The organism is Clostridium sp. AF17-21AC (assembly GCF_003461365.1).
Classification (GTDB): Bacteria; Bacillota; Clostridia; order Lachnospirales; family Lachnospiraceae; genus Coprococcus; species Coprococcus ammoniilyticus.
Genome location: NZ_QTWY01000002.1, coordinates 230,686 through 288,356, shown reverse-complemented (window position 1 = coordinate 288,356; position 57,671 = coordinate 230,686). Strand labels below are relative to the sequence as shown.

At 39.8% G+C, this 57,671-nt stretch carries 52 protein-coding genes and 1 tRNA gene (2 of these 53 only partly in view); 45 read left to right on the top strand and 8 right to left on the bottom strand.

Annotation, left to right across the window (positions count from 1 at the left end):
- Positions 1-937, bottom strand: the 5' portion of a protein-coding gene (locus tag DWW85_RS04250; RefSeq protein WP_117807621.1) for a nucleotidyltransferase family protein. 311 nt of this gene lie to the left of the window's left edge; 937 of the gene's 1,248 nt are visible here — the first part of the coding sequence; the start codon lies at positions 935-937; the stop codon falls past the left edge of the window.
- Positions 938-1,259: 322 nt separating this feature from the next.
- On the opposite strand from DWW85_RS04250, the gene recA reads away from it, so the two are divergent.
- The 12 genes from recA (at position 1,260) to DWW85_RS04190 (ending at position 13,230) form a co-directional block, all read left to right on the top strand.
- A complete protein-coding gene (gene recA, locus DWW85_RS04245) occupies positions 1,260-2,291 on the top strand; it encodes a recombinase RecA (RefSeq protein WP_117807620.1) in 1,032 nt (343 codons plus the stop codon).
- 19 nt (positions 2,292-2,310) lie between these two features.
- Positions 2,311-2,916, top strand: coding sequence for a RecX family transcriptional regulator (locus tag DWW85_RS04240; RefSeq protein WP_117807619.1), 606 nt, complete (start codon positions 2,311-2,313; stop codon positions 2,914-2,916).
- A 143-nt stretch (positions 2,917-3,059) separates the two neighbouring features.
- Entirely contained in the window at positions 3,060-4,616 is a 1,557-nt protein-coding gene (rny, locus tag DWW85_RS04235) for a ribonuclease Y (protein WP_021943791.1), read from the top strand.
- A gap of 88 nt (positions 4,617-4,704) precedes the next feature.
- Positions 4,705-5,244 (top strand): NUDIX hydrolase, encoded by a 540-nt coding sequence (locus tag DWW85_RS04230; RefSeq protein WP_117807618.1) that lies wholly within the window; start codon positions 4,705-4,707, stop codon positions 5,242-5,244.
- A gap of 133 nt (positions 5,245-5,377) precedes the next feature.
- Positions 5,378-5,872, top strand: a complete 495-nt coding sequence (locus DWW85_RS04225) for a hypothetical protein (protein WP_147340246.1) — start codon at positions 5,378-5,380, stop codon at positions 5,870-5,872.
- A 166-nt stretch (positions 5,873-6,038) separates the two neighbouring features.
- Positions 6,039-6,917 carry a site-specific tyrosine recombinase XerD gene (gene xerD, locus DWW85_RS04220; RefSeq protein WP_117807616.1) on the top strand — a complete coding sequence of 293 codons (879 nt, stop codon included), beginning with the start codon at positions 6,039-6,041 and terminating at the stop codon, positions 6,915-6,917.
- A gap of 253 nt (positions 6,918-7,170) precedes the next feature.
- Positions 7,171-8,019: a formate/nitrite transporter family protein gene (locus tag DWW85_RS04215; protein WP_117807615.1), complete on the top strand. Its 849-nt coding sequence runs from the start codon at positions 7,171-7,173 to the stop codon at positions 8,017-8,019.
- 189 nt (positions 8,020-8,208) lie between these two features.
- Positions 8,209-8,604, top strand: coding sequence for a hypothetical protein (locus DWW85_RS04210; protein ID WP_117807614.1), 396 nt, complete (start codon positions 8,209-8,211; stop codon positions 8,602-8,604).
- Between the two features lie 56 nt (positions 8,605-8,660).
- Complete coding sequence (locus DWW85_RS04205; protein WP_117807613.1) at positions 8,661-9,863, top strand: ABC transporter permease; 1,203 nt, start codon at positions 8,661-8,663, stop codon at positions 9,861-9,863.
- The gene (locus DWW85_RS04200; RefSeq protein WP_117807612.1) at positions 9,864-11,177 is read left to right on the top strand and encodes an ABC transporter permease; all 1,314 of its coding nucleotides are present in this window, start codon (positions 9,864-9,866) and stop codon (positions 11,175-11,177) included.
- The gene (locus tag DWW85_RS04195; RefSeq protein WP_117807611.1) at positions 11,178-11,855 is read left to right on the top strand and encodes an ABC transporter ATP-binding protein; all 678 of its coding nucleotides are present in this window, start codon (positions 11,178-11,180) and stop codon (positions 11,853-11,855) included.
- Entirely contained in the window at positions 11,821-13,230 is a 1,410-nt protein-coding gene (locus DWW85_RS04190) for a hypothetical protein (protein WP_117807610.1), read from the top strand. The genes DWW85_RS04195 and DWW85_RS04190 overlap by 35 nt, the downstream gene beginning before the upstream one ends.
- A gap of 231 nt (positions 13,231-13,461) precedes the next feature.
- On the opposite strand, the gene aroC is transcribed toward DWW85_RS04190, so the two are convergent.
- Positions 13,462-14,559: a chorismate synthase gene (aroC, locus tag DWW85_RS04185; protein ID WP_117807609.1), complete on the bottom strand. Its 1,098-nt coding sequence runs from the start codon at positions 14,557-14,559 to the stop codon at positions 13,462-13,464.
- 345 nt (positions 14,560-14,904) lie between these two features.
- Here aroC and rpsO point away from each other — a divergent pair, with 345 nt between their 5' ends.
- The 20 genes from rpsO (at position 14,905) to DWW85_RS04085 (ending at position 40,808) form a co-directional block, all read left to right on the top strand.
- Positions 14,905-15,171 carry a 30S ribosomal protein S15 gene (rpsO, locus tag DWW85_RS04180; RefSeq protein ID WP_008400751.1) on the top strand — a complete coding sequence of 89 codons (267 nt, stop codon included), beginning with the start codon at positions 14,905-14,907 and terminating at the stop codon, positions 15,169-15,171.
- 216 nt (positions 15,172-15,387) lie between these two features.
- Positions 15,388-17,490, top strand: coding sequence for a polyribonucleotide nucleotidyltransferase (locus DWW85_RS04175; RefSeq protein WP_117807608.1), 2,103 nt, complete (start codon positions 15,388-15,390; stop codon positions 17,488-17,490).
- Between the two features lie 31 nt (positions 17,491-17,521).
- Positions 17,522-19,918: a N,N'-diacetylchitobiose phosphorylase gene (locus tag DWW85_RS04170; protein WP_117807607.1), complete on the top strand. Its 2,397-nt coding sequence runs from the start codon at positions 17,522-17,524 to the stop codon at positions 19,916-19,918.
- Between the two features lie 167 nt (positions 19,919-20,085).
- Entirely contained in the window at positions 20,086-20,745 is a 660-nt protein-coding gene (locus DWW85_RS04165; protein ID WP_117807606.1) for an ATP-dependent Clp protease proteolytic subunit, read from the top strand.
- A gap of 125 nt (positions 20,746-20,870) precedes the next feature.
- Positions 20,871-21,746 (top strand): undecaprenyl-diphosphate phosphatase, encoded by an 876-nt coding sequence (locus tag DWW85_RS04160; protein WP_117807605.1) that lies wholly within the window; start codon positions 20,871-20,873, stop codon positions 21,744-21,746.
- 27 nt (positions 21,747-21,773) lie between these two features.
- Positions 21,774-24,539, top strand: coding sequence for a DNA translocase FtsK (locus DWW85_RS04155; protein ID WP_181983902.1), 2,766 nt, complete (start codon positions 21,774-21,776; stop codon positions 24,537-24,539).
- 111 nt (positions 24,540-24,650) lie between these two features.
- Positions 24,651-26,321, top strand: a complete 1,671-nt coding sequence (locus tag DWW85_RS04150) for a formate--tetrahydrofolate ligase (RefSeq protein WP_117807604.1) — start codon at positions 24,651-24,653, stop codon at positions 26,319-26,321.
- A gap of 17 nt (positions 26,322-26,338) precedes the next feature.
- Positions 26,339-27,181 carry a bifunctional methylenetetrahydrofolate dehydrogenase/methenyltetrahydrofolate cyclohydrolase FolD gene (gene folD, locus DWW85_RS04145; protein ID WP_117807603.1) on the top strand — a complete coding sequence of 281 codons (843 nt, stop codon included), beginning with the start codon at positions 26,339-26,341 and terminating at the stop codon, positions 27,179-27,181.
- An 18-nt stretch (positions 27,182-27,199) separates the two neighbouring features.
- Positions 27,200-28,516 carry a 30S ribosomal protein S12 methylthiotransferase RimO gene (gene rimO / locus DWW85_RS04140; protein ID WP_117807602.1) on the top strand — a complete coding sequence of 439 codons (1,317 nt, stop codon included), beginning with the start codon at positions 27,200-27,202 and terminating at the stop codon, positions 28,514-28,516.
- On the top strand, positions 28,513-29,043 hold the full coding sequence (gene pgsA, locus DWW85_RS04135) for a CDP-diacylglycerol--glycerol-3-phosphate 3-phosphatidyltransferase (protein WP_117807601.1): 531 nt from the start codon (positions 28,513-28,515) through the stop codon (positions 29,041-29,043). Before rimO ends, pgsA begins: the two co-directional genes overlap by 4 nt.
- Positions 29,044-29,318: 275 nt before the next feature.
- Complete coding sequence (locus DWW85_RS04130) at positions 29,319-30,731, top strand: carboxyl transferase domain-containing protein (protein WP_117807600.1); 1,413 nt, start codon at positions 29,319-29,321, stop codon at positions 30,729-30,731.
- A 16-nt stretch (positions 30,732-30,747) separates the two neighbouring features.
- Positions 30,748-31,680, top strand: a complete 933-nt coding sequence (locus tag DWW85_RS04125; RefSeq protein WP_117807599.1) for an OadG family protein — start codon at positions 30,748-30,750, stop codon at positions 31,678-31,680.
- Between the two features lie 18 nt (positions 31,681-31,698).
- Positions 31,699-32,082, top strand: coding sequence for a biotin/lipoyl-containing protein (locus tag DWW85_RS04120; RefSeq protein WP_008400765.1), 384 nt, complete (start codon positions 31,699-31,701; stop codon positions 32,080-32,082).
- Between the two features lie 38 nt (positions 32,083-32,120).
- Entirely contained in the window at positions 32,121-33,251 is a 1,131-nt protein-coding gene (locus DWW85_RS04115; RefSeq protein WP_008400766.1) for a sodium ion-translocating decarboxylase subunit beta, read from the top strand.
- A gap of 39 nt (positions 33,252-33,290) precedes the next feature.
- Positions 33,291-34,697 (top strand): oxaloacetate decarboxylase subunit alpha, encoded by a 1,407-nt coding sequence (locus DWW85_RS04110; protein ID WP_008400767.1) that lies wholly within the window; start codon positions 33,291-33,293, stop codon positions 34,695-34,697.
- A gap of 170 nt (positions 34,698-34,867) precedes the next feature.
- Positions 34,868-36,250, top strand: a complete 1,383-nt coding sequence (locus DWW85_RS04105; RefSeq protein WP_021943811.1) for a potassium transporter TrkG — start codon at positions 34,868-34,870, stop codon at positions 36,248-36,250.
- Between the two features lie 10 nt (positions 36,251-36,260).
- Positions 36,261-36,908, top strand: a complete 648-nt coding sequence (locus tag DWW85_RS04100) for a TrkA family potassium uptake protein (RefSeq protein ID WP_226801005.1) — start codon at positions 36,261-36,263, stop codon at positions 36,906-36,908.
- Positions 36,905-38,152, top strand: a complete 1,248-nt coding sequence (locus DWW85_RS04095) for an NAD(P)/FAD-dependent oxidoreductase (RefSeq protein ID WP_117807597.1) — start codon at positions 36,905-36,907, stop codon at positions 38,150-38,152. The genes DWW85_RS04100 and DWW85_RS04095 overlap by 4 nt, the downstream gene beginning before the upstream one ends.
- Positions 38,153-38,181: 29 nt before the next feature.
- Positions 38,182-38,835 carry a (d)CMP kinase gene (gene cmk, locus DWW85_RS04090; RefSeq protein WP_117807596.1) on the top strand — a complete coding sequence of 218 codons (654 nt, stop codon included), beginning with the start codon at positions 38,182-38,184 and terminating at the stop codon, positions 38,833-38,835.
- A 20-nt stretch (positions 38,836-38,855) separates the two neighbouring features.
- The gene (locus DWW85_RS04085; protein WP_117807595.1) at positions 38,856-40,808 is read left to right on the top strand and encodes a bifunctional 4-hydroxy-3-methylbut-2-enyl diphosphate reductase/30S ribosomal protein S1; all 1,953 of its coding nucleotides are present in this window, start codon (positions 38,856-38,858) and stop codon (positions 40,806-40,808) included.
- Positions 40,809-40,893: 85 nt separating this feature from the next.
- On the opposite strand, the gene DWW85_RS04080 is transcribed toward DWW85_RS04085, so the two are convergent.
- Entirely contained in the window at positions 40,894-41,958 is a 1,065-nt protein-coding gene (locus DWW85_RS04080) for a ribonuclease H-like domain-containing protein (RefSeq protein WP_117807594.1), read from the bottom strand.
- 133 nt (positions 41,959-42,091) lie between these two features.
- On the opposite strand from DWW85_RS04080, the gene ruvA reads away from it, so the two are divergent.
- From ruvA to DWW85_RS04040, 8 genes are all read left to right on the top strand, one after another.
- Positions 42,092-42,694 carry a Holliday junction branch migration protein RuvA gene (ruvA, locus tag DWW85_RS04075; protein WP_117807593.1) on the top strand — a complete coding sequence of 201 codons (603 nt, stop codon included), beginning with the start codon at positions 42,092-42,094 and terminating at the stop codon, positions 42,692-42,694.
- A gap of 12 nt (positions 42,695-42,706) precedes the next feature.
- Complete coding sequence (ruvB, locus tag DWW85_RS04070; protein WP_347465363.1) at positions 42,707-43,714, top strand: Holliday junction branch migration DNA helicase RuvB; 1,008 nt, start codon at positions 42,707-42,709, stop codon at positions 43,712-43,714.
- A gap of 107 nt (positions 43,715-43,821) precedes the next feature.
- Entirely contained in the window at positions 43,822-44,223 is a 402-nt protein-coding gene (locus DWW85_RS04065; RefSeq protein WP_008400777.1) for a cell division protein ZapA, read from the top strand.
- Positions 44,213-46,588, top strand: a complete 2,376-nt coding sequence (locus DWW85_RS04060; protein WP_117807592.1) for a U32 family peptidase — start codon at positions 44,213-44,215, stop codon at positions 46,586-46,588. Before DWW85_RS04065 ends, DWW85_RS04060 begins: the two co-directional genes overlap by 11 nt.
- Complete coding sequence (locus tag DWW85_RS04055) at positions 46,588-47,973, top strand: FtsW/RodA/SpoVE family cell cycle protein (protein WP_117807591.1); 1,386 nt, start codon at positions 46,588-46,590, stop codon at positions 47,971-47,973. The genes DWW85_RS04060 and DWW85_RS04055 overlap by 1 nt, the downstream gene beginning before the upstream one ends.
- Complete coding sequence (locus DWW85_RS04050) at positions 47,915-49,396, top strand: penicillin-binding transpeptidase domain-containing protein (RefSeq protein WP_242996024.1); 1,482 nt, start codon at positions 47,915-47,917, stop codon at positions 49,394-49,396. Before DWW85_RS04055 ends, DWW85_RS04050 begins: the two co-directional genes overlap by 59 nt.
- 143 nt (positions 49,397-49,539) lie before the next feature.
- The gene (locus tag DWW85_RS04045) at positions 49,540-49,992 is read left to right on the top strand and encodes an NUDIX domain-containing protein (protein WP_008400781.1); all 453 of its coding nucleotides are present in this window, start codon (positions 49,540-49,542) and stop codon (positions 49,990-49,992) included.
- Positions 49,993-50,112: 120 nt separating this feature from the next.
- The gene (locus tag DWW85_RS04040; protein ID WP_181986496.1) at positions 50,113-51,006 is read left to right on the top strand and encodes a class B sortase; all 894 of its coding nucleotides are present in this window, start codon (positions 50,113-50,115) and stop codon (positions 51,004-51,006) included.
- A gap of 134 nt (positions 51,007-51,140) precedes the next feature.
- Here the strand turns inward: DWW85_RS04040 and DWW85_RS04035 are convergent.
- Positions 51,141-51,224, bottom strand: a tRNA-Leu gene (locus tag DWW85_RS04035).
- 76 nt (positions 51,225-51,300) lie between these two features.
- Here DWW85_RS04035 and DWW85_RS04030 point away from each other — a divergent pair.
- Positions 51,301-51,522 carry a hypothetical protein gene (locus DWW85_RS04030; RefSeq protein WP_021943823.1) on the top strand — a complete coding sequence of 74 codons (222 nt, stop codon included), beginning with the start codon at positions 51,301-51,303 and terminating at the stop codon, positions 51,520-51,522.
- A 7-nt stretch (positions 51,523-51,529) separates the two neighbouring features.
- Here DWW85_RS04030 and sigE read toward each other — a convergent pair whose 3' ends face one another.
- Both sigE and DWW85_RS04020 read right to left on the bottom strand, forming a co-directional pair.
- Entirely contained in the window at positions 51,530-52,228 is a 699-nt protein-coding gene (sigE, locus tag DWW85_RS04025; protein ID WP_226801017.1) for an RNA polymerase sporulation sigma factor SigE, read from the bottom strand.
- Between the two features lie 7 nt (positions 52,229-52,235).
- The gene (locus DWW85_RS04020) at positions 52,236-52,781 is read right to left on the bottom strand and encodes a sigma-E processing peptidase SpoIIGA (protein ID WP_347470670.1); all 546 of its coding nucleotides are present in this window, start codon (positions 52,779-52,781) and stop codon (positions 52,236-52,238) included.
- 249 nt (positions 52,782-53,030) lie between these two features.
- On the opposite strand from DWW85_RS04020, the gene DWW85_RS04015 reads away from it, so the two are divergent.
- Entirely contained in the window at positions 53,031-54,728 is a 1,698-nt protein-coding gene (locus DWW85_RS04015) for a S8 family peptidase (protein WP_117807589.1), read from the top strand.
- 25 nt (positions 54,729-54,753) lie between these two features.
- On the opposite strand, the gene DWW85_RS04010 is transcribed toward DWW85_RS04015, so the two are convergent.
- Both DWW85_RS04010 and DWW85_RS04005 read right to left on the bottom strand, forming a co-directional pair.
- Complete coding sequence (locus DWW85_RS04010) at positions 54,754-55,131, bottom strand: metal-dependent transcriptional regulator (RefSeq protein WP_117807588.1); 378 nt, start codon at positions 55,129-55,131, stop codon at positions 54,754-54,756.
- 79 nt (positions 55,132-55,210) lie between these two features.
- Positions 55,211-55,357, bottom strand: a complete 147-nt coding sequence (locus tag DWW85_RS04005) for a FeoB-associated Cys-rich membrane protein (RefSeq protein WP_117807587.1) — start codon at positions 55,355-55,357, stop codon at positions 55,211-55,213.
- A 261-nt stretch (positions 55,358-55,618) separates the two neighbouring features.
- Here DWW85_RS04005 and DWW85_RS04000 point away from each other — a divergent pair, with 261 nt between their 5' ends.
- From DWW85_RS04000 to DWW85_RS03990, 3 genes are all read left to right on the top strand, one after another.
- The gene (locus DWW85_RS04000) at positions 55,619-55,831 is read left to right on the top strand and encodes a FeoA family protein (RefSeq protein WP_117807586.1); all 213 of its coding nucleotides are present in this window, start codon (positions 55,619-55,621) and stop codon (positions 55,829-55,831) included.
- Positions 55,832-55,993: 162 nt separating this feature from the next.
- Positions 55,994-56,215: a ferrous iron transport protein A gene (locus tag DWW85_RS03995; RefSeq protein ID WP_008400791.1), complete on the top strand. Its 222-nt coding sequence runs from the start codon at positions 55,994-55,996 to the stop codon at positions 56,213-56,215.
- Positions 56,216-56,312: 97 nt separating this feature from the next.
- Positions 56,313-57,671 carry the 5' portion of a ferrous iron transporter B gene (locus DWW85_RS03990; RefSeq protein WP_117807585.1) on the top strand. The gene runs 1,131 nt beyond the window's last position, so 1,359 of the gene's 2,490 nt are visible here — the first part of the coding sequence; it begins with the start codon at positions 56,313-56,315; the stop codon falls past the right edge of the window.

The following is a 57,671-nucleotide window of genomic DNA, read 5'->3' as shown; positions in this document are numbered from 1 at the left end:
CACGGTTGATCCTTGTCTGAGTAAGATCTTTGGATTTTAAGGATTCAGCAATTGCAGCATATGACTGCAGAAGATTTGTTTTTTTCAGTTTATTATACAGCTCGTCTGTCATATCAACCGTGTCAGGAGCATCGTTCTGCATGATCAGACAGTACTGCAGAATAGATGTTAAGTGATCTTCAAAAATCGGATAGGTATGCAGATAGTCTGTCTTTAACAGGTCGGCAGAGGCGGTTGGAAGAACCTGGTAAAAGGTTTTAAATAATGCATCCGATTCTGTGATATGGGTTGGACAGGTTTCCTGTAATAAATGGCGGATCGCAGAAGCAGAGCAGATTGATCCGGTGATATCATTACTGTTATATCCTGTAGAGATTCTTTTTATAACATATGGTTTTATAGAGGAATGTGTTTTCTTCAGAGCTGACAGGTATTCGACTGCAAGGATGTTGTTTGGTTCCTTCAGAAGATCAGCACCGGCAGGACAACAGCTTTTTATGGCATCTGCCCGTGCTGACGGATAGGACATTCCTTCCGACAGATTTTTTTTCAGACATGCAGAAAATGAGGCTGGTTCATCGATCAGAATTTCAGCTACAGATTCCAGAAGAGCCAGATCATCGCATTCCGCACCAAAAATCAGATAATCTACAGTGTTCAGTTTGTTCAGAAGGTCGACACCCGCATAAGCAAAATCCCTTGCGCTTGCTGTTGCATAGACAACCGGAAGCTCAAATACCGCATCGACTCCGGAGGCAACAGCCATTTCGGCACGCATAAACTTGTTGCAGACAGCAGGAAGTCCTCTTTGAAGAAAATTACCGCTCATAACAGAAATAATATGGGAACAGTCAAGTTCGGAATGGGTCTGTTCGATCTGGTAGCGATGTCCATTGTGAAATGGATTATATTCTGTAATGATACCTGCAGTCAGCATAAAAATTCCTCCTGAAATAAAATATATTTTCTAAATTATATTTTATATTTTTTCTTCTGTAAAGTATGATATAATTGGGATGTGCATGAAGATAGGGCTTTGTCCCTACGGTTTTGATGCACTTTTTTATTGCGTTTTTGAAAATGATGTACGATATTTTACGCATAACAGGTAGTATGGTATAGAAAGGTAGAAAAAGACTGTTAGAAATACAGAAATGAAAAATATCCGTAAGATCATAGATTAAGGATTGACATTTCGATAAAAGTTGAGTAGTATAATAACAGGAATCGAACATTTGTTTATGGAGGTAGTTTGAAAGATGATTAAAGATGATGATAAGAAGAAAGCGCTGGATGCAGCGTTAGCACAGATTGAGAAGCAGTATGGTAAAGGATCTGTTATGAAGTTAGGAGATTCTTCAGCCAATATGAATATAGAAGTAATACCAACAGGATCATTAAGCCTTGATATTGCACTTGGACTTGGTGGAGTTCCGAGAGGAAGAATTATAGAAGTATTCGGACCTGAGTCCAGTGGTAAGACAACAGTTGCATTACATATTGTTGCAGAGATACAGAAACGTGGCGGTATTGCTGGCTTTATTGATGCAGAACATGCATTGGATCCTGTATATGCGAAGAATATCGGTGTCAATATTGATGACCTCTATATCTCACAACCGGATTGCGGTGAACAGGCACTTGAGATCACAGAGACAATGGTGCGCTCCGGTGCAGTAGATGTGATCATTGTCGATTCGGTTGCAGCCCTTGTTCCAAAGGCAGAGATCGATGGTGAGATGGGAGATTCTCATATGGGACTTCATGCAAGACTGATGTCACAGGCACTTCGTAAGCTGACGGCAGTCGTAAGCAAAACAAATTGTGTTGTAATATTCATCAATCAGCTTCGTGAGAAAGTTGGTGTTGTATTTGGTAATCCGGAAGTAACAACCGGTGGACGTGCATTGAAGTTCTATGCATCTGTTCGTATGGATGTCAGAAGAATTGATACTCTGAAGATGGGTGGAGAGATCGTTGGTAACCGTACCAGAGTAAAGGTTGTGAAGAACAAGGTTGCACCTCCGTTCAAAGAGGCTGAATTTGATATTATGTTTGGTAAAGGTATTTCCCGTGAAGGAGATATCCTGGATCTGGCAGTAGCAAATGATATTGTAGATAAGTCCGGTGCATGGTATGCATATATGGGAGATAAGATCGGACAGGGACGTGAGAATGCAAAGGCATTTCTTGCAGAGAATCCGGCTATCTGTGCTGAGATCGATGAGAAGATCCGTGAGAAGCTTGGCTTAGTTGAAACTGAGGATGCAGAGGGAACAGAAACAGAATAAGTAGAGGGTGCCTGTATATATGCTTGTAACAGATATTAAGAAGATTGATGATAAGAGAAGCTGTCTGTATCTGGATTATGAGGCGTTTGGTCCGTTATATGCATCTGATATACGAAGATTGAAGCTGACGGTCGGATCAGAAACTGATGCAGAGAAAATGCAGCAGTTCCGGTCAGAATATTTCTTTAAACGTGCGATGAACAAGGCGGTTACAGCTATTAAGTATTCTGAAAAATGTGAATATGACATCCGGCAGAAGTTAAAGGAACTTTGCTATGATGAAGAAGTGATCGATACGACGCTTGATAAACTAAAAAAATATAAGTATATTGACGATGCCAGATATGCATCAGTTTATGTCCGGAGTCATATCCAAAGGAAAAGCAGACGAGAGATCACATTTGCATTGTCATCCAAGAAAATATTGAATGAATGGATTGAACAGGCATTTGAAGAAAACCAGCTTCCGGATGAAAGAGAGATCGTAGAGAAACTGATCCGGAAAAAATGTCCGGTTTCGGAACTTTCAGATAAAAGAGAAAAAGTAACAGCATTTCTTGTCCGAAAGGGATATCCGTATCGTCTGGTTGCTTCCTGTATCTCGGAAATATTAGAAATGGGGTAGTCAGTAATATAAGAAAAGTTGCACAGAAAACAGGGCGAAAAATTGTTGTTTTTGTTTGTTTTCACTTGACATAATTAGTAAAAAATATTAAACTTAAATAGTTGTATAAGTGTACAATGAAAACTTAATAAGGAGGTGCTCCTGTGAGTGGTGATATTGCGTGGATAATCATTTATATTTGCATCCTTGTTGTATGTATCGTTGCCACATGGTTTATTGCTATTGCATATAGAAAAAATATTGCAGAAGCGAAGATTGGTAAGGCAGAAGTAGCAGCAAGGGAGATTATAGATGAAGCTCAGAAGGATGCTGAGGCGAAAAAGCGTGAGATTTTGCTTGAGGCAAAAGAAGATGCTTTGAAGACGCGGAATGACCTTGAAAAAGAAGTCAAGGACAGACGTGGAGAGATTTCACGAATGGAGAAACGAGTTCTCGCCCGTGAAGAAAGTATCGACCGTAAGACGGAAGCTATCGAGAAAAAAGAAGCAAGTCTTGCATCCAAGGAAGGTCAGCTTGAAAAGCAGAAGGCAAAAGTAGAAGAGCTTCAGGCAAGACGTTTACAGGAACTGGAAAGAATTTCAGGTTTAACCTCTGAACAAGCGAAGGAATACTTATTAAAAACTGTTGAAGATGAAGTAAAACATGAAACAGCAGTTATGGTCAAGGAATTAGAAACCAGAGCTAAAGAAGAAGCGAACAAGAAGGCAAAGGAATATGTTGTATCTGCAATCCAGAAATGTGCAGTGGATCATGTAGCAGAAACAACAATTTCACTGGTACAGTTACCTAACGATGAGATGAAGGGTAGAATAATTGGTCGAGAGGGTAGAAATATCCGTACTCTTGAAACCATGACAGGTGTAGATCTGATTATTGATGATACACCGGAAGCAGTTATTCTCTCAAGCTTTGATCCTGTTAGAAGGGAAGTTGCAAGAATTGCACTTGAGAAGCTGATTGTCGATGGAAGAATCCATCCGGCAAGAATCGAAGAGATGGTAGAAAAAGCGCAGAAGGAAGTAGAAACCATGATGCGTGAAGAAGGTGAAGCAGCAACCCTTGAGGTTGGCATTCACGGAATTCATCCTGAATTAGTGAGACTTCTTGGTAAGATGAAGTTTAGAACAAGCTATGGACAGAATGCATTAAAGCATTCTATCGAAGTAGCACATTTATGTGGTTTATTGGCCGGAGAAATAGGTGTCGATGTCAAAGTTGCGAAACGTGCCGGATTACTTCATGATATCGGTAAATCTGTAGATCATGATATGGAAGGCTCTCATGTACAGATTGGTGCTGACTTATGTAGAAAGTATAAGGAATCACCGATTATTGTAAATGCAGTAGAAGCTCACCATGGCGACGTTGAACCAGAATCCCTGATAGCATGTCTTGTACAGGCTGCAGATGCAATCTCAGCAGCAAGACCGGGTGCTAGAAGAGAGACTCTGGAGACTTATACTACACGTCTTAAGAAACTGGAGGATATTGCAAACTCCTATAAGGGTGTAGAGAAGACATATGCTATTCAGGCAGGTAGAGAGATTCGAGTAATAGTTGTTCCTGAACACGTTAATGATTCCGATATGGTATTACTTGCAAGGGATATTGCAAAGCAGATTGAAAATGAGCTGGAATATCCTGGACAGATCAAGGTTAATATCATAAGAGAGTCTCGCGTTGTAGATTATGCTAAGTAATTATTTTCAGCCTGTGGAATAAAATGTTCCACAGGCTTTTTTAGTGAATGAAAAATATGAAAAAATATGGATAGCTGGGAGGCAACAGATGGATCAGAAATTTATCAGAGAGAAAAAAGAACTGGCATATCATGCTCATATATTTGATGTATATAATGATTATTTGAGACTGCCGGATGGAAAACATGTAGTATATGATCTGGTCAATCATGTAGATGGCTGTTGTGTTTTGCCGGTGGATGAAGATGGAAACCTGATCCTGGTAAGTCAATATAGAAATGCGGTAGATGATATAACCTTAGAGGTTCCTGCCGGCTGTATGGAAGAGGGAGAAGATCCGGGTCAGTGCGCAGTCAGGGAATTGGAAGAGGAAACCGGATATATTGCACAGGAACTTCGATTTGTAACAAAGACATATCTTGCGATCGGTACCAGTAATGAGCAGACCTATATTTATATTGCAACCGATCTGAAAAAGGGAATCAGACAACTGGATCCGGAAGAATTTATCCGAATCCGGCGGCTTTCATTGGCAGAAGCCATGACTATGATACAGACAGGAGAGATCGTTGATTCAAAAACTATTATTGCAATCCTGGCATATGCTGTAGAACAAATGAAGAAATAAATACCAGATGCAGTATAGCAAAAATAAATCACCATGAGTATATCCAGACGAATCATAGTAGATGAGAATGGTGGTTTTATTGTTTGTTGCATATATTGGGACAGGAAAACATATGTATACGAGGGGGGATGATATGAAACGTAAATTTATATGGGCAATGTTCTGGATCGGCCTGATCCTTGGAACCTTGCTTGTAAACACACAATTAAATGTGCAGGAGATATTAGACCAGACAGGTATACAGACCGGAAAACAGGAACTGATCGCTTTGATCTGTAAAAGAATCGTGGAGCTGGTAGCGGTTGTAGCTCTTTTGAAGCTTGTTCCGGATAAAGCATCCGATGGTGCTCTTATGGGAATATCCGGACTGATCACCGGTATGATGGTTTCACTATATGCGATGAACGGAACTATGTTGTGTGCGTTTGCATTTTATATGATTGTTTTGATTATTGTGGGATTATATGCAATTGTTGTTAAAATTATATGTGGAACAACAGGAGAAGGGATGAGTCAGATTGCTGCTATGGTTGTCAGATTGCATAATTCTTTTTGGGGAACGGCAATTATTGTTACAATTTTATTACTGAATATTATTCTAGAAGTAAAAATTCTGAAATTTTTTTGAAAAAGTTTTACTACATGTGGTATACATAATTCTGTATAGACACATGATTTGGTGAAAACAAAGAAATTACGAAAAAACCTTGATTTTGCTTATAAAAATTATGTTTGATTTTATAGAAATTTGTATTTATAATGATATTTAGTCTACATAATAAGGGGAAAAATGCGTGGAAATTTACATAGAGAAATATGTTGATTATCTCAAAAATATTAAGAAATCAAGTGAAAATACAGTAGCTTCTTATCAGCGCGATCTTGTGAAGTTTTCTGATTTCTACCGGGAGAATGGAACAGAGGATATTCGTTCGATAAATGAGACAAATATCAACACTTATGTTCTGTATTTAGAAAAAAACGGAAAATCAATGGCTACTGTATCAAGAAGCATAGCTTCGATCAAGTCATTTTTTGGATTTCTTTTTCGAGAGAAAATACTGATGGATGACCCGTCAGTTAATATCAAGCCTCCAAAGATTGAAAAGAAAATGCCGGATATCTTAACGATAGAGGAAGTGAACCGGCTTCTTGACCAGCCGGGAGACCAGTCTCCGAAGGAAATTCGTGACCGGGCAATGTTAGAGCTGTTATATGCGACAGGAATCCGTGTATCGGAGCTTGTTACATTGAAGATTACAGATGTGAATCTGAAGATGGGTTACATTGAATGCCATGACCTCAGAAAGTCGAGAATTATTCCAATCGAAGATTCAGCACAGCGCGCACTTGATAATTATATCTCGAATGTTCGAGTCGATATGTGTAAGGATTCAGAATATTTATTCTCAAACTGCAAGGGAACACCGATGACCAGACAAGGCTTCTGGAAGATTATCAAGGTATATGCCGATAAAGCAGGAATAGATAAGGATATTACACCACATATGATCCGTCATTCGTTTGCGTCACATCTTGTAAATAACGGTGCAGATTTAAAGGCTGTACAGGAAATGTTGGGACATGCAGATATCTCAACGACACAGATTTATCTGAACAGCAGGCAGAGCCGCTTAAAAGAGGAATATCAGAAAGCACATCCGCGGGCATAGGCGGAATGAATATAGCAGAAAACGATAAATGTCAGTCGACGGGCTTGTTGGCTGGGCAAAGCATAAGTTGCGGAATGAACATAGCAGAAAACATATTTGTGGGCGGTTGTGCCGTATACAATGTTAATACGCAGCAAAGTATGGATTGTACGAAAAAAAGTACATGGAAATAGTTGCATCTTGTCTGTAAAATAGAATATAATCCTTTCGGTTGATAAAAGTTTAAAAGTGTAGAACGACAGGAGAAAGAAAAATGGAGAACAATTATTACTCACTGGTACAGATTCTGGAAAATAATATAAAGGCAGGCATCAATAAAGCAAACATGGGTCTGCTTAAGATGATATTACTTGGTATGTTCGCAGGTATGTTTATTGCGATCGGAGCAGAGGGGTCAAACCTTGCAGCTCATAATCTGACAGGTGTAGGCGTTGCAAGAACATTAACAGGCGTGGTTTTCCCGATCGGTCTTATGATGTTAGTTGTAACCGGCGGTGAGTTATTTACAGGAAACTGTATGCTGACAATGGCACTTGCAGACCATAAGATCAAAGCATTACAGATGATAAAAAACTGGGTTGTTGTATATTTCAGCAATATGCTTGGCTCTATACTGACAGCAGCTTGTGTATATGCTTCTGGTCAGTATGATTACTCAGATGGAGCACTTGGAGCATTCACGATCAAGGTTGCCATGGGTAAAGCAGATATTGATATCAGCAAAGCAATCTTTTCCGGTATCCTTTGTAATATTTTGGTATGTATCGCAGTATTGATGAGTAGTGCAGCGAAAGATCTGATCGGTAAGCTGTTTGGAGCATTTTTCCCAATCTTGATCTTCGTTATCTCAGGGTTCGAACACTGTGTTGCAAATATGTACTACATTCCGGCAGGAATCATTGCATCAGGCAACAGCAAATATTTAGATAAAGCCTGTGAGCTTTATGGATATACATCAGCACAGATTTCAGATACACTTACAGTTGGCGGTTTTGTTCATAATCTGCTGCCGGTTACGCTTGGTAATATCATTGGTGGCGGCATCGTCGTATCACTGGGACTGTATGCGGCGCATCTGGTGCTTGATAAGAAAGAAAAATAAAAAAGAAAACAGCATTTTGGATATGTTAAAAAGGTCTTGTAGTTATATATAACTACAAGGTCTTTTTTTGTAATTTTAAAATACTATATGTCAACATATATTTAGAAAATATAAATATATGTTGACATATATAATACGCATATGCAATACTACAATTGCAACCATTATATTGCATAAAAGGGAGGAAAAATGAAGAAGATAAAAAGGAATATAATATTATTGGCATGTTGTATTACATTATTTAGTTCATTTGTTGTTTCGGCAACATCGGCGAGTAACTCTATAACTAATGGAGCTGCAACATTAACAGGATCGGCTCGTATGTATGATTATAGTAAGAAAAAAGATAACTGCATCATGACTGCAGCATTGGGGGGAGGAAAGGCAACTGAAGCTACATCAGGTTCAATATCTGGTAAAATACAGGGTATAGATGTAAAAGTAAAAAGAATGGATACGGGTAATTTAAATAAAAAAAATAAAACCTATAGTGATTCAAAAATTGTTAGTGATGCATATTGTGTATTTACTGTTACAATATCATTAAAAGGTGCAGATTCTAAAGAAATATATGCACACGATTAATATATAATACAAGAAGATGTACATATAATGGTTGTAGATTATCAAAGGAAGTTAAAATGAGGATAAGAGATAAAGAATTTTTTAGGTTGTTTTTGGTCGTTTATACACTTATATTTATAATTATTTTTCAATGCTTTGATATTATTAATAAAATGCAGGCTGAGTTAAAGGGAAGGTTATATAATGGCAATTATTCTAATTTGGCAGGAATTGAAACAAAGTGTGATGTATGTATGAATCATCTTAAGGCAGAATATAATCAGGCGGGTGAACTTGAAGCTATGTCGATTGATGTTCCAGATAGGCATAGACAGAAGGAACATCTTGAAACTGCCAAAATGATCATAAAAGCAATGTATGGAAGAAAGTTCACGGTGTATTCATATGCCAATGTTCGGGTTAGTGGAATGCTTCAGGAAAGGTCAGAACTGGCAGTTTTTTCATTGAAGGATGAATTGCCATTTAATATCACTAAGGGGCGATCAATATGTTCGGACGATTTAGAGAAAAAAGCTCGAGTTGCAATTGTATCTGAGGATATGATAAATACAATGGTGAAAAAAGAAGAATATTATTACATAAAAATTAATAATGAAGAGTATCAAGTTGTTGGAATTTATGAACCTGTTGCAGATAAGGCAGATGTGTGTTTTGCCTATTTTCCTCAAACAGAATATCAATTTGAGGAATTCTGCAGGAATTTTATAGATAATATTTTTTCAATTTCTAATATGAAGTGGGGAATATTTGGAGTTTATATTGGATCAGAAAATAGTTTTGATATAAATGAAATAGATGAATTTATTTCGGAACTTGAAAAAATATCCGATACAACATTTGATATAAAAGTAATAGATCGTTCGATTGCATCACCGAATGAAAAAATAAAAGCGTTAATTATAATATATGTATTATTGTTATTCTTTTGTATTGTTGTTTATATTCAGGTGATTGATATGTTTACAAAAAAAAGATATAAAGATTATGTAATATATCGTGCCTGTGGTTGCAACTGCAATATGATCGCAAGAAGATTATTTATGGAGATGCTGCCAATGTTTATCTGTTCATTTATTGCAGTTTTTATTGCAAATAGCGTATATAATGTCTGGCTGACAGATTCTGTATGGTATAGTATTTCATATGATGGTGTTGCGTTTATGGCAGGAACATCTGTTGTTCTTGTTTATATGTCAATTTTCATCATAATTATGAAGTTGCGTCGGATTAATCTGGCAGAAGGGATTATGGATCTATAAATGAAACTTAGGTATTTATGGAAAATTACGTTGGATAATGAATGGAAACAAGGAATTCGAAGTTTTTTTAATGTTATTCTATATATTGTTGGAATTACAATAATTGGACTTCTGGTGTATTTTGTCAGTCTAGAAACAGATACGAAGAAGTCGGTAGAGCGTTCTATACGAAAAGAAATAAAAACATTAGGAAGCATAAGTGTTGAAGGGAATCCTTCAGATATTCAGTATAATTCAAATTTTGATCTTTTGAAAGTTGTTAAAAGTTTTAGTGGCATAGATGCATGTTCATCTGGATGGGGAAATGGTTCACTGGCAATATCCGGAGACTGGCGTATCGAATATGATGCATCGGAATACAGAGATGAAGACTTGAAATTACTGCAAGATATACAAAAAAAGAATGTTTATGATCCCGGATATGCAATACAGGGGAAAAGTTTGGAAACTACCTGGCTGGACGCTGGAGCGTGGGATATGATGAAAATTGATCTGCTGCAAGGCAGATGTCCTTCTGAGATTGATTATGCTTTATATGGTGATGCGATTCCAATCTATCTGGGGTATCGTTATAAAGATAAAGTGCAGCTGGGAACCCGCCTTATACATGGAGAAGAGGTTTATGTTGTAGAGGGGATTCTGAAGAAGAACAGTGTATTAGCTCCAAATAGTGATGATCTGATGAACATGTATCCGGAAGACCAGAATGCGATACCTTATCAAATACTTGATTATAGCATTTTGATAATTTTAAATTCAGAAATGGACAATACATATAATTGTTTTTTTACATTAAAAGATGGTTATTCATTTGATGATGTTCAAAGTTATCTGGATGCGTTAAATTTGAACCCGGATGTAGAATTTTACATCAATAGTGTAGAAAAATATCTGGATAATATGAGCAGGGAGTCAGAAAGGAAAGAAATGACTGGGTTATTTGTGTATGTCACTGTGATTGTGTGTTTGATTCTGTCGTGCTTTGAAATTAACACCATATTGGCACAGAGAAGAGAGTTTGGGATACTTCTTGCTTATGGGCTATCGCATAGAGATATTATAAAGATGGTATTGATTGATAATATAAAAAAATTGATCATTGCAATTCTGATTATGACGTGCGTAATAGCCGGTAAACTGGCAGCGGACATTATGGTAGAGAATATGACATTTTATATGCTGAAGAATACGATTTACAGTCGGTTGGTCTTGACGATTGGAATGATAGGGATATTGCTTGTTCTTTTGGTCTGTATTGTACCGTCAATTCTGTTAAAGAAAATATCTCCGGCGGAATTACTTGGAGGAAAATAAATGATTCAATTAAAAGAAGCAAAAAAAATATACAAAAATGGCAGGACAGAATATCCTGCGTTGAATGGGATAGACCTGACGATAGAAAATGGAGAATATGTTGCAATTATTGGAACATCCGGATCGGGAAAAAGTACACTTTTAAATATCATAGGTGGGATGGATCAGACAACAGATGGTCAGTATCTGTATGATGAAAAGAATGTTAGCAAAATGAATTCTCATGCGCTTCATTTGTTTCGAAAGGAATATGTGAGCTTTGTATTCCAACGATTTGCACTATTGAATCAGTATAGTGTATATGAAAATGTGGAAGTACCGCTTCTTGCAAAGGGAATAGAGAAGAATGAACGTAAGAAAAAAGTTCTTTCCGCATTGATGCAGGTTGGAATTCAGGATTTGTATAAGAAAAAGCCAAGTGAGCTTTCGGGAGGGGAACAACAGCGGTGTGCAATTGCCAGAGCGTTGGTTATGGATACTCCTGTTGTACTTGCAGATGAACCGACAGGTTCTCTGGATAAAAACTCAGGCATTAAGGTTATGAAGCTTTTAGAAGGACTGCATGAGCAGGGAAAGACCTTGATAATTGTAACACATGATATAGATATAGCAGAGCATGCTGATCGTATAATACAGATTGAGGATGGAAAGATTATTGCTGATACAAAAAAGAATTAAAAAATATTTATTATTGATAGGCGGAATTGTTATATTGCTTTCAGGTTGTGATAAAAAAGAAAGCAGTGATATGTTTGTGCTGGATCAGGAGAAAAAGTCGATACAGGGAGAGGTTCAAAATAGTGAATTAGGGGGAAAACTGAAAGTGCCGCAAAGCGTTGATTGCAAGATGGAAACAGAAGATGCCGACTTACAAGCAATATTGATATCAGATAAGTCTGTCTGTATTCCAGATGTAGAACAACTTTATACAATGAAGTGCAGCAGAGAGAGACTGGATGCATCATACAAAAAGAAAATTTCAGAAGCAATATTTGGCGAAACAGCCCTGTATATATATGATGGCAACCCATTAATATCTGAATGTGATGAACAAATCCAATATTGCAAAAATAAGCAAAATATTTCGGATACATTTTATAAACAATATTACCAGGCGAGTATAGAGGAGCTAGAGCAACAGAAAAAAACTGCACAGGAGATAAGAGAAAAGAATATTGATTTTTCGGCGGATCAGTACATTGGTATGATTAACGATCAAAAATATCTTCTTACATTTTATGGAAACGAAGACTATTGTGAATCCTTTGAACTAATGTTGTATCCGGAGAATTCAATGGAGAAATTTTTTGAGATTGATAACGGATATGGACTTGTTCAACCGACAGATATATTGTCTGAAAATGAGTTGCTGTATTCGGATCTTTTGAATTATAGTGAAAATGAAGAAGATCTTTCAGCCGGGAATCAATGTAGTAAAACAATAGAGGAAGCGATAGATACCGCTTTGGGCTATGCTGGTGCATGTGTCTCATTGCCTGTTGATACGGGATGTGTAGAACCATTTTGTGTATCCTATATAAAGGGTGAAACAGAGGAAGAAGTACTTTTGTGTGATGGATATTCTATAACATTTCTTCCGAAAATTGAACAAGTTACTCCTTTTGTGTCAGATTTGTATTATGTAGAAAGTATAGCAGGTCAATATGACAACAGAAATGACAGCCAATCAAGCATTATGACAAACGGTTTAATATTACGCATTGTAATATCTTCGAAAGGTGTGGTTGGCATTGGTTGTGTAATGCCGGTGAAACAGGATGAAAAAGCGAAAAAAGTGGAACGGCTTTTAACGTGGGATGAGATTATGGAAGCCTTGAAAAATGGCTTGCCGGAATACCTCAAAAAGCATGGTGCGTCATATTCGCAAATTGCATTTAATCATGTAGAACTAACATACTATTTAGAAGAAACAGAGGAGGAATATTGTTATATTCCTGTATGGCTTTTTGCAAATATTGATGCACAGTTACAGGTTCCAGATCAGCTTATTCTACTGGATGCAAGAAATGGAAGATTTGTAGAAATAAAATAATATTCCAGATATACAAAATACAACTGCCCCATATAGAATAACATTGTGAAGATTTCGTTTTTTCGATGTATATTGCCAGTAAATACAAGTGCTTGTTTGATCCGTAGGTGAGTTAACACAGGAGTATTACGAATCAGGCATATACATCGAATAGAAATTGCAACAAGTCATCTGTATGGGGCAGTTGGTTGTATGTGGGAAAGTCCATACTGTAGAGAACAGCAAATCTCACTATTTATAAAACTCCACCAGCTTGTCCATTCTTGCGGACATGTTGTCAAACAGCGCATTCATGATTGTGATCGCAGCCATAGATTCTACAACGACTACAGCGCGGGGACCGATGATTGGGTCGTGTCTGCCGCGGATCGACACATCAATATTTTCACCGGATTTATTGATTGTTTTCTGTTTGCTGGCGATCGATGGTGTAGCCTTGAAATGACAGGTGAGCAACAGATCAGAACCGTCGCTGATTCCGCCAAGGATTCCACCGGCATGGTTCGAGTTCTTATTTACAACACCATCTTCGATATGGAAACCGTCATTATCATAAGAGCCGGTATTTTCGGATACCATGACGCCATCCCCGATCTCAACCGCTTTTACGGCACCAATCGACATAAGGGCTTTGGCGAGATTTGCATCTAATTTATCAAAGACCGGATCACCAAGACCTGCCGGAACACCGGATACGATACATTTGACAGTAGAACCGATCGAATCATTTTGTGCCATGATATCAGAAAGATATGCAGATGCAGCTGCGCAGCTTTTTGCATCCGGCATGTTCAGTTCATTCTTTGAGATATAGTCTGCATCAAAGTCGGCAGGGTCGGATACGATATCGCCGATCGATGAGACATAGGTTGTAAATGAGATATTCAATGTCTTTAAGATCTTTGCAGCGATCGCACCGGCAGCAACTCTGCCGATCGTTTCTCTGCCGGAGGAACGGCCGCCACCACGGTAATCGCGAAAACCATATTTCTGGTCAAAGGTATAATCAGCATGTCCCGGACGATAGTAGGTAGCGATGTCACCGTAATCACCGGAGCGCTGGGAGGTGTTCCGAACCATCAGTGAGATCGGAGTGCCTGTGGTCTTTCCCTCGAATACACCGGAAAGGATCTCTACCTGATCGGATTCCTTTCTTGGCGTTGAGAACTGGGAGAAGCCCGGACGCCTGCGGTTTAAGTATACCTGAATATCATCCTCGGTAAGTGGAAGACCGGCAGGACAGCCGTCAATGACAACACCGAGTGCTTTTCCATGGGATTCGCCCCATGTAGTGATCTTGAATTTATTTCCAAATGTTGAACCTGACATAATAAGTAATCTCCTTCATGTAGAATAAACACAGACAGCATTTTACATTTGATGTGTCTGTGTCAGATGTCTGAAGAACAGTATATTTATATTGCTCTCCATATCGTCATGATGCTATTATATAGTAGTTGAAAAACAAAAAGCAACAGAAAATGCTTGTTATATAGTAGTTGAAAAACAAAAAATATGTTTTGTGCAGCCAAAAACACAGAAAACCCTGATTTTAAAGTTGACACACCTTTGAAAGTGTGGTAGTCTGACAAAGGTCAGCCTGTACTTAGTTTAAGGAGTCTCCGTCCTTTTACCCAGTTCAGGCCAAGTATAATATTATGGAGGATTGTTATTATGATAACAAAAGAGCAGAAACAGGAAATCGTTGCTAAGTACGGCAAGGATGCAAATGACACAGGTTCAGCAGAAGTACAGATTGCACTTCTTACAGCAAGAATCAATGATTTAAACCAGCATTTCAAGGCTAATCCTAAGGATCACCACTCAAACCGTGGTCTGTTAAAGATGGTTGGTCAGAGAAGAAATATGCTTGCTTACTTAAAGAGCAAAGACATTGAGCGTTACAGAAAGCTGATCGAGAGCCTTGGCTTAAGAAAATAATTTCTGCATCAGAGATAAGAAAGACAGGTTGTTCCAATGTATGTTGGGATGACCTGTTTTTTTTGGATTCAATCTTGTATTTGAGATATGAGTATGCTAAACTTTAAGAGATTGCGGCATGGCAATTCGAGACTACTACAAGACCGATCTATCAGGTATGTCTTGTAGTTGTTTCGAGCCTGCTGCGGTTAATAATAGAAAACAGGAGAAAAGAAAATGAGCAAAGAATTCAAGACTTATTCTATGGACATTGCCGGCAAGACACTTCGCGTCGATATCGGCAGAGTAGCAGCACAGGCAAATGGCGCTGCATTTATGCATTATGGTGATACAACTGTATTATCAACAATCACAGCTTCTGAGAAGCCAAGAGACGGAATCGACTTTTTCCCATTAAGCGTTGAGTATGAAGAGAAGATGTATGCAGTAGGAAAGATCCCTGGCGGATTCAACAAGAGAGAGGGAAAAGCATCTGAGAACGCAGTACTTACATCCCGTGTTATCGACCGTCCGATGCGTCCGTTATTCCCTAAGGATTACAGAAATGATGTTACATTGAACAACCTTGTTACATCTGTTGATCCTGAGTGCAGACCGGAGCTGGTTGCCATGCTTGGTTCTGCTATCGCAACTGCAATTTCAGATGTTCCATTCTGTGGACCATGTGCAATGACACAGGTTGGTATGATCGATGGAGAATTCATCATTAACCCATCTCAGAAACAGTGGGATGAGGGTGATCTGAAGCTTACAGTTGCATCTACAAGCACAAAGGTTATCATGATCGAGGCTGGTGCAAATGAGATTCCTGAAGACAAGATGATCGAAGCAATCTATAAGGCACATGATGTAAACCTTTCTATCATTGAATTCATCAACAAGATGGTAGAAGAAGTTGGTAAGCCAAAGCATGATTATGTAAGCTGCGCAATTCCGGAAGAATTATTTGCAGCTATGAAAGAGATCGTAACTCCTGCTGAGATGGAAGTCGCTGTATTTACAGATGAGAAGCAGGTAAGAGAAGAAAATATCAGACAGATCAGAGAGAAGTTCGAAGAAGCATTTGCTGACAATGAAGAATGGCTTGCTCTGATCCCTGAAGCATTATATCAGTATCAGAAGAAGACAGTAAGAAAGATGATCTTAAAAGATCGTAAGAGACCGGATGGACGTGCGATCAACCAGATCAGACCACTTGCTGCAGAGGTTGATATCATCCCTAGAGTACATGGTTCTGCAATGTTCACTCGTGGACAGACACAGATCTGCGATATCGTAACACTTGCTCCATTATCAGAGATCCAGAAGATCGATGGATTAGATGAGAATGTAGTATCCAAGAGATACATGCATCACTATAATTTCCCATCATATTCTGTAGGTGAGACAAAGGTATCCAGAGGACCGGGACGTCGTGAGATCGGACATGGTGCACTTGCTGAACGTGCATTACTTCCTGTATTACCATCTATAGAAGAGTTCCCATATGCGATCCGTGCCGTATCTGAGACATTTGAGTCAAATGGTTCTACTTCCATGGCATCTACCTGTGCATCCTGTATGTCACTGATGGCTGCCGGTGTACCATTAAAGTCAATGGTTGCAGGTATTTCCTGTGGTCTGGTTACAGGTGATACAGATGATGATTATGTAGTATTAACAGATATTCAGGGCCTGGAAGATTTCTTCGGAGATATGGACTTCAAGGTAACAGGTACTTATAAGGGTATCACAGCAATCCAGATGGATATCAAGATCCACGGACTGACAAGACCGATTGTAGAAGAAGCTATCGCAAGAACAAGAGAAGCAAGATTATTCATTATGGATGGCGTTATGAGCAGTGCAATTCCTGCACCAAGAACACATGTTAATGAATTTGCTCCAAAGATCGTTCAGATCAAGATCGATCCTGATAAGATCGGTGAAGTAATTGGTCAGAGAGGAAAGACAATCAATACGATCATCGAGGAGACAGGCGTTAAGATCGATATTGATGATGACGGAAACGTATCTGTATGCGGCGTTGATCAGGAGAGCATGGACAAGGCTATGAACATGATCAAGATGATCGTTGAGCCACTTGTTGTTGGTGATGACTACAAGGGTAAGGTTGTTAAGATTCTTGACTGTGGCGCAATCGTTTCACTTGCACCAAACAAAGATGGTCTGATCCACATTTCAAAGCTTTCTGACAAGAGAGTTGCAAAGGTAGAAGACGTTGTAAATGTAGGCGACGACGTTGTTGTTAAGGTTATCAAGATCGACGAAAGAGCTGGACGTATCAGCCTCAGCTTAAAGGACGTTGAGAATAAATAAAAAACAAAAAAATATACGGGAGGGTATGTGTGTGAAATACGGACATTTTGATGAAGCCAGAAAAGAATATGTAATAGACAGACCGGATACTCCTGCACCTTGGGCGAACTACCTTGGTTCGCCTGCCTATGGTGCGATTATCTCCAATAATGCAGGTGGTTACAGCTTTGAAAAGAGTGGTGCGAATGGAAGAATCATCCGTTACATCTTCAACAGCTTTGACCAGCCGGGAAGATATGTATACTTAAGAGATGACGATACTTCAGATTTCTGGTCAGCATCCTGGCAGCCGGTAGGCAAGAGCCTGAATGAATACAAGAGCGAGTGTCATCACGGAACTGCTTATACCAATATCATGGCAGATTATTCCGGTATCCATTCTGAGGTACTTTATTATGTACCGCTGGATAAGACACATGAGGTATGGAATGTAACTCTTACAAACAAATCCAATAAGACCAGACATCTGTCTGCAATCGGTTTCTGTGAATTTACAAACGACTGCAACTATGAGCAGGATCAGGTAAACTTACAGTATACATTATTTATTTCAAGAACCTACTACAGAGATCAGAAGATCCTTCAGGTGATCAATGAGAATGTAGTGAATGATTCAGTGGATGGAAATGCTGTAAACAAGCGTTTCTTCGGACTTGCAGGCAGTGAAGTTGCTTCTTACTGTGGAGATAAAGAAGAATTCCTTGGCATGTATCACACATATGCTGATCCGGTTGCTGTTATCAATGGTGACTGTGGTAATAAATTAAATTATAACGAGAATTCCTGTGGTGCACTTCAGACAAAGATCACACTTGAGCCGGGCGAATCAAAGACATTTTCATTTATTCTTGGCATGAAGGATGAAGCTACAGCAAATGAGATCATGAAAGCCTATGAAGATGAGAAGACTTGTGCTGCAGAGCTTCAGGAGCTGATCGATTACTGGCATGGCAAGTTAGATAACTTCCAGGTTAAGACACCGAGCGAGTCATTTAACAACATGATCAATACATGGAATTCTTATCAGTGCTTTATGACCTTTATCTGGTCAAGAGCTGCATCCTTTACATACTGTGGTCTGAGAAACGGTTATGGCTACAGAGATACCGTACAGGATATTCAGGGTATCATCCATCTTGCACCGGAAATGGCGCTGGAAAAGATTCGTTTCATGTTATCCGCTCAGGTAGATAATGGTGGCGGACTTCCGCTGGTTAAGTACACACACAACCCTGGTCATGAGGATACACCGGATGATCCATCTTATGTAAAAGAGACCGGACATCCTGCATATCGTGCAGATGATGCATTATGGTTATTCCCGACCATTTACAAATATATCGCAGAGTCAGGTAATATCGGCTTTATAGATGAGGTTATCCCATTTGCAAATAAGGATGAAGGAACTGTATACGAGCATTTGAAGAGAGCAATCGACTTCTCTATGAACCGTCTGGGTGACAATGGAATGCCTGCAGGACTTCATGCGGACTGGAACGACTGCTTAAGACTTGGCAAGCGTGGAGAATCTACATTTGTAGCAATGCAGCTTTATTATGCAATGACTGTAATTAAGTATTTTGCAGAGTTAAAAGACGATGCAGATTATATTGACTATATCAATGAGATCCAGTATAAGATGGGTAACACAATTCAGGAGAAATGCTGGGAAGATGACCGTTATATCCGTGGATATAAAGAGGGCGGTATGGTGATCGGTTCCAAGAATGATCCTGAAGCAAGCATGTGGCTGAACCCTCAGTCATGGGCAGTTATCAGCGGTCTTGCTACCAGAGAACAGAGCGAGCTTGCATTGGAATCTGTTCACAGAGAATTAAATACACCATATGGTGTCAGACTGATGTTCCCACCATATAAGAAACATGCGTTTGACGGAGCGTTAATGCTTCTGTTCAATGCAGGAACAAAGGAGAATGCAGGTATCTTCTCACAGCCACAGGGCTGGATCATCCTTGCTGAAGCATTGATGGGACATGGTAATCGTGCATTTGAATACTTTGACGAGAGCTCACCGGCATCTATGAATGATAAGGCCGAGGTTCGTAAGTTAGAGCCTTACTGCCATGGTCAGTTCACGGAGTCAGTTGGAAGTCCTTATGAAGGCCGTTCCCATGTTCACTGGCTGACAGGAACAGCATCTACCTGTATGGTTGGATGTGTTGAGGGTATCATGGGTATGCGCCCTGATTTCTACGGAATTAAGATCGCACCTGCAGTACCATCTGACTGGAAAGAGTTCAATATCACAAAGAACTATCGTGGCAAGAAGTTAAATATTCATGTTACAAATCCGGACGGACATGAAAGTGGCTGCCAGAGCATGACTGTAAATGGAAAGGTAATGGAAGATAACTACATTCGGTTTGATGAACTGGATGATGTAAATGAGATTACACTCGTTATGTAATTTATGAATAATTTCATATAAAGTATCAAACAATAGGCAGGAAGAAATGAAAAATCTTCCTGCCTGTTATTTTTTTGCAAAAAAGTTATGGTTGAATGGAAAAGCAAAAATGATATTCGATTTATACAGGCGGAACATTTCTGACTATAAGAAAGGAAGTCGTTTATATGGATCAGGAATTAAAAAGACAGGACCTCATTGTAGAAAATGGTCAGATCATCATAAATGGAAACAAAGAAAAATATAATATATTGTTACTTGATATCATTGGGGAGATTGAGGGACATGTCAGTCTGCCATCCGATACCAAGACTACAAAATATGAGCATGTATTGCCGGAGCTTGCGGTTGTTCAGGATGACGAAAGCATCAAAGGTATACTCGTATTATTAAATACAGTAGGCGGGGATGTAGAAGCAGGTCTTGCAATAGCAGAGATGCTGGCATCAATCAGCAAACCGGTTGTTACACTGGTGCTTGGAGGGAGTCATTCGATCGGCGTGCCGCTTGCGGTATCAGGTAATGTATCATTTATCGTACCGACAGCAACGATGGTTGTGCATCCTCTCAGAGTATCCGATACCGTGCTGGGTGTGAGACAAAATTACGAATATATCGAACGGATGCAGGATCGAATCATACAGTTTACGTCTTGTCATTCCAAGATCGGTGAAGATTCATTAAGATCGATCATGTTCAATACACAGGAATTATCCAAAGATATCGGTTCGGTTCTTGTTGGAAAAGAAGCGGTCGAATGCGGCATTATTGACAGGATCGGAGGAATATCGGCTGCATTAAACAAACTCTATGACTTGATAAATTGATGGAATGATAGTAAAATAGGCTGATGGTTCGTTTTTTTTTACGGCTATTGGCCGGTACATAGAAAAGCGGTATAGATAGAGAAAACAATAAAACAGTGCTGGTTATACAGCGGATTGGAGCAATTATGTCACTATTAGAATCAATCATTATGGGAATCATTCAGGGAGCAACCGAGTTTCTTCCCGTCAGCAGTTCAGGACATCTCGCAATCTTTAAGAACATGTTTCATGTAAATACAGATACAGGCATCATGTTTGATATCCTGCTTCATTTTGGCACACTGGTTGCCATCTTTATTGTGTATTGGAAGGATATTGTTGAACTGATCGTAGAAGGATTTACGATTATCGGTCTTGCCTGCTGCAATGTAGGGAGATTTTTTGCAAATCTGTTTTCCAAGGAGAAGAAACCATATCGTAAGATCATTGAAACGGAATACCGTAAATTCGTAATGCTTGTTATTTTATCAACACTTGTAACTATGGTGATCGCACTTCCGTTTGAAAGTAAGATTGAAAATGCCGGAAATACTTTATTAGTTCCGGGATTTTGTCTCTGTATCACATCTGTGATCTTATTTATTGCTGATCGTGTTCAGAAGGGTAATAAAGGACCTGCAGAGGCTACATATAAGAATTCGTTATTTATCGGTCTGGCTCAGGGTATTGCAACTCTTCCCGGTATTTCCAGATCGGGCTCTACGATCACAGCAGGTCTTGCATGTGGATTCAACAGAGAATTTGCAGTAAAATATTCATTCATCATGTCGATTCCGACAATCCTTGGGGCATGTATTCTTCAGATCCCGGATCTGGCAGGTGCAAGTCTTGCCGGATCAGAGATCCTGAATTATGTGATCGGTATGATCGTTGCGGGCATTGTAGGCTTTCTTTGTATCAAAGTGATGCTGAAATCAGTAAAGAACAATAAATTCAAGGGATATTCCATTTATTGTTTATGCGCAGGTGTGATATCTGTCATTTATTATTTTGTACGTTAATTTAAGTTAAGTAAGTGGGAGAAGAAAATGGCTGAAACCAGAAAGAAAAACGGGACGGCAAAACAGAACGGAACGGCCAGAGCCACCGGTGGAACCGGGAAAAATGGTACGGTGAAAAAAAATAGTACAGCTAAAAGGTCAAATACAGTATCGAACCCAAATACATCAAAAAAACAGATGGAACAACAGATAGAAGAAGATAACAGGGAAGTACGTCTGGAAGTAATCCTGTTAGTCATTCTTGCTTTTTCCATATTCTTGATGATCGCTAACTTTGGCAAATGTGGAAAGGTCGGCGATGCAATATCCGGTTTCCTGTTTGGTGTGATCGGATTTGCCGAATACATATTTCCGGTATATCTTTTTATATCATCGGCATTTATTATTTCCAATCTTGGTAATAAAAAGGTTAGAAATGAAGTAATCTATATCGGTGTGGTTCTGATTATCATATCGATGATCAGCCAGATGATCTTCACAACCGATTATTTATCTGTAAAACAGTTATATCTGGATGGATATAAGGAGCATATGGGCGGTGGAATTATCTGTGGCGGTCTGTTCTTTATCTTCCGGAATACGATCGGTATCGTGGGCGTAACACTGGTAATGATCCTTGGTGCGCTTGTTATGTTTGTCCTGATCACGGGAATCTCAGTGATCGATACATTTAAGAATCTGATCAACAGCTTTTACAGGGAAGAAGAATATGCAGAACCGGAGCAGGAGTGCAGACCGGTTAAAAAGAATAAGAAAAAGTCCGGAAAGTCCGGAAACAGCCAGGTAAGGCTTGAGAACCTGAAGGTCTATGAAAGCGGTGAAAAGCAAAAGGGCAAAGCGAAGGACTTCTTTGAGAATGAGGATGAGATCCATGAAATAAATGTACCGGATGACGATTTCCTTACATTTAATAATGATGTAGAGAAGATTGTACTTCATGATGAAAGAGAAGAACAGATACCAGTATCGTTTGCGAAGAAAACGTCGGTTACAAAGAGCAGGAGAAAATCAGAACCTGCTCCTGTAGAAACGGCAGCCGGTGTTTCGTTGGCAGTTCCTGTGGGTGATACACAGGAGATTCCTGTTCGGCAGACAAAAGACATCTTTGATGCAGAATTTGAGGATGAAGAAGATGTTCTTTCCGGTGCGATCAATGGAAATGAGCATCCGGAGGTTGTCAGTGTGATACCGGATGATTATGATCCGGATATGGATTCTGCGTTTTCCAGTGTGACAGGAAAGACAGCGAACTCTCAGACGGTGAAGAAGCCTGCACCGGCGGCAGACAAGCCCGGACAGAAGAACTATAAAGAGGGGGCAAAGTATAAATTTCCGGGACCCAATCTTCTGGCACAGCCGCCGAAGAATCACAATGCGAACCGGGATGCACAGGTACGCTCTACAGCGATCAAGTTGAAGAATACATTGGAAAACTTTGGTGTTAATGTTACGATCACAAATTATAGCTGCGGACCGGCGGTTACCCGGTTTGAAATGCAGCCGGAGCAGGGCGTGAAGGTCAGTAAGATCCTTGGTCTTGCCGATGATATCAAGTTAAATCTTGCAGCCGCGGATATTCGTATCGAAGCTCCGATCCCCGGCAAGGCAGCGATCGGAATCGAAGTACCAAACAAAGAAAATTCAATTGTTGCATTTCGCGAACTGGTGGAATCGGATAATTTCAAGAATTCCAAATCCAAGATCGCATTTGCAGTCGGTAAAGATATCAGTGGACAGGTTATTGTTACGGATATAGCCAAGATGCCGCATCTGCTGATCGCCGGCGCCACAGGCTCCGGTAAGTCGGTCTGTATCAATACGCTGATAATGAGTATCTTATATAAGGCAAAACCGGAAGAAGTAAAACTGATCATGATCGATCCGAAGATGGTAGAGCTTGCCTGTTATAATGGCATTCCACATCTGCTGATCCCGGTTGTAACCGATCCGAAGAAGGCATCCGGTGCACTGAACTGGGCGGTAGAGGAAATGACCAGAAGATATCAGATGTTTGCAGAATGTGGAGTCAGAAATATACAGGGATATAATGACAAAGTAGAACAGGCACTTGCTTCCGGATCAGTAGATGATGAGAAGCTAAAGAAAATGCCGACGATCGTTGTGATTGTGGACGAGCTTGCCGACCTGATGATGGTTGCTCACGGAGAAGTGGAAGACGCGATTGTCCGTTTGTCACAGCTTGCCAGAGCAGCAGGTATCCATCTGGTTATAGCAACTCAGCGTCCATCGGTAGATGTTATTACCGGTCTGATCAAGGCAAATGTTCCATCGAGAATTGCATTCGCTGTATCATCCGGTGTAGATTCCAGAACCATCTTAGATATGAATGGTGCAGAGAAGCTTCTCGGTAAGGGTGATATGTTATTTTATCCGACCGGTTATCCAAAACCGGTTCGTGTACAGGGAGCTTTTGTTTCTGATGAAGAAGTGTCAGCCGTTGTGGAGTATCTGAAGAAACAGAACGGTGTCGGAACGTATGATGATGATATATCTAAGTCTATTACACAGACCGGAGCGGCCGGTGCACCCGGTATGAGCGGTGGAAGTGATAAGGATGATTATTTTGTAGAAGCCGGACGCTTTATCATTGATAAAGAAAAGGCCTCGATCGGAATGCTGCAGCGTGCGTTTAAGATCGGCTTTAACCGTGCGGCACGTATCATGGATCAGCTTGCAGGTGCCGGGGTTGTAGGTCCGGAGGAAGGCACAAAGGCAAGAAAGATACTTATGACGCAGGAAGAATTTGACGAATATATAGATAATAATTTATAATACAGATTCAAATGATATTTATACAGGGAAAATGCCGGTGAAGGGATATAGCGTGCATAGGCAGATTTTACCTGCTATAGGATAAAATTACACTCAGGGAGGACATATTAAATGTTAAACGACATCGAAATTGCACAGCAGGCAGAGATGAAGAATATAAAGGAGGTTGCAGCAAAGCTTGACATCAAAGAAGATGATATCGAGATGTATGGCAAATATAAAGCAAAGTTGTCAGATGAGCTGATCGCTTCCGTACAGAAAAATAAGAATGGTAAGCTGATCTTAGTTACAGCGATCAATCCGACTCCTGCAGGAGAGGGCAAGACAACGATTACAGTCGGACTTGGTGAAGCTATGGGCAGACTGAACAAGAAAGCGGTTATCGCACTTCGTGAACCATCACTTGGTCCGTGCTTTGGTATCAAAGGCGGTGCTGCCGGCGGCGGATATGCACAGGTAGTACCGATGGAGGATCTGAATCTTCATTTTACTGGTGATTTCCATGCAATCACATCTGCAAACAATCTGCTTGCAGCAATGATGGATAACCATATTCATCAGGGAAATGCACTCGGCATTGATGTGAACCGTATCGTATTTAAAAGATGTATGGATATGAATGACCGCGCGCTGCGTCATACCGTGATCGGACTTGGAAAGCGTGTAGATGGTGTGCCAAGAGAAGATGGCTTCGTGATCACGGTTGCATCAGAGATCATGGCGATCCTTTGTCTGGCAGCGGATTTCAATGACCTGAAGGAAAGACTTGGCAGGATCATTGTTGCTTATAATTATCAGAACGAGCCTGTAACAGCAAAGGATCTGAAAGCGGTTGGTGCTATGGCTGCACTCTTAAAGGATGCAATCAAGCCGAATATGATCCAGACGTTGGAGCATACACCTGCACTTGTGCATGGTGGACCATTTGCAAATATCGCACATGGCTGTAACAGTGTAATCGCAACAAAGACAGCATTAAAGCTGGCAGACTATGTAATTACAGAGGCTGGATTCGGAGCAGATCTTGGTGCAGAGAAGTTTTTTGATATCAAGTGCCGTATGAATGGACTGAAGCCGGATGCAGTTGTTCTGGTTGCGACCGTAAAGGCATTGAAGTACAACGGCGGTTTACCGAAGACAGAGCTTGGTCAGGAGAATCTGGAAGCATTAAAGAAAGGTATCGTAAACCTTGAAAAGCACATCGAGAATCTTCAGAAGTATCAGGTTCCTGTTGTCGTTACTTTAAACCGTTTCATCACAGACACAGATGCGGAACTTGCGTTTGTGGAGAAATTCTGTAAAGACAGAAGCTGTGATTTCGCTCTTGCAAATGTATGGGAAAAAGGCGGCGAAGGCGGTATCGAGCTTGCAAATGCAGTATTAAATACACTTGAGAACAAAAAGAGTGATTTTAAAGTATTATATAAAGATGAGCTGTCAATTAAAGAAAAGATCTCATGCATTGCAACAGAGATCTATGGTGCAGCAAATGTAACATACAGTCCGGAAGCAGATCGTGCGATCGCTAAGATTGAAGAGATGGGATTTGGAAACTTCCCTGTATGTATGGCAAAGAATCAGTATTCACTTTCGGATGATCCAAAGAAGCTTGGAAGACCGGAAGGATTTGATATTAATATCCGTGAAGTATATGTCAGTGCAGGTGCCGGCTTTGTGGTCGCAATCACAGGTACGATCATGACAATGCCTGGTCTGCCTAAGGTGCCGGCTGCTGAAAATATCAGTGTAAATGATGATGGTGTAATTTGCGGATTATTCTAAGGAGGAATAAATCAAATATGGCTCAACTGATTGATGGAAAAGCAATATCAAAACAGATAAAAGATGAATTAAAGGAACAGGTTGCAGAGCTTTCGGCAAAAGGTGTAAAGATCTGTCTGGCAGTTATCCAGGTAGGAAATGATCCGGCATCTTCCGTATATGTCGGCAATAAGAAAAAGGCATGTGCCTATATCGGCATTGATTCTTTGTCTTATGAGCTTCCGGAAGAGACAACGGAGGAAGAACTGTTAGAACTGATCGATAAATTGAATAAGGACGATGCTGTAAATGGAATTCTGGTACAGCTTCCGGTTCCAAAACATATCGATGAGGACAAGATCATTAAAGCAATCTCACCATTAAAGGATGTTGATGGCTTCCATCCGATGAGCGTTGGAGCATTAAGTATCGGTCAGCCTGGATTTGTATCCTGTACACCGGCTGGTGTGATCCAGCTCTTAAAGCGTTCCGGAATCGTGATCGCAGGAAAAGAATGTGTCGTGATCGGCAGAAGCAATATCGTAGGCAAACCGATGGCTATGCTGTTATTACGCGAGAATGGAACGGTTACGATCTGTCATTCAAAGACAAAGGATCTGAAAGAGGTATGTAAGCGTGCAGATATTCTTGTAGTTGCGATCGGCAGACCGAAGATGATCGATGCATCCTATATCAAAGAGGGCGCAACCGTGATCGATGTCGGAATACACAGAGATGAGAATAACAAATTATGTGGCGATGTTGATTTTGAATCAGCAAGCAAGGTTGCAGGAGCAATTACTCCTGTACCGGGTGGAGTTGGTCCTATGACGATCGCAATGCTTATGCATAACTGTGTAGATTCGATCAATATAAAATAACCTGAGGAAAGAACATATATGAAAGTATTGATGGTATCATTGGGCTGCGATAAGAACCTTGTGGACAGTGAGGTAATGCTCGGACTTCTGCATAAGGCAGGACATGAGATCACAAATGATGAACATGAGGCAGAGGCAGTTGTTATCAATACCTGTGCATTTATCAAAGATGCGCAGGAAGAAAGTATTAATACGATAATAGAATACGGAGAGCTGAAGAAGACAGGATCATTAAAGAAGCTGATCGTTACCGGCTGCCTGTCACAGCGATATAAAGATGATATCCTTGCAGAACTGCCGGAGATCGATACGATCGTCGGAGCTGCAAATTATGACGCGATCGTAGATGCGATCAGTTCCGATGAGGAACATTCCTTTGTTACGGATATTAATTATATGCCGGAGGCAGTTGGCGGACGTATCGTTACGACCGGCGCTTCTATGGCATATCTGAAGATCGCAGAGGGTTGCGGAAAAATGTGTACTTACTGTGCAATCCCATATATCAGAGGAAAATACAGAAGTATTCCGATGGAACAGCTTCTGGCATCTGCAAAAGAGCTTGCTGCACAGGGAGTAAAAGAACTGATCCTTGTTGCACAGGAAACAACACTCTATGGAGTGGATTTGTATGGTGAAAAGACACTTTCAAAATTATTACATGAACTCTGCAAGATCGAGGAAATCAAGTGGATACGTTTGATGTACTGCTATCCGGAGGAGATCACAGACGAGCTGATCGATACGATCGCAGAGGAAGAAAAGGTCTGTCATTATCTCGATATACCGATCCAACATTCAGAAGATTCTGTATTGCGACACATGGGAAGACGTACCTGTAAAAAGGATATTGTGGAATTGATTGCAAAGCTTCGGATCCGGATTCCTGATATCGCAATCCGTACGACACTGATTGCTGGTTTCCCGGGTGAGACAGAAGCAGATCATGAGGCGCTTATGGAATTCGTGAATGAGTCAGAATTTGACCGCCTGGGTGTGTTTACATATTCACCGGAGGAAGGAACACCTGCCGCATCATTTCCGGATCAGATTGAAAATGAGGTTGCAGAAAAATGGCGGGATGATATAATGGCATTGCAGCAGGAAGTATCATATGACAAGAACCAAGAGCTGCTTGGCAAGACTCTTACAGTACTGATCGAAGGTTATGTTGCGGAAGATGATGTATATGTCGGAAGAACCTACAGGGATGCGCCCGATGTAGATGGTATGGTATTTGTTGATGCACCATATGAGCTGATGTCCGGTACCTTTGTACAGGTTCGGATTACAGATGCGAATGAATATGATCTGACAGGGGAGATGATAGAATGAATTTACCAAACAAATTAACAATATTGAGAGTTATAATGATTCCATTTTTTGTTGTGTTTATGTATCTTGATTTTGCAGCAGCCAAATGGATTGCGCTTGGTATCTTTATCGCTGCAGCGATCACGGATACATTAGATGGACAGATCGCAAGAAGATGTAATCTGGTCACAACATTTGGAAAATTCATGGATCCGTTAGCAGACAAACTTCTGGTATGTTCTGCGATGATTGCATTAGTTGATCAGGGACGGATTCCTGCATGGATCGTTATTATCATCATTGCGAGAGAATTTATCATTAGCGGATTCCGGCTGATCGCAGCAGAAAAGGGTGTTGTTATTGCGGCTGGTATCTGGGGCAAATTAAAGACTGTTGTCCAGATGGTCATGGTTTGTTTTCTAATCGGTAATCTTGGAGGGAAAGTGATATTTGTGATTGAACAGGTGCTGATTTATGCTGCACTTGTATTAACGATCATTTCACTGATTGATTATCTGATATCAAACAAAAATGTCCTGAAGGATTAATATAAAATTAAAGGCTGTATAGTTATGAACAACTAACTACAAAACAGACAATTATGGGGAAAATGGGGTATTTTCTGACAATTACTTCCACTTTCCCCTTTTGTTTTTTAAGTAAAAATAGTAGGGATGTTCGATTGTTAAAAAGTGCTGAAAAAACTGTGTCGTAATGATAATTTTACTTGAAATAAATTCGTAAAGGCTTTACAATAAAATCGGCATAAATTTGGAATTACTTTTATGTAACTCCTAAAAATAAATTTAATGGAGGGCTAGAAATGAGCAACAAACTCACCCTGTCAGCAAGCGATAGAATTAATGCATTGCTTGATGACGCAAGTTTTGTTGAAATCGGTGCTTATGTGAAAGCAAGAAATACTGATTTTAACATTCAGGATAAGGATACTCCAAAAGATGGTGTTATCACCGGATATGGTGTTATCAATGGCAATTTAGTGTATGTATACAGTCAGGACGCTAAAGTTTTAGGCGGTTCCGTTGGTGAGATGCATGCCAAGAAGATTGCAAAAATTTATGACATGGCTATGAAGATGGGCGCACCTGTCATCGGAATGATCGACTGTGCAGGACTCAGACTGCAGGAAGCTACAGATGCACTGAATGCATTTGGCGAAGTATATGGCAAGCAGGTTATGGCTTCAGGTGTTATTCCTCAGATCACAGCTGTTTTTGGTGCATGTGGCGGCGGCGCTTCCCTTGTTCCATCATTATCTGATTTCACTTTCATGACAAAGGAAGGTGCAAAGTTATTTGTAAATTCTCCAAATGCCTTAGCAGAGAACAATATTACAAAGCTGGATACTTCCGCTGCTGAATATGTAAGCGAGAATACAGCAAATGTTGATGGTGTATTTGAAACAGAAGAAGAATTACTTGGTATGATCCGTGCACTGGTTGAAGTTCTTCCAAGCTGCAATTTGGACGACAAGGAAGCTTCTGCAAATGACAATCCAAACAGAATTATCCCAAATCTTGATTCATACAAGAATGATCCAAGAGCAGTGATTCAGAATATCGCTGATGATTCTCTTGTACTTGAGATGAAGAAGGAATATGCAGGAGATGTTGTTACAGCCCTGATCCGTATGGATGGTATCACAGTTGGCTGTGTTGGTAATCAGGAAGATACGATCACAACAGCAGGTGCATATAAGGCAGAAGAATTTGTAGATTTCTGTGATGCATTTAACATTCCTGTTCTTACACTTGTAAATGTAACAGGCTTTGCTGCAACAGTTGAAGAAGAGAAGACAATCTCAAAGGCTCTTGCAAAGCTTACAAATGCATATGCAGATGCAACCGTTCCAAAGGTTACAGTTGTTATGGACAAGGCTTATGGAACAGCATATACAGTTATGAACTCCAAGGCAATCGGAGCAGATATGGTATACGCATGGCCGGATGCAGTGATCGGTACTATGGATCCTGAGATGGCAGTTAAGATTATGTATGAAGATGAGCTTGCAGCAGCAGATGACAAGCTTGCATTCATCAAGGAAAAGAAAGCAGAATATGTTGCAGCTCTTTCAGGAGCAGCTTCAGCAGCATCCAGAGGATATATTGATGATATCATCGAGCCTGATGCTACAAGAAAGAGAGTGATCGCAGCGATCCAGATGCTCCTTTCAAAGGAAGAGATGAGACCTTATAAGAAGCACAGTACTATATAAAAGGAGTGACAACTAAATGAAGAAAAAATTATTATTAATAGTTTCTATGTTAGCTGTTACTTTTATGTTTGCCGGATGTAGTGCTTCTGATGATAACGGAGTAAAATTTGCTTATAACGATCAGGAGATCGCTCAGGTAGCAAAAGATGCCTGTGAGACATATCAGAAATATGCAAGCGCAGATGAGACCTACAACTATGTTGTAGAAGCAGGCTCTGATGCAGGAATTTCTGAGAATGAGATTGAAGCAGTTAAGTCTTTCCGTAATATCGGAGATGAGTGCGGTGAGTTTAAAGATTTCACAGGTGAATACAAGATTGCAGAAACAGAAGGAAATGTAATCGTTACTCTTTATGCTGACTGTACAGAAAAAGAAGCGTTGATCAAGGTAACATTTGTAGACAACAGTGCAACATATAACTTACAGAGATATCAGTTAATGAATCAGTATGGTTACAGTGAAGAGCAGGCTGATGAAGCCCTTTCTTCACAGGGTATGTACCCATATAAGTCAACTGATGTTGAGATTGCAGCAAACATGACATTTGAAGATAAGATGAAGGCAGCCGGAACCAACACCCTGATCGGTATGGCAACTGTATTCTGTGTTCTTATCTTTATATCATTTATCATCTATCTGTTAAAATTTGTTCCTGGCTTCTTTGATAAAGAAGCAAAAGCAGTCAAGAAGGCAGCTAAAAAAGCAGCAGAAGCAGCTAAGACAGAGCCTGTTGCTGAGACAAAGGCAGAAGATGCAGGATCTGCACCGGCAGGACAGATTGTTGACATCGTTAAGACAGAAACAGGTGAAAGCGTAATGAATGATTCTGAACTGGTTGCAGTTATCACAGCCGCAGTTGCTGCTGCATCAGCAGGACAGAATGCATATACAACGTATCCAAGCAAAGATAAGCTTGTGACACGTCCGATCAGACGTATTAAGAGATAATAATAGGAGGATATATCGATGAAGAATTATAGAATTACAGTAAATGGTACATCATATGATGTTTCAGTTGAAGAATTAGCAGGTGGCGTTGCCCCTGTAGCAGCACCAGTTGCAGCAGCTCCTGTAGCTGCACCGGCACCAGCGGCAGCACCGGCACCAGCACCGGCAGCTAAGTCAGCAGGCGCAGGTTCCATTAAGGTTGCTTCTCCGATGCCTGGCAAGATCCTTGATGTTAAGGCAAATGTTGGTGATGCAGTTAAGAAGGGACAGGTTATTCTGATCCTTGAAGCTATGAAGATGGAAAACGAAGTTGTTGCTCCGGAAGATGGTACAGTAGCAAGCATCGACGTTGCATCAGGTGCAACTGTTGAAGCAGGAGATACATTAGCAACTCTGAACTAATGCTGTACTTGTATAAATCTGATAGGAGGAACGACTAAATGAGTAGTATAGTTGACGTATTGTCAAATTTAGCAAATCAGACAGGTTTTGCAAGTCTTGACTGGAAAAATTACGTTATGATCCTTGTAGCGTTCGTTTTCATGTTCCTTGCAATTAAGTTTGGTTTTGAGCCACTTCTTCTGGTACCAATCTCATTTGGTATGTTACTTGTTAACATGTTTCCAGATATAATGGCAGAAGGCGGATTATTACATTACTTCTACATGTTGGATGAATGGAGTATTCTTCCTTCACTGATCTTCATGGGTGTAGGTGCCATGACAGATTTTGGCCCGTTAATCGCAAACCCTGCAAGCTTTCTTCTTGGAGCTGCAGCACAGTTCGGTATCTACGGCGCATATTTCCTTGCTTTCCTGATGGGATTCAATGGTAAGGAAGCAGCAGCTATTTCTATTATCGGTGGTGCAGATGGTCCTACATCTATCTTCCTTGCCGGTAAACTTGGAATGGGTGGTACATTACTTGGACCAATCGCAGTAGCAGCATATTCTTATATGTCACTGGTTCCGATCATCCAGCCACCTATTATGAAAGCACTTACAACAAAGAAAGAGCGTCTGGTCAGAATGCCACAGCTTCGTCCTGTAACCAAGCTGGAAAAGATTCTTTTCCCAATTATCGTTACAGTCGTAGTTGTTCTGATCCTTCCTACAACAGCACCACTGGTTGGTATGCTGATGTTAGGTAACCTGTTCCGTGAGTGTGGTGTTGTAAAACAGCTTACAGAGACAGCATCCAATGCTATGATGTATATCGTAGTTATCTTACTTGGTACATCTGTTGGTGCAAGTACAAGTGCAGAAGCTTTCTTAAAGATCAGTACTTTAAAGATCGTATTACTTGGTCTGATCGCATTTGCATTCGGTACAGCAGCCGGTGTATTATTTGGTAAGTTAATGTGTCTGGTAACAAAGGGTAAGGTTAATCCGCTGATCGGTTCAGCCGGTGTATCTGCCGTACCTATGGCAGCCAGAGTTTCTCAGAAGGTAGGTTCCCAGTATGATCCTACGAACTTCCTTCTGATGAATGCAATGGGACCAAATGTTGCAGGTGTTATCGGTACAGCAGTTGCAGCAGGAACATTCCTTGCAATCTTTAATGTACAGTAATGATCATAATCATATGAGAATATATTCAGGAGGTTCGAAATGGCAGAAAAGAAACCGGTTAAGATTACCGAAACTGTATTACGTGATGCGCATCAGTCACTGATCGCTACCCGTATGACAACAGAACAGATGCTTCCAATCATCGATAAGATGGATAAGGTTGGATATCATTCTGTTGAGTGCTGGGGTGGTGCTACATTCGATGCATGTCTCAGATTCCTTAAGGAAGATCCATGGGAGAGACTTAGAAAATTAAGAGATGGTTTTAAGAATACAAAGCTTCAGATGTTATTCAGAGGCCAGAACATTCTTGGTTACCGTCATTATGCAGATGATGTGGTTGAGTATTTTGTTCAGAAGTCAATTGCAAATGGTATTGATATTATCAGAATTTTCGACTGCTTAAATGATATCAGAAACCTTGAAACTGCTGTTAAGGCATGTAACAAGGAAAAAGGTCATGCACAGGTTGCACTTTCCTATACATTAGGTGATGCTTATACACTTGATTACTGGAAAGATATGGCTAAGAGAATTGAGGATATGGGTGCAGATTCTATCTGTATCAAGGATATGGCAGGCCTTCTTGTTCCATATAAGGCAACCGAGCTTGTTCAGGCATTAAAGGAAGGTTCTTCCCTTCCAATCCAGCTTCACACACACTATACATCAGGTGTAGCTTCCATGACATACATGAAGGCTGTTGAAGCAGGATGTGATATCATTGATACAGCAATTTCACCATTAGCACTTGGTACAAGCCAGCCTGCAACAGAAGTTATGGCTAAGACATTTGAAGGTACACCATATGATCCTGGATTTGATCAGAACCTTCTCGCTGAGATCGCTGATTACTTCAGACCATTAAGAGAAGAGTGGATTAAGTCTGGTCTTCTGAATCCAAAGGTTCTTGGTGTTAATGTTAAGACATTATTATATCAGGTACCAGGTGGTATGTTATCAAACCTTGTATCACAGTTAAAGGAAATGAACGCAGAAGACAAGTTTGAACAGGTTCTGGAAGAAGTTCCTAGAGTTCGTAAAGACTTCGGTGAACCACCTCTTGTTACACCATCCAGTCAGATCGTTGGTACTCAGGCTGTATTAAATGTTGTTACAGGCGAGAGATACAAGATGTGTACAAAGGAAGCAAAGGCACTTGTTGCTGGTGAGTATGGTCAGTCTGTAAAGCCGGTTGATCCAGAAGTTAGAAAGAAAGTAATCGGTGATCAGGAGCCTATCACATGTCGTCCTGCTGATCTTCTTGAAAATGAGCTTGGTAAGATCGAGAAAGAAATGATCCAGTACAAGGAACAGGATGAAGATGTATTAACATATGCATTGTTCCCACAGGTTGCTGTTGATTTCTTCAAGTTAAGAGAAGCAAAGAAGACAAAGGTTGATGCAACACTTGTAAACAAAGAGGATAAGGCATATCCGGTATAAGATTATAAAGTGTTATGTCGTTTGAAAAATGACATATGCAGGTATACTATGGGAAGAGCAGACTGGTGGTATCCGGTCTGTATCTTCCCATGTTTATATCATGAATTTTGTTATCTGTCAGATATAGCAGAGGCAGGGGATTGTTTTGAGTAGAGGTCTAGAGAAATATCATGAATAAGAAGAAATATGTGAACCGGAATTATCTTACAACAACGAGAATTATAGCACTGGGCTTTCTGATTACAGTTATTGTAGGAACGATATTATTATCATTGCCGATTGCATCTGCAAACGGAACATGGACAGATCTTCTGACGGCTGCTTTTACATCGACGACATCCGTATGTGTGACAGGTCTGGTAGTCGTTGATACATTTTCCTATTGGAGTTTGTTTGGCAAAGGTGTGATTTTAATTTTGATCCAGATCGGCGGACTCGGAATCGTTTCGATCATCACACTGTTTATGTTGTTATTAAGAATGAAGATAACCTTGAAAAGTACAATGCTGTTGCAGGATGCATTTAACCTGAACAGCAAGCAGGGACTTTTGAAGTTTACGATAAAAGTAATAAAAGGAACATTTCTGATCGAAGGGATCGGAGCACTTATTTACAGTTTTTATTATTGCAGAGAATACGGATTTTTAAAGGGAATCTGGTTTTCGGTATTTCATGCTGTTTCAGCATTTTGTAATGCCGGTATCGACATTATGGGTGCGGACAGTCTGATTTCATATCATTCCAATCTTTTGATGATGCTGAATACGTCGTTTCTGATCATTATGGGCGGAATCGGATTTATTGTATGGTGGGATACGGTTGAAGCGTTTCGAAGAATCCGTACAAAGAGATGCAGTATCCGGTCGGCATGGAATGGCGTTCATTTGCAGACGAAGATCGCGATTTTTATGACATTGCTGTTATTGATCGGCGGTACAATTGTTATCTATTTCCTTGAACGTTCCAATCCGGACACTCTTGGTAATTTATCCGAAAAAGACCGGATATTAAATGCTTTTTTTCAGTCGGTAACATTCCGTACGGCGGGATTTGCGGCAGTATCTCAGGTGGCGCTTCGACCGGTGACAGCTTTCTTTGGAGTGCTTCTTATGATGATTGGCGGTTCTCCGGTTGGAACGGCAGGAGGAATGAAGACCGTAACCATCGCAGTTATTTTCTATACCTTTGCTGCCATGATCAGAAACCATGAGGATACAGAGGTTTTCAAGAGAAGCATTCCGGTATCCGTTGTAAAAAAAGCAGTTGCAATTGTATTCTTAAGTATGAGTACGATATTTATTATGACGATATTATTGCTGGCTACAAATGATGTGAATCTGCTGGATGCTCTGTATGAAGTGGCAAGTGCCGTCTGCACAGTTGGCTTATCCAGAAATCTGACTCCTGTTTTGAACACGGCAGGAAAGATCATTATTATAATCTGTATGTATATTGGACGAGTTGGACCGATATCTATGGTGGTAGCATTTAATACACAAAACGGAAAACATCGGCTTCTTCATTATCCGGAAGAAGATGTGATCGTTGGATAAGGAGAAAAGTATGAAAAAATCATTTGCGGTAGTAGGACTTGGACGATTTGGAACGAATGTTGCCCTTACTTTGATGGAGTCCGGTGCGCAGGTTCTGGCAATCGACAGTAATCCTGAATGTGTGAAGCGGATCTCATCACAGGTTACATGTGCAGTGACGGTTAATGTATGTGAGACAGAGAGCCTGAAAGAAGCAGGACTTGAGAATATGGATGGTGTTGTAGTTGCAATGGGTAATAATCTGGAAGCCAGTGCAATGACGATCATAACAGCAAAAGAACTGGGCGTTCCATATATTCTTGCTAAATCGAATAACGATGAAGCAGCAAAGATCCTGTCCAAGATCGGAGCGGATAAAGTTATCTATCCGGAAAAGGATGCCGGAATCAATGTTGCAAGAAAGCTCTTATGCAGTAATTTTCTGGAATTCTTTGAGATTTCGGATGACATCAATGTAGCAGAGATCTCGGTTCGACCGGAATGGGTCGGCAAGACATTAAAAGAACTTGATTTCAGAAGAAGTTATAATATGAATATCATTCTGGCAAAGGAAGACGGACGTTCGATTGACCATATCACCCCGGAGCTACAGTTAAAAGAAAGTTACAGACTGTTAGTGACTATATCGAATGAAGGTTTAAAGAGGATGATGCAATGAAAAAAATAATAGTAGTCGGTGGTGGTGCGGCCGGCATGATGGCTGCGATCACAGCTGCGGAAAATGGCTGCAAGGTTGTATTATTTGAAAAGAATGATCGCCTTGGAAAGAAGTTATTCATTACAGGTAAGGGGAGATGCAACCTGACAAACGCAGGGGATGCAGACCGCTTTTTTCAGTCGGTGACAACAAACAGTAAATTCATGTACAGTCCGTTTTATACCTTTGATAATCAGATGACGATTGATTTCTTTGAGAAACTTGGACTAAAGACAAAGGTAGAACGCGGAGATCGTGTATTTCCGGTCAGCGATCATTCATCTGACGTGATCGGAGTATTAAAAACGAAATTAAACCGAAATCAGGAGATTACAGTAGAACTACAGACGGAAGTTCAGAAGCTTATTATAGAAGATCAGGTAGTAAAAGGCATACAGATCAAGACGGCACATGGAAAGAAAGATGTGTATGGAGATGCAGTCGTCATAACAACCGGCGGGATATCGTATCCGCTTACCGGATCGACCGGAGATGGTTACCGGTTTGCAGAGAGTGCCGGTCATGCGATCAAAGTGCCTTTACCATCCCTTGTTCCATTTGAATTAAAGAATGAATTTTGCAAAGAACTTATGGGACTATCATTAAAAAATGTAGAGCTTGTGATAAAATGTGGTAGGAAGTGTCTGTTTGAAGAACAGGGAGAACTTTTGTTTACACATTTTGGCATCAGCGGCCCTCTGGTAATAAAGGCATCTGCATATCTTCACAAATATCTGGATAAAGATTTAAGTATGTATATCGATCTGAAGCCTGCAATGACGGAAGAAATGCTGGATGATCGTATTCTTCGGGATTTTAGTAAATATACAAATAAAGATTTTCATAATTCGCTTGGTGATCTGCTTCCTGTCAAACTGATCGATGTAGTTATAAAACGTTCAGAAATCGATCCATATAAGAAGGTGAATTCAATCACAAAGGAAGAACGGAAGAATTTAGTAACCGTACTCAAACATTTTACGCTTTCGTTTCAGGGGCTTCGCGGCTTTGATGAGGCAATCATTACAAAAGGCGGTGTCAATGTAAAAGAGGTTGATCCTTCAACGATGCAATCGAAGCTTGCAGATCACCTGTATTTTGCAGGGGAGGTTCTGGATGTAGATGCACTGACGGGCGGATTTAATCTGCAGATAGCATGGTCGACCGGATATCTGGCAGGACTTGCATGCTCAGAAGAAAGTTAATAAAGTAAATAGATAAAAGGAGAGAAAAAATGAATATAGCAATTGATGGACCTGCAGGAGCAGGAAAAAGTACAATAGCAAAATTGGTAGCAGGAAAACTCGGATATATTTATGTAGATACCGGAGCAATGTATCGTGCAGTTGCACTTGCATTATTGAATGCAAAGATCGATGTAACGGATGTAGATGCAGTTGCTAATGAGATAACAGGGATTGAGATCACAATCTGTTATGAAGATCATGCACAGCAGGTATATCTGAATGGTGAGAATGTAACCGGAAGCCTCAGAAAAGAAGAAGTGGGTAACATGGCATCCAAATCATCTGCTATCCCATGTGTAAGAGAAAAACTGTTAGATCTTCAGAGAAAGCTTGCAAGAGAAAATGATGTTGTTATGGATGGTAGAGACATCGGTACAAACATTCTTCCAAATGCAGAAGTAAAGATCTATCTGACCGCTTCTTCTGCAGTTCGTGCAAAGAGAAGATACGATGAACTGATAGCAAAGGGTGAAACACCGGATATTGATAAGATCGAAGCTGATATTATTACAAGGGACAAACAGGATATGGAACGTCCAATCGCGCCGTTAAAGCAGGCAGATGATGCTGTATATCTTGACAGCTCAGATCTTGGTATCAATGAGGTTGTAGCTAAGATCATCAGCATCGCAGAAAAATAAAACCGGAGTATGGACAAAATATGGAAATTATATTAGCAAAGTCGGCCGGATTCTGTTTTGGGGTACAACGTGCCGTTGATACAGCGTATAAAGAAGCCGGGAAACAGCATGTATATACCTATGGCCCGATCATTCATAATGAAGAAGTAATCGAGGATCTGAGAAAAAAGGGAGTATTGGTGATCGAAGATCTTGCAGAGCTTGATCAGCAGGAAGATGAAACGGTTATTATCCGGTCGCATGGAGTATCAAAAGATGTCATGGAACAGTTAGAAACCAGACATGTCAATGTGGTAGATGCAACCTGTCCGTTTGTGAAAAAAATCCATACGATCGTACAGGATGAGAGCCAAAAAGGGAACCGCATAATCATTGTTGGAAATAAAGATCATCCGGAAGTTGAGGGTATAATTGGCTGGTGTGAGACGAAATCATATACAGTACAAAGCGTTTCAGAAGCGGAAAATTTGGTGAAAAATATAGAAAATGAGCCGGATTTTGAGCATATTAACTTCAGTTTAGTATCACAAACCACCTTTAATAAGAATAAATTTAAAGATATTGTTGATATTATTCGAAAAAAATTGTATAATGTGGTTGTTCATGAGACAATCTGTAATGCAACGGCAGTTCGACAGATGGAAGCAAGAGATATTGCAAAGACTGTAGATGCTATGATCATTATAGGTGGTCGAAACAGTTCTAATACTCAGAAGCTATATGATATTAGTAAACAAGAATGTGAGAATACTTACTATATACAGACACTCGTTGATTTGGATTTGACTACTTTTGAATCCGTTAGTAGGGTAGGTATTACTGCGGGGGCATCTACCCCAAATTATATTATTAAGGAGGTTCATAGTAGCATGGCAGAGTTAAGTTTTGAACAGATGTTAGAAAATGATGAAAGCAAGGCGTCAATCAGACAGGGAGAGATTATCGACGGTACAATTATTGGTGTTAAGCCGGATGAGATTGTAGTTGATATTAAGTATAAGTCAGACGGTATCATTACCAGAAATGAATATACAAACACTCCAAACGTCGATTTAACAGAGTTGGTAAAAGTTGGGGATCCAATCACTGTTAAGGTTATCAAGACAAATGATGGTGAAGGACAGGTAGCTCTTTCATACAAGAGAGTTGCAGCAGAGAAAGTAAACGAGAAGTTAGAAGAAGCATTTAACAATGGTGACATTCTTACAGGTAAGGTTGTTCAGGTTGTAAATGGCGGCTTAAATGTTCTTTACGAAGAGACAAGAATCTTCATTCCAGCAAGTCTTGTATCTGACTTATATGAAAAGAACCTTGATAAGTACTTAGACCAGGATATTGAATTCCAGCTTACAGAGTTCAATCCTAAGAAGAGAAGAATCATTGGTAACAGAAAGAAACTGATTGTTGAGAGAAAAGCTGCAGCTGCAAAAGAATTATTCGAAAAGATTGAAGTTGGCATGACAGTAGAAGGTACAGTAAAGAATGTAACAGATTTCGGTGCATTCATTGACCTCGGTGGTGCTGATGGACTTCTTCATATTTCAGAGATGTCATGGGGCAGAGTAGAAAGCCCTAAGAAGATGTTCAAGGTTGGTGATACTGTTAAGGCATTCATCAAGGACATCAATGGTGACAAGATCGCATTAAGCTTAAAGTTTGATGAGACAAACCCATGGTTAAATGCAGAAGAGAAATATGCTGTTGGAACAGTTGTAACAGGTAAAGTTGCACGTATGACTGACTTTGGTGCATTCGTTGAATTAGAGCCAGGCGTTGATGCATTACTGCATGTTTCACAGATTTCATACGATCACGTTGCAAAGCCAGAAGATGTATATAAGATTGGTGATGAGATTGAAGCTAAGGTTGTTGACTTCAAGCCGGAAGAAAAGAAGATCAGCCTGAGCGTAAAGGCATTACTTCCAGTTCCGGAAGAGACAGAAGAAGTTGTTGAAGCTCCAGTAGAAGAATAATCAAAGATTGTTTTTTATAAAATGTAAAATACCCACTGATGAATATTCATCAGTGGGTATTTATTGTTTTATGTATGTTCCAGAACTATTTGATCTGCTTTAAGATATTGAGAAGATATTCTTTTAACTGTATCCTGTCATTGATGAAAGTATCGTTCAGTTCAATATATCCATCTTTGTCAGTATGTTCATATTTGAATATGTGTGACTGCTTGAACTTGTTCTGGCGGATAAACGAACTTGTTTTTGTAGTGTATGCCGTTTCCGGGCGGGCTTTTTCTTTATAAGCACTTTCGACATAACAGGCAACATCCTTGTGGATAGCAGTCTGTTCTAGTGGCAGATAGAAATAATTTTTATAGTCCTTATAAAAATATTTCAGTGTATCATGGATAACTGGAATATCGATCGTCACGACTTCATCTATGCCTGATATATGTATATCATTACAGTTGGTATCAAATGGAATCGCAAGCCTTCCTGTCTGTATACAGATCGTAAACTGTGTATCGGTACAGGTAGTTTTCGATATAGCAAAATTGCCTTCAAAGAAGGAAGTAAGTGTAAGGGAACCGGATACATAGAAAAGTCCATAGATGTCATCCTTATTATGAGATAAAAGCATATCCTGTAATTGTGTATCTTTTGTACCTAAATAGTCCTGGTAGGTATCGATCAGAAGACCGCCGGAGTGAAATTCATCCCGTTCCATTCCCATAACAGATTCCAGAGCGGACTGTTTCATTGAATCCATCTGAAGCAGCTTTTTATATTTTCTTATTTTCCGATAGACATCGATACTGGTAATTGAATCGAAGGATATCTCCTGACGGAACTGTCGGTATTTTTCCTTTATATATGGCAGATCGAAGGTGTCGCCATTGTATGTAACGAGATATTTGTAATCAGCCAATATATCCTTAAATGCAGCGAGCATCTTTGGCTCGGAACAACCGTCATCATTGAATAATAAGGTAATACGAAACTGTTCGTCGTTTAGAATCGTTCCATATCCGATCAGATAAAGATCTGACCGGGCAGCGCTTAATCCGGTTGTTTCAATATCAAAGAAGAGATATTGATCCGGCGTTTCTTTCATCCAGTTCAGATTAACTGAAGAAAGTGGCATCGTATAGTCGTATTGAATCATAGTATGTAACCTCAAATGTAAAAAAATCGAATAATCTCATGATATGCCCCTGCGATCAAAAAATCAATCAGATATTTCCATAATGAGAAAACTGTGTTATACTTGGCATAGTAAAATTTGGAGACATATTATTATGATAGCATACATTTCAGGAGCACTTGTCAGTGCAGGAGAGAATTATATAGTGATCGATAACCACGGTATGGGATATCGGATCTTCGTATCTGGTAAGTTTCTTGAGCATATTCCAGCATATGGAACGCAGATCAAAATATACACACACATGTATATAAGAGAAGATGAATTGACATTGTATGGGTTTCATTCAGAAGAGGAATTATCTGTATTCCGTATCTTGATCGGAATCAGCGGGGTAGGTCCGAAAGTCGCTATGGCAATCCTTACAGCTCTTACGATCCAGGAGCTTCAGCTCGCGGTGATCTCAGAGGATGCGAAGACGATATCAAAAGCAAATGGTGTCGGCGCCAAGGGTGCATCAAGGATCATATTGGAATTAAAAGATAAGTTAAAGATGGAAGATATGATGGATGCAGCCTATGAGCAGTCGATCGTACAGGATACACAAGATTTAAATGCAGCAAGAGATGCGATTCTTGCACTTGTAAATCTGGGCTATTCGAATTCCGAAGCAGCACTTGCCGTAAAAAAGATTGGGGATACCAGTCAGATGGATATAGAATCGATATTAAAGGCAGCATTGAAGAAATTAATATAAAAACAGATACAGGTGGACACAGTGGGTAGAATTATTTCAACAGAAGCAGATATAGAAGAATTAAATAGTGAATATAGTTTGAGACCAAAGTATCTGGATGAATATATTGGACAGAATAAAGTAAAAGAGAATCTGAAGATTTTTATTGAGGCGGCAAAGAGGAGAAATGAACCGTTAGATCATTTACTCTTATATGGTCCGCCGGGCCTTGGTAAAACGACATTAGCATCCATAGTTGCAAATGAGATGGGTGTTAATATCAAGATCACATCAGGACCGGCAATCGAGAAGCCGGGCGAACTGGCAGCTATTTTAAATAATCTGTCAGAGAATGATATATTATTTATTGATGAGATTCACAGATTAAACAGTCAGGTAGAGGAAGTCTTATATCCTGCAATGGAAGATTTTGCGATTGATGTTGTGATCGGAAAAGGAGCAGGAGCAAGGTCAATCCGTCTGGATCTTCCGAAATTCACATTGATCGGAGCAACGACAAGAGCCGGTATGCTGACAGCACCGCTTCGTGACCGATTTGGCATGGTTGATCGGCTGGAATTCTATTCACCGGAGGAATTGAAGCAGATCGTAATACGGTCCGGGGATGTACTGGGTGTAGAGACCGATGATGCGGGCGCACTTGAAATTGCAAAACGATCCAGAGGAACACCAAGACTTGCCAATCGTCTGTTAAAGAGATGCCGGGATTTTGCACAGGTATGCCACAATGGCTGTATCGATTATGAGGTTGCAAAGACAGCACTGGATAAGCTTGAGGTTGACTCCATGGGACTTGATAATACAGACCGGAACATATTAATGACAATGATAGAGAAGTTTGGTGGAGGTCCGGTGGGACTGGATACTCTGGCTGCTGCCATCGGGGAAGATTCCGGCACGATTGAAGATGTATATGAGCCATATCTGATCAAAAATGGTTTTATCAACCGGACACCGAGAGGACGGGTTGTAACAGAACGGTGTTATAAGCATTTCGGACTGGATGCATTTATCGAATAGGTTATTTTAGTCCATACAATAAATGAATTACGGGAAAATAATACCTGTATGGTACAGGTAAAAAATATATATGAAAGAAATAAAATGAAATATAAAGGAGGAGAGTCATGTCACAAAAAAATGATATCCCGGTGGTTATTAACAATAAAGTGTATACATTGAGCGGATTTGAAAGTGAAGAATATCTCCAGAATGTAGCTTCTTATATCAATGGTAAGATCCAGGAATGTCAGTCTTCCGAAAGTTACCGCCGTTTTAATGCAGAATATCAGAGTGTATTACTTGCACTTAATATCGCAGATGATTATTTCAAAGCGAAGCTTCAGGTAAATCAGATGCTGACGGAGGATGACGATAAGGACAAACAGATTTATGACCTCAGACATGAAGTGATCGAGACACAGATCAAATATGAATCTGCACAGAAAATGATTGATGAATATAAAGAAAAAGTCAATGCTCTGCAGAGAGAAATAATAAAGTTGGAAGCAGAAAATAATGTTAAATAGACCTGAGATTTTAGCTCCGGCAGGCTCTATGGATGCGCTGAAAGCTGCGGTAAGTGCAGGCGCTGATGCATGCTATGCCGGAGGCGATATGTTCAGCGCCCGTGCATTTGCCGGAAACTTTGATACAACAGAATTACTGGAAGCAATTGATTACTGCCATATTCATAATGTGAAGTTATATATGGCAGTTAATACTTTGCTCAAAAATAGTGAAATGAAGAAACTGATTCCTTACCTTGAGCCTTTTTACAGGGAAGGTGTAGATGGGATTATTGTACAGGATGTCGGTGTTATAAGAAGTCTTTCACAGGCATATCCGGATCTGCCATTACATGGAAGTACACAGATGAGTGTATGCAGTACCTATGGGGCAGAATTTCTTAAAAATCTTGGGCTGACAAGATTTGTTCCTGCCAGGGAATTATCCTTAAAAGAAATAAAATCAATTAAAGAAGCAGTTGATATTGAGATTGAAACATTTGTGCATGGTGCGATGTGCTTCTGCTATTCAGGAAAATGTCTGATGAGCAGTTTTGCAGGCGGAAGAAGCGGCAATCGTGGACGCTGTGCGCAACCATGCAGAAAGGCATATAACAGCAGAAAGTTTAATCATGAATATGCCCTCAGCATGAAGGATATGTGTACACTTGCGGATTTACCACAGTTAATCGAGGCTGGGATTGATTCCTTTAAGATCGAAGGAAGAATGAAGAAGCCGGAGTATGTAGCTGCGGCAGTTCATGCATATTCTGAGATCACAGATGAATACATAAACGGTCATGTGAATGAGAAACGGATCAAATATCATACAGACCGACTGATGGATATCTATAACCGCGGTGGTTTTTCTTCCGGCTATTATTATATGAAGAACGGGAAGGAAATGCTTGCAAACAAGCGTCCGAATCATACCGGTACATTGATTGGTAAAGTGGAAGCTGTGGAAGCACCCCATGTATACATCCGTCTGGAACGTGGAATTCAGGCAAAGGATGTTCTGGAGATCCGTACCGGAACAGAACAGAATATTGAACTGACTTCGAATATAACCGCACAGGCCGGACAGAAGATCCGACTGAATGCGAATAATCTTCGGCAGATCCGAAAAGATATGCAGGTCTATCGGACAAGAAATAATGCGCTTATTGATGATATTAATGTAAGGTTTATACAGAAGGAAAAACAGACGGATATCTATGGAAAGGTGACTGCAAAAATTGGAAAGCCGATCATGCTGGAGTTGTTTTCAGATGTGGATGATATCTCGGTAAAGGTAAGCGGAGAATGCGTGTCACAGGCTGCAAAACGTCCGGTTGAGGTGACGCAGATCGTAGATAAGCTGTCAAAGACCGGTGGAACAGGATTTAACTTCTATCTGGAAGCGGAGTGCGATGAGAATATATTTATTTCTCTTGGAAGTCTGAATGTATTAAGACGGGAAGCCGTCCGCCAGTTGGAGCAGGCATTGATCGGACGATATAAACGGACGATACCGGATGATAAGAAGTTGCTGGCGGAGAAAACTGTTTATGATCAGAAACAGACAGATACCAGAGATGCTATGGTAAGCAGTTGTTATGTATCTGTAAAAACAATAGAACAATTTCGAATTGTTAATAATTATAAATTGGTACAGCATGTTATAATTGATTATAATATCGTGCATGAAGCAGAAATCGGAAAAATGAGAGGAGATAAAAAGATCTATGTATCCTTTCCGGATATCCTGCGTGAGAATAAGAAACAAGGAATGAAAGATCTGTATTTTCTGTCTGGAATGTTTGAGGGTATCTATATTAAGAATATAGATGAGCTTGGTTTCCTGAAGAAACAGGGATATAAGGGAATGGTATTGCTTGATCCATTCTTATATGCATATAATGATGAAGCTGTTTTATTCTATAAGGAGCTGTTTCCACAGGCGATGCTGATCAGTTCTGTGGAACTGACACATCAGGAATGGAGCGGTCTCTGTGAAACAGATATTGAAAGATTATATGGATATCAGCCGGTTATGATCACAGCCCAGTGCTTTGTTAATAACTATCTGGACGGATGTGGTTATAATAAACGGGAACGTTTCTCGTTCCGGGATGAAAAGGGCAATCGCTTTTATAATGTGAATAACTGCAGGGATTGTTATTCTGTTATATATAATGGGGTTCCGACAAACAATATCAAACAGTTGACAAATAACAAAAATACTGATATAACCAATGAATATTTGATTGATTTTACCATCGAAAACGAAGATCAGACGAAGAATGTGATGGAGCTTCTCATGAAGTTCCATGCCGGAGATATGGATGAAGAATTCGATGAGATGGATTATACAAGAGGACATTATATAAAGGGTATTGAATAATGGCAACTATTATTACAGAGATATCAAAATACTTGATCATATTTTTTATGGTTCTGTATACAATTAAATGTTTTACGGTGCTGAAACCGGTGCGGGAAGATAAAAAGAATCATGCATTAAATGTGCAGATCGTCTATGTGTTTATTATACATTTTTTATGTTATCTGACACTGTTTTTAAAATATAAAACGATCAGTATCGTGATCTTTTATCTGTTGCAGATGATCGTTTCTATTGTATATATGGTATCGTATCATGGAATATACAAGAAATCTTCCAGACTGATCACAAATAATATGTCATTTTTGCTGTTGATCGGATATGTCATGTTGACCAGACTGGATTTTGATTTGGCAAAAAAACAGTTTGCATTTGCAACGATTACACTAGTGATCACGGCATTTATTCCGCTTGTGATCATGAAATGCAAAAATCTGAAAAACTGGGATATTTTCTATGCAATCCTTGGAATCGGTTTTCTAAGTACAGTCTTTGTTCCATTTCTTGGAGTATCCAAATACGGCTCTACAAACTGGATCCAGATTGGATCGATTTCCTTGCAGCCGATGGAGTTTGTAAAGATTATATTTGTATTCTTTCTGGCAAGCGCTTTAAACAAAGCAAAGGGATTTAAAGATTACATTAAAGTAACACTTGTTTCCGGTATCTTTATGCTGATTCTGGTAGCGGAAAAGGATCTGGGTGGTGCAACAATCTTTATGATGATCTTTATTATGATGATCTATCTGGCAACACAGAAGACAATGATCCTGATTGGTGGTTTGGGTGGTGCAGCAGTCATTGCAACGGTTGGATATTCGCTTTTAAAAGACAAATTCAGTCATGTAACAACCCGAATCAACGCGTGGTTAGATCCATTTTCCTATATTAATGACGCTGGATATCAGATCTGCCAGTCACTATTTGCGATCGGATCGGGCGGGATGGAAGGAAGAGGTCTGGGTAAAGGGCTTCCAACAGCAGTTCCGGTAGCATCCAGTGATTTTATCTTTTCTGCGATCTGTGAGGAACTGGGTGTTGTGTTTGCACTGTGTCTGATCCTGATGTATATCAGTTGTTTTATATATTTTATAAATATATCCATGAAGATCCGTAACTCATTTTATAAGAATGTTGCATTTGGATTCACGATCTGTTTTATATTCCAGACATTTTTGAATATTGGCGGTGTAACAAAGTTTATTCCGTCTACCGGTGTGACACTTCCGCTTGTCAGTTATGGTGTAAGTTCAGTTGTGAGCACATTATTCCTGTTTGGAATCATTCAGGGAATCTGTGTACTTGAAAATAATGGAGTTGGTGGTAATGAAGAGCAAACGGTCTACAAACAAAGCAATCATGAAGAAGTATTCTCAGGGGAGTAGAGAAGCACAGGAAAAACAGAAAAATGACAAAAAGAATGTTCCTGTTCTTGTGATCACATATTTTGTTATATTTATTTTTATCGGCATGATGGTGCATCTTGTTAAATATGTTGTCATCGATGCAGATTCAGATATTGCAAATTCATACAACAAAAGACAGAATCTGTATGCAGAAACAGTAATAAAAGGTCAGATCATTTCAGATGACGGAGTTGTTCTGGCGGAGACAAAAACGGATGATGATGGAAACGAAACCAGAGTTTACCCATACAGCAATATGTTTGCACATGCAGTTGGTTATGATAGCAATGGACAGGCAGGTCTGGAAATGGTTTCCAATTATTATCTGCTGACATCTAACCAGAATATTTTATATCGTATTTATCATGCATTATCTGATAAGAAGGATATGGGAAATAATGTTATAACAACACTGGATTATGATCTGCAGAGTACAGCATATAATGCACTTGGTGATAATGATGGTGCGGTCGTAGCGATCGAGCCATCAACTGGAAAAATCAAAGCAATGGTTTCAAAGCCGGATTTTGATCCGAACCAGATCTCCTCTGTTATAGAAGAAACAGCAAATTCGGACAGCTCCTGCCTGCTAAACCGTGCAACCCAGGGAATGTATCCGCCGGGATCGACATTTAAGATCCTTACAACACTGGAATATATAAGAGAAAATCCCAACTATAAGTCATATTCCTATGAATGTGAGGGAGATGGCATATTTAACAGTGTATCCATTCACTGCTATAATCATAAGGTGCACGGAACCGTTAGCCTGGAGGATTCTCTGGCATATTCCTGTAATACATCCTTTTCCAATATCGGAACGAAACTTGATATGGATGCATTAAATAAATTGTGCGGAGACTTTCTGTATAATAAAGAATTGCCGTATGATGGCTATTATAAGAAGTCCAGTTATACCATGACATCAAAAACAGACAAATCCCTGATTCCACAGACAGTAATCGGACAGGGAGAGACACTGATCACGCCGCTTCATAATGCGATGATCATGTGTGCAATCGCAAATGGTGGGGTTCTTATGAAGCCATATATGATGGATCGTATTGAGAACTGTGACGGAAGCGTTGTAAAAAAATTCTCCAAGGATTCTTATGGCAGGATCATATCCTCAGCAGAAGCACAGACATTGACAGAGCTTATGATGTCGGTAACGGAATATGGTACAGCGTCCGATTATTTTTCAGGAGCTGAGTATACAGTAGCAGGTAAGACGGGAACTGCAGAGTTTAATGAGAACAAGGATTCCCACTCCTGGTTTATAGGTTTCGCCAATGTCAATAATCCGGATCTGGTGGTCTGCGTTCTGATAGAAAATGCAAGTAATACCGGAGCATCTGCAACATCAATCGCCAGAAAGATATTTGATGCATATTATAATTAATCAGCTTGAAATAATGCAGTAATACTGATATACTTATAACCAATTAAGGACTGGCAGGGTAAGCCGGTTCAGAGTTTTATTCGTAGTCGAATGTGAGTAGAACTTGAAGCATTTACAACACCGAAAAGACAGGAGGAACTGCTGTGATCGAAGCAACAAGCTGTGGAGGTGTGGTAATCTTCAGAGGAAAAGTATTATTACTGTACAAAAACTACAAAAACAAATATGAAGGATGGGTTCTCCCGAAGGGTACAGTTGAGAAAGGTGAAGAGCATAATCAGACTGCACTTAGAGAAGTAAAAGAGGAGACAGGTGTTAGCGCATCTATTATTAAGTATGTAGGAAAAAGCAATTATACATTTAATACTGCTTTTGATGTGGTAAACAAGGATGTACACTGGTATTTGATGATGGCGGACAGCTATTACAGCAAACCGCAGCGTGAAGAATATTTTGTGGATTCCGGTTACTACAAGTATCATGAAGCCTACCACCTTCTGAAGTTTCCGAACGAAAAGGATATTCTGGAACAGGCATATGCAGAGTATGTAGAACTGAAACGGAATAATCTTTGGGGAAGCAGAAAGTATTTTTAAGGTTCAAAATCTGACTGTTTATTATGAATGGTCAGATTTTTTACTTTCAGGATAATGAATGGCAGGCGTACAGAAATAACACAAAAATGAAAAAGTGATCAAGGAAGGATGTTGGTTCGGATGAACGGATTAACAGACAGGAAAGAAACTGATAACAGAGAAATGGCAACGCAAAACAATGACCATGAGAATTCATCACAGAGTGGAAGAAAAAAGAATGGAATATTGTTAAATCTTATACTTGCAGTATGTGTACTTGTTTTCCTTGGCTGTGGCTGCTATCTGGGTGTTTATTTTTTTACCAGCAGACAGGCAGAGTCAGCATTTACAGAGATCAAACTGGAAGTGGAGCAGGACAATTGTACGGAAGAAACTGGAAAACCGGTTTATACAACAGTACAGGAAAAAAAGGTTTATAAAAAGTACGCATCTGTATATGAGGAGAATACAGACTTTGTTGGATGGCTGTATATATATGGAACAAGAATCGATTATCCGGTCATGTATACGCCAGAAAATGAAAAATATTATATCCATCGGAATTTTCAGGGGGATTACAGTGCTGCTGGTACGTTATTTGCTGCAGCAAACTGTTCCCCGACAGGGAAGGTATCTGACAATGTCATTATATACGGACATAATATGAAAGCAGGGACGATGTTTCATGATCTGTTAAAATATGAAGATGAAGATTTCTATAAAGAACATCAGACGATCATATTTGATACCTTAGATGGACCGGGTACATATACAGTGATCGCAGCCTTTTATACAAAAGCCTATCCGGAAGGGGATACAGAGCATTATAATATATATGACTTTGCAGATGCGGGATCAAAAGAGAAATTTGATGATTATGTCAGCCGGGTAAAAGCAAATACACCATATACGATCGAAGAAACGGCATCCTATGGGGACAAGCTGCTGACCTTATCCACCTGTACGTATCATACAGAAGATGGACGGTTTGTTGTGGTTGCAAAGAAGATCGGCAACAACAGCCGGCTGCAGTAAAAGAGTCTGTATTTGGGTGTGCATCTAGCGGGCAAATATTGGGCAAAATAGTTGAAATGCCTGCATTTTGAGTAATAAAAAAAGCCACAAAATGGCTTAAAACTTAGATTTTTTATTAAGCAAAATACAAAGAATGCCGGCAGCGGGACTTGAACCCGCACGATGTTGCCACCAACAGATTTTGAGTCTGCCTCGTCTGCCAATTCCGACATGCCGGCATCTGTGAACCTTTGTAATAGTAACACATGGCTACAACAGTGTCAATGATTATTTCCTGAAATGAGGTGCGAAACAATGATGAAACGTAGTGTAAAACAACAACTGAATGCAAAGCTGAATGAGATGAATATGAATCTTGCAAACAATTATAAGGATCTGGCACATGATGCCTTAAAGGAGCTGGATCAGATGGTGGAAGATCTGAAACAATCCGGAGATCTGAAGGAAAAGGATTACCAGAAAATGCGCCAGATGGTTGACGGATATAAGGTAAAACTTTCCGATTATCATCATTAAAGGCTGATCAGCTCATTTTAATTATTTCTTTTTTTAGTTTCTTTATGATCTTTTTTTCAAGACGGGAGATATAAGATTGGCTGATTCCTAACAGGTCAGCCACTTCTTTCTGGGTGCGTTCTACACCGTTAATCGTGTTGATCCCGTACCGCAATTCAATAATGGTACGTTCCCGTTCTGTCAGGTGAGAGACTGCTGCCGTTAACAGGGAATGATCCATTTCTGTTTCCATATTCTTGTAAACCGTATCTTCCTCGGTTCCAAGAATGTCAGATAATAATAATTCATTTCCATCCCAGTCAACATTCAATGGTTCATCAATCGAAATCTCCATGCGGAGTTTGCTGTTCCTGCGGAGATACATAAGGATTTCATTTTCGATGCATCTGGATGCATAGGTTGCCAGCTTGATGTTTTTGTCGCATTTAAAGGTATTGATTGCTTTGATCAGTCCAATCGTACCGATTGAGATCAAATCTTCTACGCCAATTCCGGTGTTGTCAAATTTCTTTGCAATATAAACAACCAGACGAAGATTCCGTTCAATCAGTATTTTTTTAATCTCCTGATCGTCGCCGTTCCCAAGTCCGGCTACCATGGCACTTTCTTCATATGGTTCTAATGGGGCAGGAAGAATATCACACCCGCCTATGTAATGGACATCTCTGGAGGATGAAGGAAATAAGGTCATAATATTGGATACCATTGAAAATTTAAAATCTCGATTTGCGAATGTGTTTATCATAGTTTCTTACCTTTCTCATATATACTGAATTTAATAAAATACATTTCTTCATATGACTGATCTGTAACGTATGTCTGCTGATCCCGATCAGTGGCCGGTTGCAGATTATATGATTATTAATAAAGAAAAAGTCACAGTCAAATGCCAGCATCAGATCCGATTCCGAACTGATCGTTCGGTAGGGGATCAGGTGGATGCCCTCCGGCATATAGATGGAGGACTTTCGATCAAATGGCTGGATCCCATTTGTATAATCGTATACAAGCGCATGAAGCTGCAGGGGCAACAGGTCATACATGATTTCCGGTGAGGCGATGACCACATGTTTGCCGGTTGAAATATCTTTCAGCGTATTGCCGGTATCCAGATAGCCGGTTGCCTGTACAACATTCTGTTTTCTGCCAATAAACAAATTGGAAAAATAATTCATATTTTTTTCTTTCAATTGATTTGCAAATGCAATTATATATAGATGCAGTGAAATAATACGTCGGATTAAGGAATTTGAAACCAAGGAATACCGACGTAAAATGACAAATGTGGATAAACAGGGGATAAAATCCCTGTTTTTTAGACTGAAAATCCTATTTTTGTGTATAAATATGTTGATAATGTGGAAAAGTTCCAACTTTACTTACATTTTTCGATATTTTCAAACAATTAACAACATTTGATGAAATCATAAGAATATTCTAAATATCAATAAAAAATCATATGATTAAGAGATAAAAATAATACATAAAAAGCGGGATAGTAAGGGAAAATGGAAAATAATATTGATACGCAATTGGAACTTGCACTGGAGACCATGCAGTCATATGAGGACAGCGAATCGGAGCTGTATGTTGGATACAATGCAAAAGATCGGAGTTGGCAGCTTCTGATCCGTTATAATGATGATATTACAGATTTGGTGGATCGATATCTGACACGGATCTATTATCTGCTGGCTGGATATGCAATTATAGAAATAAAGGAAGTGTATATCAATGCATTTGCAGCAGATTCCAGAATCCTGTATGTGGATAAACCAAAGAGTGTAGATCAGCAGGTATCCTATGCGCAGTATGCCTCCTGCCTGTCCGGAACCTTCATTAATAACTACGGACTGGATGGAAACGGAACCCTTCTTGCAGTTATAGATTCTGGTATTGATTACCGGCATAATGAATTTATACGTGACGGAAAAAGCAGGATTCTGGAATTATGGGACCAGCAGGCAGAATATCAGAAGGAATATGTGAATCCATACGAACTTGGACGCATTTATACAAATGAAGAACTGAATGCAATACTAGATGGAAACTACACAGGAAGTCTTCCGTCAGAGGATCGCTCTGGTCATGGTACGCAGGTGACTGCCATAGCAGCAGGAACCAATATCGGTGTAGCTCCACAGACGGAGCTTCTGATCATTAAAGTAGGAAGTGATACGGCATCCAGACTTCCGACTACACTGGGAATGATCCTTGGAATTGATTATGCACTGCGAAAGGGAATAGAACGTAATCAACCGATATCTGTAAATCTTAGTTATGGTAATAATTATGGTTCTCATAAGGGTGATTCGTTGATGGAAAATTATATCAATGACGTTTCAAGGCTTGCGGTGTGTTCCATATCTACCGGAACCGGAAATGATGCGATTAACCGGAGACATCAGCGGGTAATCCTTGGAAATACTTCCTACCGTATGATCGATCTGCTGGTCAGTGATTATGTGACATCCTTTAATCTGCAATTATGGAAAAATTATAACGACCGGTTTGATGTTATGATCATTACACCAAATGGTGATATCGTTCTGACTTTGAGTGAATCGCAGAATATTGGAACCGGAACTTATCGGAATACATTTGTCAAAGGAATCTATGGAACGCCGAATCCATATAACCGGAATCAGGAGATATTTGTCTCATTTCAGGGGAAGGATAATTATATTGATAAAGGACAATGGAAGGTTTTGATCCATCCGAAGCAGATCGTCAGTGGGGTAGTGGATGCTTATCTGCCAATCCGTGCAAGTTTGACCGGAAATGTTGAGTTCTTAAATCCAACAGAATTTGGGACATTAACGATTCCTTCTACGGCGGAAGGACTGATCACAGTAGCGGCCTATGATCAGAATGTCGATGATTTTGCATATTTTTCCGGACGGGGTTATACAGCAAATGATCAGATTAAACCGGATCTTGCTGCACCCGGTGTGGATATTTATACTGCATATCCGGGAAATGATTATTCCTTTGCGTCGGGAACATCTATGGCGGTACCATTTGTATCAGGTTCTGCATGTCTGCTGATGCAGTGGGGAATTGTGAATGAAAATGACCCATTTCTGTATGGAGAAAAACTGAAAGCTTCGTTGATCCGGGGAGCGAAAAGGATAAAATCAGCGAGAACGTATCCAAATATCTATGTTGGTTGGGGAACTTTATGTGTAGAAAATTCTATCCGATAGAAAAAAGAGCCAGTCACTAGAAGATCTAGTGAGTGGCTCCGCTTAATACATGATCTTTAATTGCTTTAAAACTTTCCTTACTAATCACATGCTCAATCTTGCAGGCATCGGCAGATGCGATATCGGGATCAACACCAAGCTGTATAAGCCAGGCAGAGAGAAGCTCATGTCGTTCATATATCATCTCAGCAATTTCTTTTCCTGAATCGGTGAGTGAAATAAACCCTGCATCACTCATTGTTATGTAGTTATTCTCACGAAGATTCTTCATAGCAACACTGATGCTTGATTTCTTATAACCAAGTTCATTTGAGATATCAACCGAACGGACAACAGGAAGCTTCTTGCTTAATACCAATATCGTTTCCAGATAGTTTTCAACTGATTCATTCGTTGTTAACATAGCTTTACCCCATTAAAAATTTATTTACAAAAAATTATATCACAAACCGGAATAAGGTTCAAATGAAAGAAAGATAAAACTAATGGCATCCGTGACAATTGTTACAGTTTCCTCCGCACTGAACAGATTTTCCGGACTTTTTATCTTTTATCATTGAACGGACCGCAAGTACGCACACAATTATAATAATGGCAGCAACAATAATAGTACCAATATATTTCTCCATAATAATCCAACCTTTCAATTTTATAATTGTAATTAGTTTAAACTAACCATTTAAAAATGTCAAGTATAATAAATAAATTTGCATTTTAAGAATATAGCTATGTTATATACGACTAAGATGCGTTAACTGCTTCTAAATGATGTTATAATTTTCTAAAAAATGTTATTGACTTCTAATGTAGGTTAGTATATACTAACGATGAAATTTGAAACAGCATATTGCTTAATGATAAATTTATACGATTATGAAAGAAGATGGAATATGATGCCTTTAACTTTTATGAATATTGGAGAAACAAAGACCATTACCAAAGTTGGTGGAAAAAATGAAACAAGACAGTTTCTTGAGAAGCTTGGTTTTGTCGTAGGTGGAGAAGTAACAGTTGTTTCAGAGATAAACGGTAACATGATCGTAAATGTAAAAGATTCCAGAGTTGCCATCGGAAAAGATATGGCAGCCAAAATTATGGTATAAGGATACCGAAAAAAACTGAAATATAAGTATTTGCACATTGGCATCTGCCGGTGCAATTGTTTATATACAAAAATGTATAAGAAGAAAAGCCATCACAGAATCCGGTCTGAATATGTGGAGACTTTCTTATATGTATAAAGAAAAAAGAAGGAGCAAAATGGTATGAAGACATTAAGAGAGGTTGCCGTCGGACAGACAGTTAAGGTAACAAAACTTGTTGGCGAAGGACCTGTAAAGAGACGTATCATGGATATGGGAATCACGAAAGGTGTAGAAATCTATGTCAGAAAAGTTGCACCGCTTGGTGATCCGGTTGAAGTAACAGTACGCGGTTATGAGCTTTCTTTAAGAAAAGCAGATGCCGAAATGATCGTTGTTGAATAAATGTGTGGATCGTACCGATCCTACATACAACGAAGCAGATGATTTACTTATTTGATGAATCATAGAAAATGACAGACAAAAAGGAAGGAGCATAAAAATGTCAGTTAAAATAGCGTTGGCAGGTAATCCAAACAGTGGAAAGACAACATTATTTAACGCACTTACAGGTTCAAACCAGTATGTAGGTAACTGGCCTGGTGTAACAGTAGAGAAAAAAGAAGGAAAATTAAAGGGTCACAAAGATATTATCATCACTGACCTTCCCGGTATTTATTCACTTTCTCCATATACATTAGAGGAAGTTGTTGCCAGAAACTATCTGATCAAGGAATATCCGGATGCGATCATCAATATTATTGATGGTACGAACATCGAAAGAAATCTGTACTTATCAACACAGTTGATCGAGTTGGGAATCCCGGTTATCATGGCAGTTAACATGATGGATCTTGTAAAGAAGAATGGTGACAAGATCGATATCAAGAACCTGAGCAATGCACTTGGATGCGAGGTTGTAGAGATCTCGGCATTAAAGGGTACTGGAATTGATGAAGTAAAAGAAAAAGCGGTTGCGGCAGCACAGAAGAAAGTACAGAATAAGCGTGTACATAGCTTCGATCAGGCTGTTGAAGATGCAATCGACAGCGTAAGTGCAAAGCTTACAGTTGAAGAAAGAAAAAAGAGATTCTTTGCGATCAAGCTTCTTGAAAAAGACACAAAGATTGCAGAGCAGATGGACAGTGTTCCGGATTGTAAAGATGAGATCAAAGCACTGGAAGACAAATTTGATGATGATACAGAGAGTATTATCACCAGTGAGAGATATGCATATATCTCATCTATCATCGGAAAATGTGTGAAGAAGAATACAAAGGGTGAAAAGCTTACAACCTCAGATAAGATTGATAAGATCGTTACAAACCGTATCCTTGCACTTCCGATCTTTATCATTGTAATGTGGCTGGTTTATTACATTGCGATGTCAACAGTCGGTGCATGGTGCACAGACTGGACAAATGATAATCTGTTTGGTGACGGTTTCCATTTATTCGGTATCGGAAGCAAAGATTATGAAGAAGCATCCGGTGATTACGATGCAGCTACAAATGCACTTGACGCATATGGCGTACTTGTAACAGATGATGAAGATGCTATAGATGTTGATGCAACAAAGGCAGCTATCGAAGCAAATACAAATACAGAAGCAAGTGTGAAGTATCAGATGGAAGATGAAGAAACTCTTGATACTTACGATATCGATGTATATTATTCAGAAGTACCTGCCGGTGCAAAAAAAGATAAGACAAATGCTATGTCTTATTTAGATGCAGTAGAATACTTCAACAAGACAGAAATGGCAGAGATCGATCCTGCTGATTATGGTGTGTTTGTTCCGTCCATTCCTGATCTTGCGGAAAGAGGTCTTGATAAGATCGGATGTGCAGACTGGTTAAAG

Bases quoted from the DNA above. Each gene is read 5' to 3' on its own strand.
- DWW85_RS04225 (WP_147340246.1), top strand. From the start codon at position 5,378: ATGAAACGTAAATTTATATGGGCAATGTTCTGGATCGGCCTGATCCTT.
- DWW85_RS04165 (WP_117807606.1), top strand. From the start codon at position 20,086: ATGGATCAGGAATTAAAAAGACAGGACCTCATTGTAGAAAATGGTCAG.
- DWW85_RS04060 (WP_117807592.1), top strand. From the start codon at position 44,213: ATGTTAAATAGACCTGAGATTTTAGCTCCGGCAGGCTCTATGGATGCG.
- cmk (WP_117807596.1), top strand. From the start codon at position 38,182: ATGAATATAGCAATTGATGGACCTGCAGGAGCAGGAAAAAGTACAATA.
- DWW85_RS04115 (WP_008400766.1), top strand. From the start codon at position 32,121: ATGAGTAGTATAGTTGACGTATTGTCAAATTTAGCAAATCAGACAGGT.
- DWW85_RS04230 (WP_117807618.1), top strand. From the start codon at position 4,705: ATGGATCAGAAATTTATCAGAGAGAAAAAAGAACTGGCATATCATGCT.
- DWW85_RS04030 (WP_021943823.1), top strand. From the start codon at position 51,301: ATGATGAAACGTAGTGTAAAACAACAACTGAATGCAAAGCTGAATGAG.
- rimO (WP_117807602.1), top strand. From the start codon at position 27,200: ATGAAAGTATTGATGGTATCATTGGGCTGCGATAAGAACCTTGTGGAC.
- DWW85_RS04100 (WP_226801005.1), top strand. From the start codon at position 36,261: ATGAAAAAATCATTTGCGGTAGTAGGACTTGGACGATTTGGAACGAAT.
- DWW85_RS04055 (WP_117807591.1), top strand. From the start codon at position 46,588: ATGGCAACTATTATTACAGAGATATCAAAATACTTGATCATATTTTTT.
- DWW85_RS04125 (WP_117807599.1), top strand. From the start codon at position 30,748: ATGAAGAAAAAATTATTATTAATAGTTTCTATGTTAGCTGTTACTTTT.
- DWW85_RS04120 (WP_008400765.1), top strand. From the start codon at position 31,699: ATGAAGAATTATAGAATTACAGTAAATGGTACATCATATGATGTTTCA.
- aroC (WP_117807609.1), bottom strand. From the start codon at position 14,559: ATGTCAGGTTCAACATTTGGAAATAAATTCAAGATCACTACATGGGGC.
- DWW85_RS04085 (WP_117807595.1), top strand. From the start codon at position 38,856: ATGGAAATTATATTAGCAAAGTCGGCCGGATTCTGTTTTGGGGTACAA.
- DWW85_RS04155 (WP_181983902.1), top strand. From the start codon at position 21,774: ATGGCTGAAACCAGAAAGAAAAACGGGACGGCAAAACAGAACGGAACG.
- DWW85_RS04005 (WP_117807587.1), bottom strand. From the start codon at position 55,357: ATGGAGAAATATATTGGTACTATTATTGTTGCTGCCATTATTATAATT.
- DWW85_RS04160 (WP_117807605.1), top strand. From the start codon at position 20,871: ATGTCACTATTAGAATCAATCATTATGGGAATCATTCAGGGAGCAACC.
- DWW85_RS03995 (WP_008400791.1), top strand. From the start codon at position 55,994: ATGAAGACATTAAGAGAGGTTGCCGTCGGACAGACAGTTAAGGTAACA.
- DWW85_RS04110 (WP_008400767.1), top strand. From the start codon at position 33,291: ATGGCAGAAAAGAAACCGGTTAAGATTACCGAAACTGTATTACGTGAT.
- DWW85_RS04015 (WP_117807589.1), top strand. From the start codon at position 53,031: ATGGAAAATAATATTGATACGCAATTGGAACTTGCACTGGAGACCATG.
- DWW85_RS04105 (WP_021943811.1), top strand. From the start codon at position 34,868: ATGAATAAGAAGAAATATGTGAACCGGAATTATCTTACAACAACGAGA.
- DWW85_RS04195 (WP_117807611.1), top strand. From the start codon at position 11,178: ATGATTCAATTAAAAGAAGCAAAAAAAATATACAAAAATGGCAGGACA.
- DWW85_RS04240 (WP_117807619.1), top strand. From the start codon at position 2,311: ATGCTTGTAACAGATATTAAGAAGATTGATGATAAGAGAAGCTGTCTG.
- DWW85_RS04095 (WP_117807597.1), top strand. From the start codon at position 36,905: ATGAAAAAAATAATAGTAGTCGGTGGTGGTGCGGCCGGCATGATGGCT.
- DWW85_RS04210 (WP_117807614.1), top strand. From the start codon at position 8,209: ATGAAGAAGATAAAAAGGAATATAATATTATTGGCATGTTGTATTACA.
- DWW85_RS04040 (WP_181986496.1), top strand. From the start codon at position 50,113: ATGAACGGATTAACAGACAGGAAAGAAACTGATAACAGAGAAATGGCA.
- DWW85_RS04205 (WP_117807613.1), top strand. From the start codon at position 8,661: ATGAGGATAAGAGATAAAGAATTTTTTAGGTTGTTTTTGGTCGTTTAT.
- DWW85_RS04050 (WP_242996024.1), top strand. From the start codon at position 47,915: ATGAAGAGCAAACGGTCTACAAACAAAGCAATCATGAAGAAGTATTCT.
- ruvA (WP_117807593.1), top strand. From the start codon at position 42,092: ATGATAGCATACATTTCAGGAGCACTTGTCAGTGCAGGAGAGAATTAT.
- DWW85_RS04190 (WP_117807610.1), top strand. From the start codon at position 11,821: ATGGAAAGATTATTGCTGATACAAAAAAGAATTAAAAAATATTTATTA.
- pgsA (WP_117807601.1), top strand. From the start codon at position 28,513: ATGAATTTACCAAACAAATTAACAATATTGAGAGTTATAATGATTCCA.
- DWW85_RS04065 (WP_008400777.1), top strand. From the start codon at position 43,822: ATGTCACAAAAAAATGATATCCCGGTGGTTATTAACAATAAAGTGTAT.
- DWW85_RS04130 (WP_117807600.1), top strand. From the start codon at position 29,319: ATGAGCAACAAACTCACCCTGTCAGCAAGCGATAGAATTAATGCATTG.
- folD (WP_117807603.1), top strand. From the start codon at position 26,339: ATGGCTCAACTGATTGATGGAAAAGCAATATCAAAACAGATAAAAGAT.
- DWW85_RS04150 (WP_117807604.1), top strand. From the start codon at position 24,651: ATGTTAAACGACATCGAAATTGCACAGCAGGCAGAGATGAAGAATATA.
- DWW85_RS04215 (WP_117807615.1), top strand. From the start codon at position 7,171: ATGGAGAACAATTATTACTCACTGGTACAGATTCTGGAAAATAATATA.
- sigE (WP_226801017.1), bottom strand. From the start codon at position 52,228: ATGGTATCCAATATTATGACCTTATTTCCTTCATCCTCCAGAGATGTC.
- DWW85_RS04200 (WP_117807612.1), top strand. From the start codon at position 9,864: ATGAAACTTAGGTATTTATGGAAAATTACGTTGGATAATGAATGGAAA.
- DWW85_RS04000 (WP_117807586.1), top strand. From the start codon at position 55,619: ATGATGCCTTTAACTTTTATGAATATTGGAGAAACAAAGACCATTACC.
- recA (WP_117807620.1), top strand. From the start codon at position 1,260: ATGATTAAAGATGATGATAAGAAGAAAGCGCTGGATGCAGCGTTAGCA.
- DWW85_RS04080 (WP_117807594.1), bottom strand. From the start codon at position 41,958: ATGATTCAATACGACTATACGATGCCACTTTCTTCAGTTAATCTGAAC.
- DWW85_RS04010 (WP_117807588.1), bottom strand. From the start codon at position 55,131: ATGTTAACAACGAATGAATCAGTTGAAAACTATCTGGAAACGATATTG.
- rpsO (WP_008400751.1), top strand. From the start codon at position 14,905: ATGATAACAAAAGAGCAGAAACAGGAAATCGTTGCTAAGTACGGCAAG.
- DWW85_RS04175 (WP_117807608.1), top strand. From the start codon at position 15,388: ATGAGCAAAGAATTCAAGACTTATTCTATGGACATTGCCGGCAAGACA.